The organism is Kribbella sp. NPDC050124, assembly GCF_044460355.1.
Taxonomy (GTDB): Bacteria; Actinomycetota; Actinomycetes; order Propionibacteriales; family Kribbellaceae; genus Kribbella.
Window position 1 is genome coordinate 1 of record NZ_JBITJU010000005.1, and the last position, 57,671, is coordinate 57,671.

Consider the following 57,671-nt stretch of genomic DNA (forward strand, 5'->3'; position numbering starts at 1 on the left):
GGAGGACCGGCTACTCCTACAAGGGCTGCACCCATCTCACCAGCCGAAACGCCGACTCTTGCGGTTTCAACCTCAGCCGTAACCGAACGGCGTTGGGGTTAGCCCGGCTTGAGCGCTAGCGTCGCAAAGTAGTTCGACATGTATTCAGCGGATGCGTTGGATTCGTCCGGTGCTTCCGCGAAGCCGGTGAGGACGAACCCCGCGGCGAGTTGCCCGCCGATCTGGTCGGTGAGGGTGTGGCTGTATTCAAGAGCGGCATCCGCGCCGAACTTCGTGGCGCGTTCCTCGGGCGAGTACTGCGTGACATCGCTGTAGGGCAGCTTGTGTACGACGATCAACTCGCCGCGCTCGTCGAGCGCCTCGTGGTCGAACAAGTACGCATCAGGGTTGAGGAAGCCCGCGAGCAGACTTCCGCCCGGTCGCAAGACGCGGAAGCACTCACGCCACACCGGCGCCAAGTCTGGTACGAAGAGGTTGGAGACCGGATTGAACACGACGTCGAATGTTGCGTCGCCGAAGGCGCTGAGATCGCGCATGTCGCCCTGGACGGTGCGCAGTTCGAGCCCGTCGCGCGCCGCCACCATCTGGTCCTGGCCGAGCTGGCGGGGTGAGTTGTCGAACACGGTGACCCGCGCCCCTGCGGCGGCCAGGATCGGACCCTGCTGGCCACCGCCGGAGGCGAGGCACAACACATCCTTGCCGGTCAGGTCCGTCGGCAGCCAGGAGCGGTCGACTGGCTCGCGCCCGATGAGAACAATCGACCAGTCGCCACCGCGGGCGCGCTCGACATCCTCAGCACTCACCGGCCTCGACCACTCGTTGCCCTCTTGGACATATTTGTCCCAGGCTGCCCGATTGTGGGCAACGGGGTCGACAACACTGTCCTGCACGTTCAACTCCCTGCTACAGCCAAGCGGACACCGGCGGCTCTGACAGTTCGGTGCCGCCAGCCAACACGATCACAGGGTCCGGCCTCAACGAAATTCGCGGCATCGAACTGTCCACGGACTCGACGGGTGGTCGCCCAGTGCCCTGTCGGGGCCACCACACCGGACCACCGCACCGGGCCACCGCATCGGGCCACCGCACCGGAGCCACCGCACCGGGCCAGCGCGCGCCCCAGATCAGCAACCCGCGGAGCATTCTCGCCAGCAACCATCCAAGACGCCGGTCGGCGCGCTGAGAAGTTCGGTCAACTAGCCGGGCCGGGGTGACCGCTGCGGAGCGGGGCTCACAGGGTCGCTGTCAGCGGACGTTGAGGGGGCGGTATTGGATGCTGATGCGGGGGCCTTTGTGGCCGGTGGCTTTGGGGATGGCGTGTTCCCAGGTGCGTTGGCAGGAGCCGCCCATGACGATGAGGTCGCCGTGGCCGAGGGGGTAGCGGACGGTTGAGCTGACCGGTCCGGCGGAATTGCCCGGGCGGGGGCGGAGCGCGAGGACGCGGGGTTCGCCGACGGAGAGGATGGCGACCATGGTGTCCTCATGGTTGCCTCGGCCGATCCGGTCGCCGTGCCAGGCGACGCTGTCCCGGCCATCGCGGTAGAAGCACAACCCCGCCGTACGGAACGACTCGCCCAGCTCCTCCGCGTAGTGCGCACTGAGCCGGTCGCGCGCCTCGTCGAGGATCGGCAGCGGTAGCTCCTCGTTCTCACCGTAGAAGCAGAGCAACCGCGGTACGTCGACCACCCGGTCGTACATCTGCCGCCGCTCCGCCTGCCACGGCACATCACGCGCCAACCGCTCGTACACCTGATCCGCCCCGGTCAGCCACCGCGGCAGTACGTCGACCCACGCCCCGCGCCCGAGATCCGTCCGCCGGATCCCGCCGAGCGAACCCAGCGCAGGATCCTCAAACGCATCCAGCAACGAGCCCTGCAGATCAGCACCCATCCCCCCACCATACCCGAAATTCGAACATCTGTTCCCCTCGCTATCAGCCCTCCCGCCAGCGAGCGCGCGGTGGTGCGGCTGGTGGGCGGGGCGTGTGGTGTGGTGGGGGGAGTGAGCGGGACTCGGCGGGTGTCTTGAGGGGGTTGGTGAGGAGGGACTACGGTCTCGGCAATTGGCCGCAGGTCGCAAGGGGAGGGAGTTGTCGTGTTGAGGCAGGTTGCGGAGGGTGTGTTCGTTCATCAGAGCGAATTGCTTGCGAACAACACAGTTGTCGTACGAGGCAAGAGCGGTGTGTTGCTGATCGATGCCGGGATCACGGGCGGTGAGATGGCTTGTCTTGCGAATGATCTGTCCGAGTTGGGGCAGTCGGTTGTGGCGGGGTTCTCTACGCACCCTGATTGGGACCACGTGCTGTGGGATGCCAAGCTCGGCGATGCGCCTCGGTATGGCACGGCGCGTTTGTGCGGCGTTTATGGGAGAGTTTCTGTCCCACGCGGATTGGAAGGAACGGGCCGCCGGGGGACTACCTCCGGAAATCGCCGACGACACGCCGCTGGAGCTGTTCGGCCGCATTACAGCGCTGCCTGCCGAAACCACGCAGATTCCTTGGGATGGACCTGTTGTCCGGGTTGTCGAGCATCCGGCCCATGCGCCGGGGCATGCGGCGCTGTTGGTAGAGGAGAGCCGGGTGCTCGCCGCCGGGGACATGCTTTCTGATGTCTTCGTTCCGATGCCCGACGTCGGGGATGCCGCTGACCCGCTCGAGGACTACCTCGCTGGACTGCAGCTGCTCGAGGCCGTGGCGGACGACGTCGATGTCGTCGTCCCGGGTCACGGATCGGTCGGCAGAGGTGACGAAGTACGCGCACGGATCGCACTGGATCGCGCGTACATGCACGCCCTGCGTGACGGCGGTGAGTTCGACGATCCGCGGATTGGCCCATCGGTCAGGACCGGCTGGGAATGGGTGAACGACATCCACACAGGCAACGTGCAGCAGCTCGCCAAGAGACGCGAGTCTGACGGGACGCCCGGCTAGCGACGTCGAGGGGTTGGACCGGTGGGTGGGCGAGACTGCAGTACGGCGACCCACCGGTTGGAGGATGGATGTCATACGTGCTGATCCGCAACGTCTCGGTCCTGATCGTCCCCGAGTACGGCGACTGTCGCGTCGACGATGCCCAAGACATCCACGTCCACGACGACCGAATCACCGCCATCACCCCCACCGGTACACCCCCAGAGTTCTTCCCACCGAGCACGGGCGAGCCGGAACCGGGCCGCCCGGAGGCCGATCGGGGGAGGCCGGAGGTGGTTGACGGGAGTGGGCTGGTAGCGGTTGCTGGGTTGGTCAACTCGCATACGCATAGTCCGATGGTGATGATGCGGGGGGCCGCTGAGGATTTGGGGATCGAGGACTGGTTCAACGAGCGGATTTGGCCGATGGAGGTGAATCTGACGGCTGAGCGGGTTCGGGTGGGTGCGCGGCTGGCGTGCGCTGAGATGTTGCTGGCCGGTGTGACCACGTTCGTGGACCACTACTTTCACGCTGATCAGATCGCCGAAGCCGCGATCGAGTCCGGGATGCGCGCCGACCTCGCGCCCACGTACTTCTCATCAACCGGCACCGAAGCCGCCATCGACACCGCCCGCGACCTCCGCAACCGCAGCCCCCGGATCACGGCCAGCCTCGGCCCGCATGCGACGTACACCGTCACCGACGACGACCTACGCCGTACGGCGGACATCGCACGAGCCGAGGGCTTCCGCATCCACCTGCACGCGGCCGAGACCGACGACCAAACGCAGTCGTCGATCGACCGCCTGGGCGCAACCCCGATCCAGGTCCTCGAGCGAACCGGCGTACTCGACGCCGGCGCCCTCATCGCCCACGGCTGCGGCATCCGCGACGCCGACCTCCCGATCCTCGAGCGGTACGGCGACCGCACCACAGTCGCCTGCTGTCCGAAGGTCTACCTCAAACTCGCCATGGGCACGGTCACGCCGATCAAAGGCCTGCAGTCCAAGGGAGTGAGGGTCGGCATCGGCACCGACGGAGCCGCCGTCCACAACACCCTGGACGTCTGGGAGTCGCTGCGCATGGTCGCGCTGACCCAGAAGCAACGCGAGCAGGACGCCGAGTGGATGAACGTCTCCGACACCCTCCGCTTGGCCACGAGAGGTGGTGCGGCAGCAGCCGGCCTCGCCGACGAGATCGGCGTACTCGAACCAGGCCGCCAAGCCGACCTCGCCCTGGTCGACCTCTCCGGCCCGCACTGCCAACCAGTCCACGACCCCAGGGCAGCGCTCGTCTACTCAGTGCGCTCGTCGGACGTCGTCACCGTCCTCGTCGCCGGCAAGATCGTCGTCCGCGACCGCAAGCTCACCACCATGAACCTCGACGAAATCCTCGCCAACGCCAAAGACCTCGCCCACACGCTGGTCGACCTGTCCAAGGGCGGCGCCGTCCAGCACTACGCACCCTGAAAGAATGCCCCGGCCCAAAGCGGGCAGGGGCAGCGATTCAGCTGATGGTGAGGATCTTGTTCACCGTGTAGACCTGCGTGTGGTCCGCGTCGCCCGGGAACCAGACCCGGTAGGCGATCTGGCCGCGCACCGCCGGCTTGATCCCGAACGCGTACTTGCCGGACGAGCTGAGCTTCACCCAGGCGATCGACTTCCACACCTTGTTCCCGTACTGCTGCAGGTACACGTACTTCCCGGCGTGCGCCGGAGCCACATACCCACTGAACACACTGGCCTGACCCAACCGGATCGCGGCCGGAGCCAGCGTCGCCGAGATCGTCGGCGTCACCTGCACCGTGATGTCCGGCGTCCGGGTGCCCATCAGGTCGGCGTTGCCCGGGAAGGTCAGCATGTAGACCGACGACACCAAAGGCTTGTGCACGATCGACAGCGTCCCGGTCGACGAGGTCTTCAACGCCGCCAGCAGCTTGAACGTCGACACGTTCTTCGGACGCACGTAGACGTTGACCGGCAGCCCGGCGTACGCCAGGTTGTCGATCCGCAGCGTGCTGCCCTTGATCGTGATCGACCCGCCGTACCTGATCAGCGTCGACGTGGTCGCGATCCCGGACTTCATCCCGAGCAGCTGCGTGACCGCCGCCGGCGAGACCTTGCCGGTGCGGTCCTTCACCCAAGCAGCAAAGGTGTACGTCGTGTTCTGCGCGAGCCCGGTGTTCTTCACCGCGGACGCCGTACCCGCGTACACCAGAGTGCCCGTCGTCAGCGTCGGCGCCTTGCTGCCGACGTTGCGCCGCACGATCACCTGGTCCAGGTCCGACATCGGCGCGACCTTCCACACCAGGTTCGCCGCCAGGTAAGCCCCGCTCGCGTCGAACACCGGCTTGTCCGGCGCCCAGTCGACCGTGGTGAACACGCTGCTGAACGGCGCCAGCGCAGCCCCACCCGCCTCCTGCACGCCGGCAACGACGATCCGGTACGTCGTGTTGTCGAGCAGGTTCGGCGGGATGATCGTGGCCCGCTTCGTGGTCGCTTCGTACTCGACGTTGGCCGGGATCGTGGCGCCGGTCTTGCCGTTGACCAGCTTGACGGTGCTCACGGTCACGGTGGCGGCGTCGACCGGCCGGGCGAACGTGACCGCCGGCTGCACGCCGGTCCCCACCCCCGTCGACAGGTCACCCGGTACGGCGTCGAACACCGGGTACGGCGTCGTCGTACCAGTGTTCACCGGGGTGCCGCGGTTGATGCTGATGCTGTACTGGCGGCTGTCGCGAGACCCGTTGTAGTTGCGGACCGCGATGTACGTCGTGCCGACCGGCAGCGCGGCGGTGACCTCCGTCGTCAGCTTCTGCGGGACTTCGTACCCGTCGCTGTCGACCGGCGGCCACGGCTTCTGGTTGAACCCGAGGACGTTGAGCGACTCGTCGTACACCGAGACCACGGGGCCGAAGTTCTGCGCGTACTGGCTGGAGTCGAACAGCGGTCCGGTGACGATCGCGCGCAAGGTGTCCGGCGTCGTCGAGCTCACCTTGTACCAGTCGACGTCGCCCTCGACGCCGATGTTGCCGAAGGCCATGCCACCCAGACTGAGTGCCGTCGCGCGCGCCGGCTGGTCGTTGGCATCACGCGTGCCCGCAGCAAAGTCCGTGGTCCACTTGCCGCCGAGGGCGTAGTACGCGTCGAGAATGCCGGCGCCGTAGTACGGGTCGGTGCCGCGCGGACCGGCGTCCCGGGCGGTGGCCTTCAGTCGCGACATCACCTGTGCCGGCGTGTACGACGGCCACTTGTTCCGGACCAGCGCCGCGACGCCCGCCACGATCGGGGACGAGAACGATGTGCCTGCCAGGCCGATCCAGTACGGCTCGTAGCCCGACGGGGTCTGCGCCCGAGGCGCGAGGCTGGTGATGTCGTAGCCCGGCGCCGCGATGTCGACGGTGTCGCCGTACGTGCTGAAGCCGGTCAGGACGCCGTTGCGGTTGGTCGCGCCGACCGACAGCACCTCCGGGTACGCGGCCGGGTAGTTCAGCGCCGACGACCCGCTGTTGCCCGCAGCGGCGACCAGTACGACGCCCTTCGCGAGGGCGTTCTTGATCGCGGTGTGCAGGACCGGGTTGTCACCCTCGCCGCCGAGCGACATGTTGATCACCCGGGCGCCGTTGTTGACCGCCCAGTTGATGCCGTTGATGAGGTTCGAGTCGTTGCCGCTGCCCTGGTCGTTGAGCACCTTCACCGGCCGGACCTTCGCGTTCCAGGCCACACCGGCGATCCCGATGCCGTTGCCGGTCCCGGCCGCGATGATTCCGGTCACCGCCGTACCGTGGCCGTCTCCGTCGTTCGGCGCCAGCGCGGTGTTGAACGTGTTGTAGCCCGGCAGCAGGTGCCCGGCCAGGTCCGGGTGACCGGCGTCGACACCGGTGTCCAGTACGGCGACCACCTGGTTGCCGGCCGACCTGCTCAGATCCCAGGCCTGGTTGACCCGGACGGTCGGCAGATACTTCTGGTAGTTGGTGTACAGCCAGTCGTTCGGCGTGGCGGACTTCCGCCGGATGTAGTTGAGCGAGGCAACTTCCACCGCCGGGTCGGCCTTGACCTTCTTCAGCAGGTCGGCCGCCGGAACCTCGCCGGTGACGGTGACCACCTCGGAGGTCACGGACACGTCGGGCCTGCCCTTGACCTTGGCCAGCGCGGCCTTGCGGGCCGAGGTGGTTGCCTTCGGCTTGAACTTCACCAGCACGGACTTGGCGTCGTACTCGGGTCCGGTCGCGGTGTCGGGACGGAACTTGGCCGGGATCGGGCGGGGCTCCGCGGACACCTCAGCGGTGCCGGACGACCCGGTCACCGCCACCAGCATCGCCGCGACCATGACCGCGGGAAGGCCCAAGCGCACCAGGTGGGCAGGACGGACGGACATGAAGACCCCCCAGGGTCCAGAAAGAGAAAGTCGAGCGGAGTATGCCAGAGGTCTGGTCCAGAACGCGCTCTATCCACAGATGTCAATACCTGCAATCGGCCGTGCACCCTAAGCTATGTGCCTCCACCTGCGAGGAGGCCCCATGACCGCACCGAGTTCGGATCTGACCGGCTGGCGGAGAGGGCCGTTTACCGGGGCGGGGTTGACCTACGACTGCTTCGAGAAGGGTGAGGGGCCGGGGGTTGTGTTGATCCCGGAGATTCCGGGGTTGACGCCGGAGGTGCTGGGGCTGGGGGACCATCTGGTGCGGGAGGGGTTCACGGTGGTGATTCCATCGCCGTTCGGTACGCCGGGGCGCCCGGAGACCACGGGATACGCGCTGGGGGTGATTGCGCGGATGTGTGTGGCGAAGGAGTTCCGGGCGTTCGCGGCGGACGCGGAGCGGCCGATCACGAAGTACCTGCGGGCGGTCGCCGCCGACCTCGCCCAGCGGACGCCGGGACGCGGGGTGGGGGTGATCGGGATGTGCTTCACCGGGGGCTTCGCGTTGGCCACAGCGGTCGAGGAGACCGTCCTGGCCCCGGTCCTGAGTCAGCCGTCGACGCCGTTCGCCGTGAGTGGCCGGCTGCGGCGCGATCCGGGGTTGTCCCGGCAGGAGCTCGAGGTCGTCAAGGAACGGACCCGGACGGACGGTCTGTGCGTGCTGGGCCTGCGATTCAGCCACGACCGGATGTCACCGGCCGAGCGGTTCTCGACACTGCGCGACGAGCTCGGCGACGCGTTCGAGGTGATCGAGCTCGACAGCCGACCCGGCAACCCGGATGGCTACCGCCGGATGGCACACTCGGTGCTGACCCGCGACCTGAGCGAGGACCCGCCGAACTCGGCGCTGACGGCCCGGACCCGGACCGTCGAGTTCCTCCGGCAGTACCTGACTGCCACCGAGTGGTGACTGTGAGTGCGGAAATGTTAAAGCATCGTAGAGGAATGCGCAGCGTGTGATAATGCGAACGCTGAGTGGGCAACCTGCCCGCTGTCTGGGGCGGAATGTTGCGGTCTGCAAGCGAGGGGGAGCGGTGGGTGACGCTGGGTGATTTCCTCTGGTCGTGGGCACAGGAGACATGGCACGATCGGCCACCGGAGGCACATCAGGGGGCGGGCATGGCGATGGCCAGGCACTTGACGAGTGAGGCTGTATGAACGGGCGGACAGCGCAGGGCAGCCGGATCCCGGTGAACGGGACCGCGGCGGGGAACGGGGCCAATGGTCACGCTCCGCAGTCAGACCCTCACGCAGGTTCGGCCGGAGCGGCCGATCAGAGCGAGAAGAAGGCCGAGCAGAGCGAGCGGAAGGCCGAGCAGGCGCCGACCGGCGAAGCATCAGGCCAGGCTCCTAAAACGCCTGCTTGGGTTGAGGAGTACGCCGCACGCCGGGCCGGCCGGGTCGCCAACGGCACGGTGCGCGCCGAGTTCGAGACGCCCGTCCGAGTCGATGAGATCGCCTTGGCCGCCAAGACGCTGTCGGAGAACCTGCAGGCAGCCACCCGTGGCATGCCCGAGTCGCCCGAGTTGCGGGCCTTGCGCCGTGATCTCGACCACGCCGCCAGCACGCTGGGCTCGGTCGCCGGTGCGCTCGAGGCGACGGCCGGCAACCTGATTCGCCTGGCTGCGAACGAAGGACAGGCGTGTGGCGTCGGCTGGGGTGTATGCCCTGAGCACGGCCTCACGCTGATGAACGTCGGCGAGACGGTCACGTGCCATGTCCTCGGCTGCCACCGCGAGAACGAGGGCGCGGTCGAGCGCTGCGAGCACCCGGTCGCCTACCGCGTCGTAGACGCAGCCGGCCCGGCCCTGCTCACCTGCGCCGGCCACGCGATCGCCTGCCGCCTCTACCTCGACGACGCGGTCATCACCCTCGCCTCAGACAGCCTGGAACTGTTCTAGGAGATCCGGCAGGACGTCAGGTGGTCGTTCGCGTTCGGGGAGAGCGCGATGAAGTTCGGTGTGTCCGCCGTACGCGTCCACGACTGGCCGCCGAAGTTGTCCTCGGCGAACATCGTCACCGACCACCCGGACGGCACCCGCACCGACGACGCCCAGTTGTCCTGCACACCCGCCGCCTGAAGCTGCGCTCGCGTGTAGTCACCCTTGCCGAGCGCCGCACCGGCCGAACCGCCGTAGTCGACGTGCTCGAAGAAGACCACGCCGCTCGGTCCCTGAACCGGCATCGGCACCGTCGGCCGCACGGACGTGAGTGGTGCCTGCCCTTTGAACATCCGGCCGCCGTCGTTGGTCAACCGCAGGTAGAGTCCGAGGAGCACGCCGTACCGTCCTCATCCAGGGCGCGGATGCCGGAACCCGCCGGCACCCAGGCAGCGGACTCGGCGGTCTTGGCGATCTGGTTGCCCTCGTTGTACTCGTCGAACATCGAGATGTAGAGCCCCTGCACGCCGACCCGGGTGAGGTTGTAGAACTGCCGCCACATCAGGTCGCCGTGCCGCCGATGGCCGGACTGCAGGTCGCCCGGGATGACGCACGGCTGGTAGTCGATGCCGTGGGCGTTGCAGTAGGCCTGGTCCTGCTGATTGACGTTGTTGTAGTAGTGATCCGCGCCCGCGATGTCGCTGATCCGGCCGACCATCCACGGCGACAGCATGTTGAACGCGTGGTACACGTCCAGGTAGCCGGGCCGCGAGTCCTCGACCCCACGCCGCCAATGTGTCGGCACCCCGCCGATCACGTAGCAGCCCTGGCCCTTGAACCAGTTCACGACGTCCAGGCAGACCGACGCTGGCCAGTCCTTGTTCGCCTCGTCGAACCCGAACCCCCAGATGCACACCACCGGCTTCCCGTTCTGCCGCGCGTGCGCCGGTGAGGACGTGTAGGCGCTCATCTTCGACGTCCAGTCCGCCTTCATCTCCGACTGCATCGAGGCCCAGCCGGTGGCGTCGTACATGATGTAGAACTTGCGCCCGTACTGCTCGGCCGCCTGCCGGACCTTCACGGCCATCGCGTCCCGGGTCGGTCCCTCGCCGCCGGTCGGGTTGAACCGCTGCAGCGCCGCGGTGTCGCAGCCGTTCTGCTGCATCCACTGGAAGTGCGTGTTCACGGTCTGCTGGTCGTACGACGAGAACAGCTTGGCGGGCTGCCCGTTGTTCAGGTTCGGGTACGCCGTCTGGTACGTCGAGCCGTAGTCGCGGACGTCCGGCCAGCTCACGATCGCGGTGTTCGCCGGCGACGGAGGCTGGCCCCAGTTGTGGCTCCAGTGCCACCAGCCGTTGATCGGGGCGCCGTCGCCGGTGCAGGCGAACCAGCCCTGGTATCCGACGGTCACCTTGCCGACGACGTCTCCGGGTGGGCTGGCAGCGAACGCGGAGCTGAGTTGGGTGCCGCCGACAGCGGTTGCGGCGGTGGCGGCAAGGAAAGTGCGGCGCGACAGAGTCATGTGAACCTCCTGGTGGGGGCGGGCAGGAGAAGTGCCGCGAGAGTACAAACGCTCAACGAAGCCCCGCAAGACTTGAACGATCTCCACGCAAGTTCCGGAACCAACCCGACCTCTGGTCAAAGAGAGCGTTTGCCCGCTAGCGTCGGCGAAAACTTGGCCGCAACGTCTTGACGCATCTCCAGGGCCGTACTTAGTTTGTTGGTTCAACAGACAAAGTATGTGACTGGGCTCACAAGGGGGTCGCATGACGTTGACCGGGGGCAGCCGTCCGGGCAGTCGCGTGGTCGCCGCCGACCACGTCTCGCTCCGGCGCAACAACCTCTCGGTCGTCCTGCGTCACGTCCGCGACAACGGCCCACGATCGCGGGCCCGGATCGCCGCCGACACCGGCCTCAACAAGGCGACCGTGAGCAGCCTGGTCGCCGAGTTGGTCGAGCGTGGCCTGCTCCGCGAAGGTCCGGCCGACTCCACTCGCGCCCTCGGCCGCCCCGGCCAGCTCGTCGAGCTCGACGGCACCGGCGTCTGCGGCGTCGGCGCCGAGATCAACGTCGACTACCTAGCTGTCACCGCTCTCGACCTGGCCGGCGACACAGTCAGCGAACGACGCGTCCCGCTGGACGTCGCCCACCTCGGCCCCAGTACGACGCTCAGCCGCCTGGCCGACCTGATTCGCGAGGCCGTGGCTGCTGTGGACGCTCGAGATGGACAGGTCGCCGGCGTGACCCTCGCCGTACCGGGTCTGGTGCAAGGCGACACCGGTGAGCTCAAGCTGGCGCCGAACCTGGGGTGGGGCGAGGTCCCGGTCGTTCGCGAGATGCGCGAGCGGCTGGGCGGGCCGTCGTACCCGCTGCACGTGGACAACGAGGCGAACCTGGCAGCGCTGGCGGCGTACTCGGAGCTGCGGAAGACCGAGTCGGTGCAGGACCTCGTGCTGTTGACCGGTGCGGTCGGCGTCGGCGGTGGCGTGGTGTCGAACGGGCACCTGCTGCGCGGCGGGCACGGGTACAGCGGAGAGGTCGGGCACATGCCGGTCGCACCGCCCGGCCGGACCTGCGGCTGCGGCCGGACCGGTTGCTGGGAGACGGTGGTCGGCCTGACCGCGCTGTTGCACAAGGCAACGGATGCGGACGATCCGGTCCGTGATCCCGCGCTGGACGTGGACCGGCGGCTGGCCGAGATCACCGCGCGGGCCGAAGCGGGGGAGCCGCGGACGCTGTCCGCGTTGAAGGACGTCGGAACCTGGCTGGGGATTGGGGGAGCGATCCTGGTGAACATCCTGAATCCGGACGTGCTCGTGCTCGGCGGTTACTTCGCCGTCCTCGGGCCATGGCTGAAACAACCACTGGAGACGGCGATCCGCGACCGCGTGATCGCGCCGGACGGCGGCGGCTGCCGGGTGGTGCAGTCGGAGCTGGGCTTCACCGCGGCGGTCCGCGGCGGCGCCCAGATCTCCCTCGACCAAGTCTTCGTCGACCCGACCATGATCGGCCGCTCCGAGACAGGGGTCGCGCAATGACTCTGTTGAATGCCGCGCTGCCGCGCGGCGGGTCATGGGGCTGGAACTCCCGGCCTTCCCTCGTCCCTCCAGTCGCTTCGCTCCCTCCACTCCTCAGTCCAGGCCGGGAGGCCCCATGACCGGGCTGCTCACGATGACCGGCATCGTCAAGGAGTTCCCCGGGGTGCGGGCGCTCGACGGTGTCGACCTGGATGTCCGCGAGGGCGAGGTGCACTGCCTGCTCGGTCAGAACGGCGCGGGCAAGTCCACGCTGATCCGGGTGCTGACCGGAGCCCACCAGCCCGATGCCGGCACGATCCACATCCACGACGAACAGGTCCAGCTGAACACCCCGACCGCCGCGATCCAGCGTGGGATCGCCGCGATCTACCAGGAGCTCGACCTGGTGCCCGAGCTGACCGTTGCCGAGAACATCTTTCTCGGCCACGAGCCGGCCCGGTTCGGCTTCAGCCGGCGGCACGAGGCGACCACCCGGGCGCGCGAGATCCTGCGTGGCCTCGGCCACGGCGAGATCCCGACGCACCGTACGGTCGGCTCCCTTCCGGCCGCCGGACAGCAGGTGGTCAGCATGGCGCGCGCGTTGTCGCGGGACGCCCGGCTGATCGTGATGGACGAGCCGTCCGCCGTCCTCGATCCCGAAGAGGTCGCGAACCTGTTCCGGGTCATCCGTGGGCTCACCGCGCGCGGTGTCGCCGTCGTCTACATCTCGCACCGGCTCGAGGAGATCCGCCAGATCGGCGACCGGGTCACCGTGCTGAAGGACGGCGCCACGGTCGCGACCGGCCTGGACGCGCGCGCGACACCGACCAAGGAACTGATCCGGCTGATGACCGGCCGCTCGATCGAGTACGTCTTCCCGCCCCGCCGCGAGCTCCTCAGCACGGCGCCCGTCGTACTGGAGGTCGAGGACCTGACCCGGCCGGGCGAGTTCGCCGGGATCGGGTTCGAGGTCAGGGCCGGGGAGATCTTCGGCCTGGCCGGACTCGTCGGCTCCGGGCGTTCCGAAGTACTCGAGACCGTGTACGGCGCTCGTCGCGCAGCCACCGGGTCGGTACGGGTCGACGGCGTGCCGCTGCGGCCCGGCCGGGTGCAGTCCGCGGTGAAGGCGGGTGTCGGGCTGGCGCCGGAGGAGCGCAAGAGCCAGGCGCTGCTGCTGGACGAGGCCGTCTACAAGAACATCACGGTGTCGACCATGCAGCGGTTCGCCAGCGGCGGATTCCTGAACGGCCGCGCCGAGCGGGACGCGGCCGCTGAACTGTCCAAGGCACTGGACGTCCGCCCTGCCGGTGTGGACCATCCGGTGCGCAACCTGTCCGGTGGCAACCAGCAGAAGGTCGTGCTGGCCCGCTGGCTGCTCCGGGACTGCCGCGTGCTGCTGCTGGACGAGCCGACGCGCGGTGTCGACGTGGGAGCGCGGTCCGAGATCTACGCGCTGATCCACAAGCTGGCCGCCAACGGGGTCGCGATCGTGCTGGTCTCCAGCGAGGTCGAGGAAGTACTCGGTCTCGCCGACCGGGTCGTCGTACTGCGGGAGGGACGGGCCGTCTACCACGGGCCCGCGCAAGACATCGACGAGCACCAGGTCCTCGACCTGGTGATGGAAGGAGTGCTGTCTCGTGAGTGATGACATCGCACGGCCCTCTGACCAGACCGCGTCGACACAGGCGACGGTCACGCCGCCGGCGGCGCCGAGGTCGAGCAACAACGTGCTGATGACCGGGATGGGACGCAACGTCGGCCTGGTGGTGGCGCTCGTCCTGCTCTGTCTGGTCGGCATCATCACCGCCGGCGACACGTTCGCGACCGGCGCCAACGTACTGACCATCCTGCGGCTCGCGGCCGTCATCGGTGTGGTGAGCATCGGCATGACGTTCGTCATCACCGGCGGCGGGATCGACCTGTCCGTCGGGGCGATGGTCGCGCTCGCCTCGGTCTGGGCGACCACGCTGGCCACCCAGCAACTGGCCGAGGACTTCCACTGGATCTTCATGGTCAGCACGGCGCTGCTGGTCGGCGCCGCGTGCGGCCTGGTCAACGGCCTGCTCATTGCCTACGGCAAGATCGTGCCGTTCATCGCGACGCTGGCGATGCTGGCCGCCGCCCGCGGCCTGGCCGAGATCATCTCCGACCGGAAGACCCAGATCATCTCGGTGAACGGTTTCGTCGACTTCTTCGGCGGCTCGCTGATCGGCGTGCCGGTGCTGGTCTGGATCTTCGTGCTGGTCGCCGCGGCGGGCTGGGTGGTGCTGAACCGGACCACGTTCGGCCGCCGGACCTTCGCGGTCGGCGGCAACGCCGAGGCCGCCCGGCTGGCCGGCATCAGGGTACAGCGGCACACCGTCGCCCTCTACGTGCTGGCCGGGCTGTGCTGCGGGATCGCCGCGGTGATGCTGATGGCGCGTACGACGACCGGCAGCTCGACCCACGGTCAGTTGTACGAGCTCGACGCGATCGCGGCCGTGGTGATCGGCGGCACGCTGCTGTCGGGTGGCCGCGGGACGATCGTCGGCACGGTCTTCGGCGTGCTGATCTTCACCACCCTGAACAACGTCTTCACCCTGAACAACCTCAGCATCTCCGCCCAGTCGGTGGCGAAGGGCCTGATCATCGTGATCGCGGTCCTTCTCCAGCAGCGCCTGGCGCGCACGACCCGCCATTAGAAGGAGGACAAAGATGTCCGCACGTTCCGTCCGCACTCTCATCGTCGCCGGCCTGAGCGTGGTTGCGCTGGCCGCCTGTACCAGCAACACCCCGGAGGCCGAGGAGACCAGCAACGCGCCTGCGAACTCCGGTGCCGCCGCCGGGAAGAACGACGAGCCGGGCCAGAAGGTCCGGATCGGGTTCTCCGCGCCGGCCGCCGACCACGGCTGGATGGGCGCGATCACCAAGGCCACCCAGGCGGAGGCGAAGAAGTACTCCGACGTCGAGCTGATCGTTGCCGAGGGCACCAACGATGTGAACCTGCAGATCAGCCAGGTGGAGACGTTCATCAACCAGAAGGTGGACGCGATCGTGCTGCTGCCGTTCGACGGCGCCGCGCTCACCCCGGTCGCGACCAAGGCGATGGAGGCCGGGATCACAGTGGTGAACGTGGACCGCGAGTTCGACAGCCCGTTCGCGGCCCGGACCACGATCCTCGGCGACAACTACGGCATGGGCCGCTCGGCCGGCACCTACGTGTGCCAGCAGCTGAAGGACAAGAAGGACTCGGTGATCGCCGAGATCGCCGGGATCGACTCGCTGCCGCTGACCCAGGACCGCAGCCGCGGCTTCAAGGAGGCGCTGACCGACTGCGGCCTGAAGGTGAGCAACCGGGTCGCCGCCGAGTTCACCGTCGAGTCCGGTGAGAAGGCGGCCGCCAACCTGCTGCAGGCGGCGCCGAAGATCGACGCGATCTGGAACCACGACGACGACCAGGGCGTCGGCGTGATGGCCGCGATCAAGAACTCCGGCCGCAAGGAGTTCTTCGTGGTCGGCGGGGCCGGCTCGGCGAACGTGATGCGCGACATCAAGTCCGGCAACAGCCTGCTGAAGGCCACCGTCATCTACCCGTCCACGCAGGGCGCGGACGGCGTCCGGCTGGCCCGGCTGCTGGTGCAGAAGAAGGCCCTCACCGACCTGGTGGAGGTCGAGGTGCCGCGCACGATCCAGCTGTACGCGCCGGTGGTGACCAAGGACAACGTGGACCAGTACCTGCCGACGGCATTCGAAAGCTGACAGAGGAGAGTCATGACGAACCTGGGCATCGGCCTGATCGGCTACGCGTTCATGGGCGCGGCCCACTCGCAGGCCTGGCGGAGCGCCCCGCGCTTCTTCGACCTGCCGCTGAACCCTGAGATGAACGTGCTCTGCGGCCGCAACCCCGACGCGGTCGCGGCCGCGGCGACCAAGCTCGGCTGGAAGGAGACCGAGACCGACTGGCGCAAGCTGCTCGGCCGCGACGACATCCAGCTGGTCGACGTCTGCACGCCGGGGGACAGCCACGCCGAGATCGCGATCGCCGCACTGGAGGCCGGCAAGCACGTGCTGTGCGAGAAGCCGCTGGCCAACACGGTCGAGGAGGCTGAGGCGATGACCGCGGCGGCCGAGGCGGCGGCGGCCAAGGGGATCAGGTCGATGGTCGGGTTCACCTACCGCCGGGTGCCGGCGATCGGGCTGGCCCGCCAGCTCGTTGCCGAGGGCAAACTCGGGACGATCCGCCACGTCCGGGCGCAGTACCTGCAGGACTGGATCGCCGACCCGGAGGCGCCGTTGTCGTGGCGGCTGGACAAGGAGAAGGCAGGGTCCGGCGCGCTCGGTGACATCGGCGCGCACATCATCGACCTGACCCAGTTCATCACCGGCGACACCATCGCCGAGGTGAGCGGTCAGCTCGAGACGTTCGTGAAGGAGCGCCCGATCGCGGCCGAGCACGCCGGTCTCGCGGGTACGGCGGGCACCGAACGCGGACCGGTGACGGTCGACGACGCGGCCGTGTTCCTGGCCCGGTTCGGCTCCGGCGCGCTCGGCGTCTTCGAGGCGACCCGGTTTGCGACGGGCCGGAAGAACGCGATCCGGATCGAGATCAACGGCAGCCTGGGCAGCCTCGCGTTCGACTTCGAGGACATGAACCTCCTGCACTTCTACGACGCGACCGAGGACGCGAGGACGGCCGGTTTCCGCCGCATCCTCGCCACCGAGTCCGCCCACCCGTACGTCGCCGCCTGGTGGCCGCCCGGCCACCTGCTCGGCTACGAGCACGGGTTCACCCATCAAGTCGTCGACCTGGTCACCGCGATCGCCGATGGAGCCGATCCGACACCGTCGTTCGCCGACGGGCTGCGGGTCCAGCGTGTGCTGGCCGCGGTCGAGGCCAGCTCGACCTCCCGACAATGGCAAAGGATTCCCGTGAGCGAGCGTAGCGAGTGAACCAAAAAGCAGAGCAACCTCCAGTTCATTTGAACTCGGAGCGAAGCGAGGAGATCAAATGAACAGCTACACCCCGACGAAGGACGACAAGTTCTCGTTCGGCCTCTGGACGATCGGCTGGCAGGGCGTCGACGTCTTCGGTACGGCGGTCCGCCCGCCGATGGACCCGATCCACGCGGTGGAGAAGCTGGCCGAGCTCGGCGCGGCCGCGATCTCGTTCCACGACGACGACCTGGTGCCCGACGACGGCACCCGGCAGCAGGTGCTCGACCGCTTCGCCAAGGCGCTGGCCGACACCGGCATCGTGGTCGAGATGGCCACCACCAACCTGTTCGCCCACCCGGTGTTCAAGGACGGCGGCCTGACCGCCAACGATCGCTCGGTCCGCCGGTACGCGCTGTCGAAGCTGCTGCGCAACCTCGACCTCGCGGCCGAGCTGGGCGCGTCGACGTACGTGCTCTGGGGCGGTCGCGAAGGTGCGGAGTCGGGCGGCTCGAAGGACGTCCGCGCGGCCCTGGACCGGTACAAGGAGTCGATGGACCTGCTCTGCGCGTATGTCCGGGAGCAGGGCTACGACATCCGGTTCGCGCTCGAGCCGAAGCCGAACGAGCCGCGCGGTGACATCCTGCTGCCGTCGATCGGCCATGCCCTTGCCTTCATCAACGACCTCGAGGATCCCGAGCTGGTGGGCCTGAACCCGGAGGTCGGGCACGAGGAGATGGCCGGGCTGAACTACGCGCACGGCATCGCGCAGACGCTGTGGCACGGCAAGCTGTACCACATCGACCTCAACGGGCAGCACGGCCCGCGGTTCGACCAGGACCTGCGGTTCGGCGCCGGGAACCTGCGCGGCGCGTTCTGGACCGTCGACGTCCTGCAGGGTTCGGAGGGCCGGCCCGGGTACGACGGGTACGTGCACTTCGACTACAAGCCGCCGCGGACCGAGGACGAGGACGGCGTGTGGGAGACCGCCCGGGCGTCGATGCGGAACTACCTGATCCTGCGCGAGAAGGTGCAGGCGTTCCGGGCCGATCCCGAGGTGGCCGAGGCACTCGCCGCGGCCAAGGTCGCGGAGTTGTCCGAGCCCACCCTGGCCGAGGGTGAGAGCCTGGCCGACCTCCGTGGCGAGAAGCACGACCCGGACGCGCTGGCCGAGCGTGGACTCGGGTTCGAGAAGCTGGACCAGTTGGCGATGGAGCACCTGCTCGGCGTCCGCTGATCCGGTAGTACTCCCGCGCAGGGCAGAGCACGGGACTTGTGGTAGCGGCCGGGGTTGTGAGGACCCCGGCTTGATGGAGCGCGCGCGCCTTATCCGACCCATGAGGAGCTCCGCATGATCCAGCTACGCAGGCATGGCACGGTGATCCGTGCGCTCGTGCTCGCCCTGATCGCGGCGGTGTTGGTGCCGCTACCGGCCAGGGCGCACCCGGGCCACGGTGACGAGACCTTCAACGCCCTGATCTTCAGCAAGACCGCCGGGTTCCGGCACGACTCGATCCCGGCCGGGATCCAGGCGATCACCGAGCTCGCGGCGGCGAACGACTTCACGGTGACCGCGACCGAGGACGCGTCGATGTTCAACGACACCGAGCTGGCCAAGTACGAGGTGGTCATCTGGCTGTCCACGACCGGCGACGTCCTGAACGCGGACCAGCAGGCCGCCTTCGAGCGGTACATCCGGGCCGGCGGCGGATACGCCGGCATCCACGCCGCCTCGGACACCGAGTACGACTGGCCCTGGTACGGCGAACTCGTCGGCAGCTACTTCGACAGCCACCCACCGGGTACGCCGGCCGGCACGGTGAAGGTCGAGGACCACGCGCACCCGTCGACCGCTGCAGCGCCGACGCTCTGGCAGCGCACCGACGAGTGGTACAACTACCGCACCAACCCGCGGGACAAGGTCCACGTGCTCGCCTCACTCGACGAGTCGTCGTACACCGGCGGGAACATGGGGCCGGAGCACCCGATCACGTGGTGCCAGGACTACGACGGTGGCCGGGCTTGGTACACGGGCATGGGGCACACGATCGCGTCGTACGCCGAACCTGCCTTCCGGCAGCTGCTGCTCGGCGGCCTCAAGACGGCGGCCGGTGTCGTGCCCGCGGACTGTGGTGCCTCGCTGAGCGACAGCTACCAGAAGGTGACCCTCGACGACGACACGTCGAACCCGATGGAACTCGCGGTCGCCGGTGACGGCCGGGTGTTCTACATCGACCGGAACGGCGCCGTGAAGATCATCAAACCGGACGGCTCGGTGATTACCGCCGGAACGCTGAATGTCTACACCGGTCAGGAGTTCGGGCTTCTCGGGATCGCTCTGGATCCGGCGTTCGCGTCGAACGGCCATATGTACCTGTACTACTCGCCGGCTGGGAGTGAGCCCTTCGACCGGGTCTCGCGGTTCACGGTCACCGGAGACACCCTCGACCTGGCGAGCGAGAAGCAAGTACTGCGGATCGACACGCAGCGGGACCAGTGCTGTCACGCGGGTGGCGCGCTGGAGTTCGATGGCGAGGGCAACCTTTTCATCGCCACCGGCGACAACAGCAACCCCTTCGACTCCGACGGTTACACGCCGATCGACGAGCGGTCCGGGCGATCCGCGTGGGACGCGCAACGCAGTGCCGCCAACAGCAACAACCTGAACGGCAAGGTTCTCCGGATCCATCCGTCGGCGGACGGCACCTACACGATCCCCAGCGGCAACATGTTCGCACCGGGTACGGCGAAGACGCGGCCGGAGATCTACGCGATGGGCTTCCGGAACCCGTTCCGGATCGGCATCGACCCGACGACCAACCATCTCTTCGTGGCCGACTACGGGCCGGACGCCGGTGCGGTGTCGCCGACGCGTGGTCCGGACGGGCGGGTCGAGTGGGACATCCTCGACAAGCCCGGGTTCTACGGATGGCCGTACTGCGTCGGCAACAACACGCCGTACAACGACCACGACTTCGCCACCGGTACGTCAGGCGCGGTGTTCAACTGCAACGCGCCCGTGAACGAGTCGCCGAACAACACCGGCATCACGCAACTCCCGGCGGCGATCCCCGCGACGTTGTGGATGGGGAAGTCGACGACCGGCGTACCGGAGATCGGTGGCAGTGGCGCGCCGATGACGAGTGGCGCCTACCAGTACGACGCCGACAGTACGTCGGACCGCAAGTGGCCGGCGTACTTCGACGGCAAGGCAGTGTGGGCGGACTGGAACGACAGCCGGCTGTTCTCGGTGCAGGTGAACGACGACCGCAACGGCGTGGTCGACGTGTCCCGCATGCTGCAGAAGCTGAGCTTCGTCCGGCCGCATGCCTTGCAGTTCGGGCCCGACGGCGCGCTGTACGTGATCGAGTGGGGGAGCGGGTTCGGCGGCAACAACGCCGACTCCGGGATCTACCGGATCGACTACGTACAAGGGAATCGGGCACCGATCGCACAGTTCAGCACGGACAAGACGTCCGGTCCGGCGCCGCTGACCGTGGCCTTCGACTCGACCGGGTCGCGCGATCCGGACGGGCAGCCGATCACGCTGGCGTGGGATTTCGACGGCAACGGTACGACGGACAGCACCGAGGCCAAGCCGTCGTACACCTACGCCACAGCCGGCGTCTTCACGGCGCGGCTGACGGTCTCCGATCCCGACGGCCGTACGGCGGTGTCGAACCGGGCGATCACCTCCGGGAACACGGCGCCGACCATCACCGTGCAGGCACCGGTCGACGGCGGCTTCTTCGACTTCGGGGACACGATCCGCTACAAGGTCACCGTCACCGATCCCGAGGACGGCGTGGTCGACTGCAACGACGTGATCACCCAGCCCGCGCTCGGGCATGACGAGCACGCGCACGGGTACGAGCAATACCGCGGGTGCGAGGGGACCTTCCCGCTGCCCGGGGACCAGGGGCATGTCGGCGCGAACATCTTCGGCATCGTCACCGTGACGTACACCGACAAGGGTGCTCCGGGGACGGGCACGATCACCACGCAGAAGGTCGTGCAACTGCAGCCGAAGACGCGGGAAGCCGAGTACTTCGACGAGACCGGCGGACCGGGGTCCGCGCCCGGCGTGCAGGTCGAGGACACCGGTGACGTTGCCGGTGGTGGGAAGAACATCGGCTGGATCGAGGACGGCGACTGGTGGGGCTGGAAGCCGACGAACCTGACTCAGATCGACCAGATTCAGCTGCGTGCCGCCTCGCCTGAGGCAGGCGCGACCGTGCAGGTCCGGCAGGGCTCGCCGACCGACGGTCCGGTCGTGGCGACGATCCAGGTGTCGCCGACCGGTGGATGGCAGACGTACGGCGACTTCACCAGCGCCGTGTCCGGGGCTTCGCTGGACAGCGGACCGCTGTACTTCGTGAAGACGACCGGCCAACTCAACGTCAACTGGGTGCGATTCATCGGCAAGGGCGTCACAGAGAACCAGCGTCCAGCGGTGGTAGTCAATGCATCAGTTGCTCAGGGCAAGGCTCCGCTGAAGGTGGACTTCACCGCGTCGGCGACCGATCCCGAGGGTGACCTGCCGTTGTCCTACACGTGGAGCTTCGGAGACGGCTCCACTGCGTCGGGCGCGTCGGTGACCCACACCTACACGACACCGGGGACCTTCTCGGCCACCGTGACCGTCACCGACTCGCGTGGCGCGGCCGGTGTGGCGAAGGTCCCGATCACCGTGGACTCACCGTCGTTGCCGGCCTGTCTGACCGGGCGCTCCGACGGCTTCGACGGTACGGCGCTGGACGCCGAGCGCTGGTCCGCAGTTGTCCGCGGCAATCAGGAGCTCGCGGTTGCCGACGGCAAGTTGTCGATCCCGTTGACGGCGACCGACATTTACGGGACGGGCAATTCGGGGACGCCGAACGTCGTACTGCAGCCGTTGCCGTCCGGCCCGTGGCAGGCGACCACGAAGGTCACGTTGCCGGCGCGGCTCGCGTACCAGCAGGCCGGGTTGATCGTGTACGGCGACGACGACAACTACGCCAAGATGGTGATCCAGGGCCGCTCGACCGGGGCGCCGTCGGCGGCTGACCGGATCTTCCAGTTCATTCGCGAGGAAGCCGGTGTGCCGAACGAGGTCGCCGCGTCGAACACGGCCAACCTGGGAGCGTCGTACCCGGACACCGTGTGGGTGCGGTTCACCTCGGACGGGTCGTCGTTGACGGCGGCGTACAGCGCGGACGGGGCGACGTTCACCGAGATGCCGGAGACCAAGCAGCTGGCCGGGATCTCGAACCCGCGGATCGGTGTCTTCGGGCTGACCAACCGGACCGAGGCGTTGCCGATCACGGCCTCGTTCGACTACTTCACCATCACGCCGGACGACACCGCCGAGCAGCCGGCGCCGGACGACGAGTTCGCCGGTACGACGCTCGACGCCTGCCGGTGGTCGGACGTCGTACGCCCTGATCCTGCGGCCTATCGGGTCGGCGGTGACGTGCTCGAGATCGACACCGGGAAGGGCGACATCTACCAGGGTGGCAACACGAACCCGGCCAACCTGATGCTGCAGCCGGCGCCGGACGGCGACTGGACGATCGAGACGAAGGTGGACGCGTCGGCGTTCGACGAGCGCTACCAGCAGGCCGGGCTGATGGTGTACGCCGACGACGCGAACTACGTGAAGCTCGACTACCTCACCACCAACGTGGCTGGGTCGCCTGTGACACGTGGATTGGAGTTGCGGTCGGAGGTCGACGACGTGGTGCAGTCGCCGCAGCCTGGTGCCGCGGCTGCTGGTGGCGTTTGGCACCTGCGGATCGCCAAGTCGGGGTCTACCTTCACCGGCTCGTACAGTACCGACGGCCTAGCCTGGACGGCGCTGCCGTCGGTGACCAATGCGGCCCTCGGGTCTGCGTCGTTCGGGGTCTATGCCTTCGGGGCGGATCAGGTCGCGTCGAAGACGGCTCGGTTCGAGTACTTCCGGTTGGTCCGGGACACGGTCGCTCCGTCCGTCACGTTGTCGTTGAACCCGTCGACGCCTTCGGGTCTGGCTGGCTGGTGGACCGCGCCGGTCGTTGCCACCGCGATGGCGACGGATGACCAGGGTGGTCAGGTGTACGTCGAGCAGAAGGTCGGGGACGGTGCGTGGTCCGAGTACACGGCGCCGGTGACGTTGTCGTCCGACGGTCCGCACACGGTGGCTGTGCGGGCGAGTGACACCGCTGGCAACGTGTCCGAAGCCGCGACGGCATCCGTGAAGATCGACAGCACAGGTCCGACGGTCGCGGTCAGCGGTCTGTCGTCCGGTGGGTCTCTCGGCGTGGCCTCTGTGATCCCAGTCGGGGCTACGGTTGCGGACGCGCTGTCTGGTCCAGGGGCGGTCACGCTCGCGGTCGACGGTCGGCCGCTGACTGGCTCGCTCGATGGCATGCTGCTGGGCCTGGGCGCGCACACGTTGACGGCCACTGCGTCTGATGTCGCCGGCAACAAGTCGGTGACCACGATGCCGTTCGCGGTGGTCGCGTCGTACGCCGAGGCTGTCAAGCTGGTCGACCGCTTGCGCGCGGCCGGAATGGTGCCGGCGGCCACCGCGACGGTGCTGAAAGTCCAGCTGGGGTTGGCGTCCGAGGCTGATCGCCGAGGCCGTGACACGGTCGCCCGCGTCGCTCTCGACCTCTACCTCGCCAAGGCCGGCACCGTGCCGGACGCCGCCGCTCGCGCCCTGCTGCTTGCGGTGGGCAATGACCTGAAGTCCAGGCTGACCCAATGACGTCCGCCGTGGGAGTACGCACTCGTCCGGCCCGGACACCTGCCGCCGCCTCGGCTGGTTCGGCCCCAACCGGGTCTCCGGCAGCGCGCTCTCCCACGGCAGGCGGGGGACCCCGGTCCCCGTCCCCGGCGGCGCCCCGCGCTCCAGGCGTCGCCGGGGACACCCAAGCACCACGCACCACCCACGACCCCGCCCCACCGACTTCCAGTTCGCCCCGGCTGGAGCGCCGTACCGAAGGAAGCTCGACTAAGGAGAAGTGATGGCTCGACCGATTACGTTGTTCACCGGGCAGTGGGCTGATCTGCCGTTCGAGGAGGTGGCGCGGCTGGCGTCCGACTGGGGGTACGACGGGCTGGAGATCGCCTGCTGGGGTGACCACCTCGACGTCCGCCGCGCCGCCGAGGACGAGTCGTACGTGCGCGACCGTCTCGACATCCTCGAGAAGCACAACCTCAAGCTGTGGACGATCTCCAACCACCTGCTCGGCCAGGCGGTCTGCGACGACCCGATCGACCAGCGTCACCAGGCGATCCTGCCCGCGCACATCTGGGGCGACGGTGATCCGGAAGGCGTCCGGCAGCGCGCCGCCGAGGAGATGAAGACGACCGCCCGCGCCGCCCGGGCGCTCGGTGTCGACGTGGTCGTCGGCTTCACCGGTTCGTCGATCTGGAAGACGGTCGCGATGTTCCCGCCGGTCCCGCCGGCCATGATCGAGGCCGGCTACCGCGACTTCGCCGACCGCTGGAATCCGATCCTGGACGTGTTCGACGAGGTCGGCGTCCGGTTCGCGCACGAGGTGCACCCGTCCGAGATCGCCTACGACTACTGGTCGACCACCGCGACCCTCGAAGCGATCGGCCACCGTCCGGCGTTCGGCCTGAACTGGGACCCGTCGCACTTCGTCTGGCAGGACCTCGATCCGGTCGGCTTCCTGTGGGACTTCAAGGACCGGATCTACCACGTCGACTGCAAGGACGCGAAGCGCCAGGTCGGCAACGGACGCAACGGCCGGATGGGCTCGCATCTGGCCTGGGGCGACCCACGCCGCGGCTGGGACTTCGTGTCCACCGGCCACGGCGACGTCCCGTGGGAGGCCTGCTTCCGGATGCTGAACACGGTCGGGTACGACGGCCCGATCTCGGTCGAGTGGGAAGACGCCGGCATGGACCGCCTGGTCGGCGCCGCCGAAGCCCTCCAGTTCGTCCGCTCGCTGGCCTTCGACCCACCCACCGCGTCCTTCGACGCTGCCTTCTCGTCCTGATCAGCCGGACAGTTGGGTGGGTCGGTCGGCCCACCCAGCTGTCCGTCGGGGCTACCCTCGATGACATGACTGCTGGCAGGTACGTCGCCCGGATCGTCGAGGTGCCGGATCACGGGATCAAGCTCGCACCGGAGCCCGGGGCGGCCGTTCCGGACCAGCCGACCGAGGTGAACCTGCTCGGGATGGCGATCGCGCTGGCGCTCGGCTCGGCGGGGTACCGGCATCACGCCGTGCGGCGCGACCCGGAGATGCAGACCCTGGACGCGCTGCTGACTGGTGACGCCGTGATGCCGTGGCGCGCTGGTTCGGGCGGCGGTACGGCGTACGTCGTCTGCGAACTGAACGACGGCCGCCCGACCTGCGAGGTCCGGCCGAGCGCCGACTGATCCGGTGGAGGCGAGCTGGCCCGAGGCGCCCGCGCTCCGGCGACCTCGGATCCTGCGCCAGTGGTGGCGTGACCTGACGTTCCTGCACTGGGCCGTGGAACCGGCGGCGGTCGCGCACTTCTTTCCGCCGGGGGTCCGGCCGGACACGTTCGAAGGACACACGTACGTCGGCCTGGTGCCGTTCCGGATGACCGACACCGGGTCGGCTCGCGGTCCCGCCGTACCGTACTTCGGGAGCTTCCTCGAGACGAACATCCGGCTGTACTCGGTCGACACCACCGGCCGGCGCGGGGTCGTCTTCCTCAGCCTGGACGCCGACCGCCTGGCCGTCGTCGCGGCCGCCCGGACCGTCTTCGGCCTCCCGTACCGCTGGGCCCGGATGACTCACGTTGTCGACGGCAACCACCAGGCCTATACCTCGACACTGCGCCGAGTCGGCGCCACAGTCGAAGTCCAGGTAGGCCGACCGGTGGGGCCAGGTCCTCTCGAAGACTTCCTCACCGCCCGCTGGGGCCTCCACATCCACCGAGCCGGCCGCACCTGGTACCTCCCGAACCACCACCCGGCCTGGTCCCTCCACACGGCCGACCTGCTCCGTTTCGAGGACCGCGGCCTCTTCGCCTCAGTCGGCCTCACCGACCTGAACCGCGAACCGGACCACGTGCTCTACAGCCCCGGCGTCCCCGCCGAGTTCGGCTTACCCTTTCGCATCTGAGCTCATCAGCTCGGCGGTCTGCTTGCTGATGAACGTCAAGCCGACCTGGTTCGACCAGCGGTTGATCTCGGTGGCCAGCGCGCGCGACCCGGCCACGTCGCCTTCGTCCTTCAGCAAGACCGCGAGCAGCGTCTGCTGCGCCAATGCGCCCAGCAGATGTCCCACCTGCTGCCGGAGTTCGGTCGACCGCTCCCACTGCTCCCGCGCGCCCTGCAGATCGCCGGCTGTGTGCGCGTGATCCCCGAGATGCCGTAACGCCAACGAGACCAGCAGGTCGTCGCTCGCCCGCTCGCCTAGCGCGAGCGCATCCTTGTAGTGCCCGAACGCCTCCTCGTGGTCACCGAGCAGATTGTCGGCAATCACGCCCGCGTAGAACGATGCCAACCCGCGCCTGCTGTCGTCGGCTGCGTCGTCCCGCAGTTGTACGACGCGCCCGGACAACTCAGCACCGGTGGTCCGATCGCCGGCCTCGTCGCGTGGGCCGAACAACCGGTCGGAGTAGTCCTTGCGCAGGTGCAGCATGCGCAAGTCCCAGCTGTTTGTTGCGTCGGGCAGATTCTCCAGGGCTTGTGACGCGGCGGCCAGCGCCGCTGGTGCGTGGCTGGTCTGCTGGGCGAAGTCCTGGTCCACGGCGACCTCGGCGCGGGCGAGGGCCAGCGCGCGGCGGTCAGCGGGGTCGTCGGTGGCCGCGGCGCGCAGGAGGTCGGTGGCGTCGGTCCAGCGGGCGGCGCGCATGAGCTGAGTGGCGGCGGAGATGACGGCGGGTACGGCGACGTGGGCCATCGGAGATCCTCTCGGTCGAGGTGCTGATGTCCGCAGAGTATTTCGACGTCGAAATTTTTGACAACTAACCTTCAGTCGGTGAAAAGTTGGACGGGTGAAGGATTCGGTGGATGCGCATATCGACCTCTGGATGGACGAGGTGCCGGAGCTCGATCGGCTGGTCGAGGGGATCACAGCCCGGTTGCAGGTGCTGACGAAGTACCTGGATCGGCACCGGGAGGCGGTGCTGGCGGAGTTCGGGTTGCAGTGGTGGGAGTTCAAGACGCTCCACATGCTGCGCCGGGGAGGTCCGCCGTACCGCGCGACGCCGGGGGAGCTGGCCAAGCAGCTCGCGATGTCACCGGCGGCGCTCACCAACCGCCTCGACGCCCTCGAGAAACGCGGCTTCGTCGAGCGGAACCACGACCGCGACGACCGCCGCAAGGTCGTCGCCACCCTCACTCCCACCGGCCACAAGCTCTGGGAACAGGGCATCGACCGAATCCAGCAGGTCGAGCGGGACCTCGTCCACAACCTGTCCGTCCGCGAGCGCCTCCGCCTCGAGGTTCTGCTCCGCTATCTCGTCCTGGCCACGGAAAAGACCGGCTGAGGCGATGTCAAGATTCCGCGGTTCGCTCCGACGTCCGGGTAAAGGCGCCGACCGGGTGCCGGTGAAACCTGGAGGACGGACCGATGGAACCGCTGAACCTGATGGTGTCGCTGAGCCACTTCGCGGGTGCGAAGAAGGAGCGGCGTTACCTGAGTGACGGTCCGCGTCAGCCCCGCGCGTCGCGTCGTGATCGCCGGGCTGAGCGGGGGCGGGAGCACGCACGGTGGCGGAGCGTTGTGCGCGGAGTCACCAAGCTCGCAACCCGGTGAAATGAGGCGAGGGATCGGCTTGCCTCGTGGCACAGTCCTGCTGTGACGGAGTCTTCGAGAAGTGCACAGGTCATTGAGCTGCTCGCGGCGTACGACGAGCAACTGCGGGGTGGGAGTGAAGGCGGCAGCGTGCCGACGAGCCTGGACGGACCGGTGATTCGGGTCGAGTACCCGAGCCGGGGGTTTGTGAGCTATCGGTCGGTGGAGGGGCTCGACGGGGCCGAGCTGGATGCGCTGATCGCGCGGCAGCGGGACTTCTTCGCGGCCAAGGGGCAGGCGGTCGAGTGGAAGCTGCGGGGCCACGATCTCCCGGCGGACCTGCCGGAGCGGCTGCGGGCTGCCGGGTTCGTGCCTGAGGAGCAGGAGACCGTGCTGGTCGCGGAGAGCGCGGACATCGTCGAGCGGTTGCGCGGGCGTGAACACGTCGACGGTGTCTCGATCCGGCGTACGGAAGAGCCTGCGGACTTCGAGCGGATCGCCGCGATGGAGTCGACCGTCTGGAACGACGACTGGTCCTGGCTGGCTGACGAACTGGGACGGCATCAGGCCTCCGGGCTGGCTGACATCTACGTCGCCGAGGTGGATGGCCAGGTCGTGTCGGCAGCTTGGGCTGTCTACAGGAAGGAGACCGAGTTCACCGGGCTGTGGGGTGGGTCGACGCTGGCCGAGTGGCGGGGCAGAGGGATTTACAAGGCGTTGGTAGCGGTTCGTGCCGCGCGGGCGCTCGAGCTTGGCTACAAGTACTTGCACGTCGACGCGTCCGACGACAGTTCGCCGATCCTGCAGCGGCTCGGCTTCGTGGCCATCACGACTACCACGCCCTGGGTGTTCACGCCGGCCCGCTAGCGCGGCGCGCGGTACATCGCGTAGTGGATCGGGCCGCGGTGCGGGAGCTCCAGCTCGGCGATGACCGTGAAACCCAGGGACTCGTAGAAGCCGAGGTTGGCGGGTTCCTGGGTTTCCAGGAAGGCGGCGGAGTGGTCGGCGTCGGCCGTGGCCAGTCCGGGCGTGATCACGGCTCGGCCGAGTCCCTGGCTCCGCCGGTCGGGATCGACGCCGACCAGGGCGAGGAACCACACGGGTTCGCGCGGGCGGAAGATGCCCATCGCCTGCTCGTACTCCGCCGCCAGCTCGGCCCGTGAGCCGGCCAGTTCCTTGAACGCGTCCGCATGCGGAGCGAAGGCGTGCGGGGGAGTGGCCGGCGTGGTCCAGACGGCCACCGCGCTCACGTCCGACGTGACCCAGACCCGGCCGTGCGGCAGGCCGATCCGGGTCAGGAAGAGTCGCTGGTACTGCGTGAGCCGGTCGAGGTAGTGGTCCGGATCGAGGCCCATCCGCGTCATCGGGTAGTCCTCGAACGCGCGGGCGAGAGTGCGGACCGCCGCGTCCACATCCTTCTCAGTTGCCCGCCGTACCTGCATGGTTCGAGATTACGTTTTCAGCGTCCGCAGGATCAGGTCGGCGACGGCTCGCATGCCGGCCGCGTTCGGGTGGTACGGCGCGCCGCCGAGCAGTTTGAACCCGGTCGTCCAGGGCTCGGGCGATCCGATCGCGTGGTCCCGACTCGCCGCCGACGCCGTGATCAGGTCGGCGCCCGTCGTGGCGGCCGCCTTCGCGAAGGCGGCGGCGAGGCCGTCGGCCATCAGGGCGACGCTCGGCAGTTGCTCCTCGTTCAGTGGTACGTCGAGACGCGGCCGGGTACTCGGGCCGACCAAGGTCAGGTAGTCGACCAGCATGATGCGCGCCGACGGAGCCCGGTCGCGGACGCTCTCGACGACGGTCATCAGTGAGTCGGTGACGGCCTGGTAGGCGGCGTCGTCCTTGAGGTAGCTGACCCGGGCGCGGATGCGGTTCCCGACCCGGCGGCCGAGGAGGGTCGCCGGCCGGGCCAGCGTGTTGAGCATGCTGCCGCGGATGAACGTCCCGACGTACTCGAGATCGTTGCCTCCGGCAGTGATCGTGACCAGGGCGGTGTCGGGCGTGACCGCCTCGACCTGCGGTGGTGCGGCGTCCTGCGCGGTGTCGAGGAGGTTCGCCGTGGTCGCGCCGGAGTAGGTGACGTCGACCAGGTCGAGACCCAGCTCGGCCGCGACCAGGTGCGGGTAGTTGCTGCCCGAGCGGCTCGCCGGCTTGTGCGCGATCGGGCTGATTCCTGGACCCGCGGCGAACGAGCTGCCGAGGGCGACGTACCGGCTGCCGGGTGCGATCACCGGTCCACGATAGCCGTCACGCCGGGGGCCCGGGCACGATCCTGGCTCAGACGGCACGCTTGGCATACTGCACGGCGTGACTGACGACGTGTTCGGCGTAGGCGGGATTCGGGAGCGAGTGCTGGCCGGGTGGGCGGCGGCGCCGGTGCGGTTCCGGGAGGACGCGAACGCCGAGGAGGAACTGGCGCTCGGCGGGTACGTCGACCGGGTCGTCATCGAGCTCGCGCAGAACGCGGCGGACGCGGCGGCGCGGGCGGGTGTGCCGGGGCAGGTGCTGTTCGAGCTTCGGGACAACACGCTGGTCGTCGCCAACACGGGCGCGCCGTTGTCCGCGGCGGGGGTCGAGTCGCTGGCCACGCTGCGGGCATCGGCGAAGCGGGACGAGGCTGCGGTCGGGCGGTTCGGTGTCGGGTTCTCCGCCGTCCTCGCGGTGACCGACGAGCCGGTGGTGTTGTCGCGGACCGGGGGAGTGCGGTTCTCGAAGGCGGACACGGCGGCGACGATCGCGGGGCTCGGGTCGGCTGGGCTCGACACCGAGGTACGGCGCCGCAACGGCCAGGTGCCCGTACTGCGATTGCCGTTCGAGGCAGCCGGTGAGCCGCCCGAGGGCTACGACACCGCGGTCATCCTGCCGCTGCGTGACGAAGCCGCGGCCGCCCTCGTCCGCCGCCTCCTCGACGAAGCCGGGGATGCGCTGCTGCTCGCCCTGCCGGGCCTCGAACGCATCGAGATCGCCACCACCCACGGCCGCCGCGTCCTCGAAGACGTCGAGTCCCGCTGGCACATCCACCGCGTGGCAGGCGTCTTCACCGAACCCCAACGCGACCAACTCCTGGCCGACCGCCCCACCGAAGAACGCACCCGCCCCCAATGGTCAATCCTCTGGGCACTTCCCAGTGACGAGGCCGTCGAGCTACCCGGGGTCGTCCAGGCGCCGACCCCGACGGACGAGGCGCTCAGTCTGCCGGTGTTGCTGTTGGCAACGTTCCCGCTTGATTCCACGCGGCGGCAGGTGGCGCAGGGGGCGTTGACTGATTGGCTTGTGCGGGAAGCGGCCAGCGCTTATGCGGAGTTGTTGCGGCGGCGGGTCGAAGACGGGGGTGAGGTGCTTCAGCTCGTGCCGACCGGGTTGGCGGCGGGGGCGCTGGATCGCGCGCTTCGGGATGCGATTGTTGCCGTGTTGCCGGATACGCCGGTGCTTCGGGTGGTGGTGGACGGCGCGGTGATTCGGCCGCGGGATGCGGTGGTGGTCGAGGGGGCGGATGAGGCATTCACCGCGCGGCTGGGGCCGATTGTGCCTGGGTTGGTTCGGTCGAGCTTGCAGTTTCGGGGTGCGCTGGATGCGCTGGGCGTGCGCCGGCTCGAGTTGGCTGAGGTGGTTGATCAGCTCGGGGCACAGCAGGCGCCGGAGTGGTGGCGAGGGTTGTACGCGTCGCTCGCCGGCATGGTGACGGACGCGCTCCTGCGGGAGTCCCTCGGCACCCTCCCGGTCCCGCTCGCCGACGGTCGACTCGTGCGGGGTGTGCGTGGTCTCCTCCTGCCCGGACCCGAGTTGCCGGTCGACGTGCTCAAGGAGTTCGGCGAGTACGGCGTCCGCATCGTCCACCCCGACGCGGTCGACCCGGCGCTCGAGCGGCTCGGCGCCCTCCCGGCGACCCCGCGGACGCTGCTCGAGGACAGCGCCGTACGGACCGCCGTCGAGCACTCGCTGGAGGCCGACGACCCGGATGGGATCGCGCACGCCGTCCTGAGCCTGGTCGCCGCCGACCCGGCGCAGGCGGACGGCCTGTGGTGGCTCGCCGACCTTGCGCTCCGCGACGCCGAGGGCGACCTCGTCCCCGCGAACGCGCTCGTCATCCCAGGATCCGAGGCAGCGTCGATCCTCGACGAAGACGAGGTCGCGCCGGTCGATCGCGAGCTGCTCGACCGCCACGGACTGCCCGCGCTGGTAGCGGTCGGCGTCCTCGCCACCCTCGGTGTCGTCACCACCTCGGACGTCGCGCTCGACGAGCTGCCCGAGTCCTTCACCGACCTCGACGGCATCGAGGACTGGGCGTACGACGTGGCGCCCGACGGCTCCCGGTACGGCGCGACGATCGGTGAGCTGACCGCGATCCGGGACCTCGACTGGATCACCGACGACGCCTGGCCGCGAGCCCTCGAACTGTTCGGCTCCGCACCCGAGCTCCGGCGCGCCCTGGTCACCCAGGTGCGCGTGGTCGGGCCCGACGACCGGGCACTCGGCGTCCCGTCGTACGCCGCCTGGTGGATCCGCGAACGGGTGCTGCTCGAGGACGGCGAACCCCTGGCCGGGCGAGCCGATCCGGACGCCGACCCGGTGCTCGCGAGCTTCCTCGACGAAGCGCCGGAGTGGACGGCTCGGCTCGATCCCGAGGTGCGTACCGCGGTCGGACTGGTCCGCGAGGTCGGCGATCTCGACGCGGACGGCATCAGCCTGCTGCTCGAACGACTCGCGGATCCGGAGCGCGACGTCGAGGAGAGCGAACTGCTGCGGTTGTGGAGCCGGCTCGGCACCCTGGCCGTCTTCCCGGGCGACGCGCCGGAGCACGTCCGGGTCCTCGCGGACGACGGCCTGACCCGCGTCACCGAGGCCGGCGCCGCGGTGGTCGTCGACGGCCCGATGTGGTTGCAGCGCGAGGATCTGGGCGGTTTCGTGGTCGCGTCCGGCGCCGCGGCGGACGGGCTGAGCGACCTGCTCGACGTGCCGATGGCCCAAGAAGTTGCCCAGGGCAAGATCGACGGCGAAGGTACGGCGGCCGACGTGCCGGAGATCGTCCGTGAGCTGGTCCCGGAGGTACCGGCGACGTGGTGGGAGCACGAGGAGCTCACCGTCGACGGCGTCGAGGTGTCGTGGTGGGTGGACGAGGACGGCGCACCGCATGCGGCGACGTTCGACGGTCTGGCCAAGGCGCTGGCGTGGGCAAGCGGGCGGTGGGATCAGCGGCACGTGATCCGCGCCGTACTCAACGAGCCGGACCGTAGCTCCGAGCTGCTGGTCGACGCAGCCTACGACTGAGCCAGCTGACGCAGCGCCGGATTGTCGATCTCGGCACTGAGCGATCGCGCATTCGCGACAGCCCGCTGGTCGCCGAGCCGACCGAGGTGGAGCTGCGCATGCACGAGCATCTCCCGCAGATCGCAGCGCGCGGCGAGCGAGGACAGGTTGCCGGCCAGGTGCTGTGCACGTTCGCCGTCGGAGCGATCGATCGCGGTCCCGACCGCGGTGTCGAGGACGTGCGCATGCACCCACTGGTAGCGGTCGGGTTCACGACTGGCCCGCGTCAACGCGAGATCGAGCCACTCGGTCGCGCCCGGATAGTCGCCCCGACTGGCGTGCAGCAAGGCCAACCCCCGACCCGCCATCCCTTCCCAGCACGGGTCGTTCAGCTGGCAGCCCATCGCCCAAGCCTGCTCGAACCCCTCGGCCGACGCGTCCAGCTTGCCGGCGTACAGATCAAGCTCGGCGGCCATGGCCTGCGGCCAAGGCAGGAAGGCGATCCAGCGTTCCTGCCGGACGAGGTCGAGCGTCTCAGCCAGTGCCTTGGCGGCCTCGCCGTACTCGGATCGCAGCAGGTGTGCCCGGCCCACCAGTGCCAGGGACCACGCCTGCTGCCGGTGATCGCCGCAGCGAGCGGCGAGCTCGACCGACTCACCCAACTGCTCGAACGCGGCGCGATAGTCGGCCCGGTCGGACGAGTTCATCCCGCGGACGCCGAGGATCGCGGCGTACTCCGCATTGGTCTCCGCGAGCGCGTGCGCCTTGGACAGCCACTCGTCTCCGGTCTGCCGCCGTCCGGCCTGGACCTCGATGAACCCGAGCTCGCGCAGCGCCAGCACCGTGGTGGCCCGTTCACCGGCTTCGTCGGCGACCGCCATCGCCTCGTGCAGGACGATCGCGCCCTCCTCGTCGTGCCCGCGAATCGCATGTACGAGTGCACTGCCGAGGGCGGCGAGAGCCCTTGCTTCCAAGGTCTTGTCCTGGCAGTCGACGGCGAGGGCCGCGGCCTGGCGCAGGCACTGCAGACCGGCGTCGACCGCACCGGCCACGATCGCCGCGCGGCCGGCCTGCAGCTGACTGACGGAGGCAGCCCGCCCGCGGAGTGGTGGACCTGTGAGCGGCTCGACCTGCGCTGCTTCCCGGAGCGATCCGGAAACCTCGATGCCGAGCTCACGCCGGAACAGGTCCTCGCAGATCGCGATCTGCCGCAGCGCGCGCACCCGATCACCGGAGGTGGCCAGGCTCCGGATCAGCAGTTCGTGGTTGCCCTGCTCATGCGGATTGATCTCGACCGCCTTGGCGGCAAAGGGAATCGCCTCCGCCGCCTGCCCGGCTGCGAGCAAGGCGATCGCGTTCTGCCGGAGCCGCGCCTCGATCGTGCCGGCGATCCGGCGCCGCTCGACCAGCAACCAGGACTCGAACTCCGGACACGACTCCAGGTCGACACCCTCGAGCAGCTCACCACCGAGCGTGAGCAGCGACTCGGGATCGGCGGACGGTTCGGTCAGCTCCAGTACGTCGACCGTCGTCGAGCCGTCGAGCGTGGTCACCACCGGATCCCCGGACAGCAGCTCGGGTACGTCGATCGCGCGCCGAAGCTCGGCCAGCGTCCAGCGCAACGCCCCGAGCGGATCCTCGGCGTCGCCGAAGAACAGCTCGGCGAGCCGGCGGCGGCTGGGTGGCCGCTCGGCCAGCAACAGGTAGCCGAGCAGCGCCCACGCCTTCCGCCCGCGCGGTTGACGACCCGGCTCCCCGCCACGCTCGACCACCGGCGGCCCAAGCAACCGAATCGTCGCCATCACGGCCCCCTCCACCCCTTCGCCGATTTGATGGGTTCACCCACCAGCTCGTGGGTTCGCCACCCGGAGTGCGGGTGGCGAACCCCGCATTTGCTGGGTCTGCCAGCGAAATGCGTCCAGGGGACCAGTGTGACGCCTCAGCGGCGGATTCCCACTGCTTCCAGGTATTCCGCGCGGGCGGCGACGGTGCCGTCGTCGGCGTAGTCGAATGCTCGCGGTACGTCGGCGAGCTCCCGAGCGAACTCGTGCAGGTCCTCGCCGTCCAGCGTCCCGGCCAGCCGGGTGATGGGGCCGTAGAAGTCCCGGAACCACTCGGAGAAGTGTTCCGGGGTGTGGTACCGGAACACGTACTCGCGCCGGTTCAGCGTGATCCACTCGACCCGGTCGCCGAACAGCTCGAACAGGTGGTCCTCGGTGCCCCACAGCGTCGGCGGCCGCACCCCGGCCGGCGGCGGCGCCCACTTGGACACGGTCTTGAACATCTGCCCGATCATCCCGGCCGGCGTCCAGTTGGCGAGCGCGATCTTGCCGCCCGGCGCCGTGACCCGGACCAGCTCGTCGGCGGTCTTCTGGTGGTCCGGCGCGAACATCACGCCGACGGTGCTGCAGACCAGGTCGAACGACGCGTCCGGAACCGGCAGGTTCTCGGCGTCGCCCTCGGTGTAGGTGATCGGCAGGTGCTCGGCGGCGGCCCGCTCCCGGCCCTGCTCGAGCAGGTTCGGCGCGTAGTCGACACCGGTCGCCTCGGCGAACCGCCGGGCGGCTGCCATCGCCGCGTTGCCCTGGCCGCAGGCAACGTCGAGGACCCGTTGCCCGGCCCGTACGTCGGCGGCCTCGACCAGGTTCTCGGCGATGATCTGCAGCGTGTTGCCGACCCGCGGGTAGTCGCCGGTCTGCCAGGCAGCGCGTTGCTTGTCCTTGATCGCCTCGAAGTCCACGGTCGTGTTGGTCGTCATGTCTCCCCCTGGAGTAGCGGTTCTGATACGGCGCCACGTCGGTGTGGGCGCCGTACCGATGGAAGTCGGTCGCCGTGTGACGCGGCGTGTGACGAAACCGCCGTCGTCCCGCCTGAGCGTGGTCACGCAGAGCGAACCAACGTTGTCAGAGGTTGGTATATCCACTGACCTGCGCTTTCAGCGTCTTTGTTCCAACGTGGCAATGAACTCTTGCCAACGTTGTCAACGCTACTTATAGTCCGTCACACCTCTCGGTCGGTGATCGCCCTGTCCGCGCAACGAAAACGGAGGTGACTTTCGTCATGAACGAAGCACCGCGCCCCCAGTACGAAGATGTCGCAGATGTCGTCCGCTACCAGTTGAGCCGGCGAAGCATGCTGGGAGGAGGTGCCGCGGCTGCGATGACCGCCTTCCTGGCGGCCTGCTCCAGCGATGGCGGCTCGTACTCCGACAAGCCCGCCAACGACAAACCCGTCGCCACCAAGTCCATCCAGATCGGCAAGGCGAACATCCCGGTCCCGCGGGACCAGTCGGTGATCGTCGGCCAGGTCGAGTACACCGTGTTCGACAGCTTCAACGGGATGATCCCGAACGGTTCCCCCGGCGGCGCCGGCGTCGAGCTCGCCACCGAGCCGCTGTTCTTCCTCAGCTTCGCCACCGGCAAGCTGACGCCGTGGCTGGCCACGGAGTACAAGTACAACGACGACCACACCGAGCTGACCATCAAGTTCGACCCGAAGGCGCACTGGAACGACGGCAAGCCGCTGGGCGCCAACGACTTCAAGTTCACCGTGATGATGTTGAAGGACCGCCCGGACCTGTTCGGCGGCGGCGGTGAGCTGAAGGAGTTCGTGAAGGACGTCGAGGTCCCGGACCCACACACCGCGGTGGTCAAGCTGCTCAAGCCGACCCCACGGCTGCACTACAACTTCATCGCCGCGATCGCCGGTGCGCCGAACAACATCATGCCCGAGCACATCTGGAAGTCGCAGGACCCGACGAAGTACAAGGACAACCCGCCGGTGCGGTCCGGTCCGTACAAGCTGAAGCAGGCAATCCGGAACCAGAAGATGTTCGTCTGGGAGAAGGACCCGAACTACTGGAACAAGGACAAGCTCGACGTCAAGGCGCAGTACGTCATCTTCCAGAGCACGTCCAAGCAGGCCGACCAGGCCTCGCTGTCGTTCGAGAAGGCGGAGTTCGACGTCGGCTCGATCGACGAGCAGCACGCCAAGCAGCTGCGCAACACCGGCTACCCGGCGCTGCAGACCACGCAGTTCCACGACCCGAACCCACGGGTGCTGTGGCTGAACTGCGACCCGGCCCGCGGCGCGATCTCGGAGCCGAAGATGCGCCAGGCGATCAACTACTGCCTGGACCGCGAGAAGATCGGCAAGTCGGTGTGGCAGGTCGAGGTGCCGCCGGCGGTCTACCCGTGGGCGGACTACCCGACCAACGACAAGTGGAAGAACGACGAGCTCGCGAACAAGTACAAGACCGAGTACAACCTGGACAAGGCGACCCAGCTGCTCGACGAGATCGCCCCGAAGAACGCCGCCGGCAAGCGGACGTACAAGGGCAAGGAGATCAACCTCGAGATCATCACGCCCGCACCGGTCGACAAGGACGAGTACGCGATCGCCAACGTGCTGAAGGTCGACCTGGCCAAGGTCGGGGTGCCGGCCACGCTGCGCAGCCTGTCCGGGAGCGTGCACGACCAGAAGTTCCAGCGCGGCGAGTACGACATCGATTCCAGCTGGGCCGGGTTCGCCATCGACCCCGAGCAGCTCTACACCGACTGGGAGAGCAGCAAGGCCCAGCCGATCGGCAAGAACGCCGCCGGCCGGAACAAGATGCGGTTCCGGGACCCGCAGTTCGACGAGATCTCCCAGAAGCTGGCCGGGATGGACCCGAACAGCGAGGAGGCCAAGCCGCTGCTCGACCAGGCACTGGAGATTTACCTCCAGAAGCTGCCGCTGCTGCCGGTGATCCAGACCGGGTACCCGCAGTTCTTCAACACCGCGTTCTGGTCCGGCTGGCCGACCGACGACGACCTCTACGAGGTGCCGCTGAACTGGTGGCCGCACTTCATCTTCGTGCTCGCCAAGATCAAGGCCACCGGGCAGAAGGGACCGGCGTGACGGCGGAGGCCCCGCCGGTGGTGACTGTCGACGAGAGCCAGGACTCCGCACCCGCCTCGGGGGTGCGGGCCTGGCTGTCGCGGCATCCGCTGGCGGCGTACGGGCTGCGCCGGTTCGGGCTCTACGTGGTGGAGCTGTGGGGCGCGCTCACGATCGCGTTCTTCTTCTTCCGGCTGATGCCGGGCGACCCGATCCAGACGCTGATCCAGACCCTGCAGCAGAACTACATCTACAACCAGCAGGCCAGCGCCGAGCTGATCGCGCGGTACCAGCACGAGTTCGGGCTCGACGGCAACCTGTTCTCCCAGTACGTCAAGTACATGGAGAAGCTGGTCCTGCACGGCGACATGGGGCCGTCGCTGATCAACTACCCGACGCCGGCGCAGACCGTGATCCTCAGGTCGTTGCCCTGGACCATCGGCCTGCTCGGCATCTCCGCCGTGCTGGCCTGGATCCTGGGCGTCGTGATCGGGGCGATCGCGGGCTGGCGGCGCGGGAAGCTCGGCTCCCGGATCGCGACCAACCTGTCGATCGCGCTGTCGCACGTGCCGTACTTCTTCGTCGCGCTGATCCTGGTGTACATCTTCGCGTACACCCTCGGCATGCTGCCGGCCAGATCGGCGTACGACTCCAGCATCAATCCCGGCATCTCGCCGGAGTTCATCGGCAGCCTGCTCAAGTACGGCTTCCTGCCGGCGTTCTCGATCGTGCTGATCGGGACGTTCAGCTGGATCCTGTCCACCCGGATGCTGATGATCCCGATCCTCGGCGAGGACTACCTGGTGTACGCCGAGGCCAAAGGCCTGAAGGGCTCGCGGATCCTGACCCGGTACGCGCTGCGCAACTGCTACCTGCCGCAGATCACCGCGTTCGGCATCTCGCTCGGCTTCATCTTCAACGGCAACGTGCTGGTCGAGCAGCTGTTCAACTACCCGGGGCTCGGGACCACGCTGGTCACCGCGATCCAGCAGCTCGACTTCAACACGATCCTTGGAGTGACCAACATCGCGATCTTCTCCGTGCTGACCGCAGTCCTGATCCTCGACCTCCTGCTCCCGCTGCTGGACCCGCGGGTCAAGTACTGGAAGTGATGGCGATGAGACTACTGACCGCGGTACTGCGGACGATCCGGGGCAGCCGGCGGCTGGCGATCGGACTGGCGATCCTCGGGTCGATGGTGCTGCTGGCGTTGTGCAGCCCGTTGATCACCAAGGCCATCGGCGGTGGCGAGGACCCGATCGAGGTGGCGGCGTACGAGAAGTGGCTGGTGCCGTCCGCGGACCATCTGCTCGGCACCGACCAGTTCGGCCGGGACGTGTTCGCGATGGTGATCAAGGCATTGTCGGTGTCGCTGCAGATCGGGGCGATCGCCGGTGTCATCTCGACCGTCGCCGGCGTGATCGTCGCGTTCGTGGCCGGGTACAAGGGCGGCTGGATCGACGGGGTGCTGTCGACGTTCACCGGGATCCTGCTGGTGATCCCGACGTTCCCGTTGCTGATCGCGCTGTCGGCGTACGCGAAGAACGTCACCCTGTTCCAGGTCGGCGTGATGATCTCGATCTTCTCCTGGCCGTTCGCGGCCAAGACGATCCGGTCGCAGGTGCTGAGTCTGCGGACCAGGCCGTACGTCGATCTGGCCCGGGTGAGCAAGGCCCGTGACCTGGAGATCATCGTCACCGAGTTGCTGCCGAACCTGCTGCCGTTCATCGGCGTCGGGTTCGCGTCCTCGGCGCTCGGCGCGATCTTCGGCCTGGTCGGCCTGGAGGTCATCGGGCTCGGGCCCGGCGGCGTGGTCGACCTCGGGCAGATCATCTTCAACGCGATCACCACCGGCGCGCTGACGCTGGGCGCGTGGCCGATGTTCGCCGTGCCGATCATCTTGCTGACGTTGCTGTTCGCGGCGCTGAACATGGTCAACATCGGGTTGGAAGAGGTCTACAACCCGCGGCTGAGGGGAGTGACCGGTGAGTGACTCGGTCTTGGAGATCAGGGGTCTCGAGGTCACGTACCTGTCGACGCGTGGCAACGTGACGGCGGTCCGCGGCGTGGACCTGGACGTCCGTCGCGGTGAGATCCTCGGGATCGCGGGCGAGTCGGGCAGCGGCAAGAGCACCCTCGCGGTCGCGCTGCTCCGGCTGCTGAAACCACCGGGCAAGGTGACCGGCGGGTCGGTGATGTTCCATCCGGCCAAGCGCTCGCCGGTCGACCTGCTGAAGGTGAACGGCGAGGAGTTGCGCGTCCTGCGGTGGTCGGCGCTGTCCTACCTGCCGCAGGGCTCGATGAGCTCGCTGAACCCGGTGATGCGGGTCCAGGACCAGTTCAAGGACGTCATCCTGGAGCACGCGCCGGGCCGGAAGGACTCGCTCGGGGAGCTGATTCCCCGGCTGCTCGGTCAGGTCGGGCTGGAGCCGCGGGTCGCGCGGATGTACCCGCACGAGTTGTCCGGAGGCATGAAGCAGCGGGTGCTGATGGCGATCGCGGTCGCGCTCGAACCGGACCTGGTGATCGCGGACGAGCCGACCACCGCGCTCGACGTGACCATCCAGCGGGTGATCCTGCAGTCGCTGGCCGATCTGCGCACCGACTTCGGCGTGACGCTGGTGGTGATCTCGCACGACATGGGTGTGCACGCGCAACTGGCCGACCGGGTCGCCGTGATGTACGAAGGCCAAATCGTCGAGGTCGGCGACGTACGGCAGGTGTTCAAGGACCCCAGGGATCCCTACACCCGGCAGCTGATCGAGTCGATCCCGCAGGTCGGACGGAGGGCATCTTGAAGTCTGAACTCGAACTTCGTGGCGTGCAGCAACGGTTCCACGCGCGTGGGATCGCGGGCGGCTACCTGACGGCGGTGGACGACGTGAGCTTCACGCTCGCGGCCGAACCGCCGCAGGTGGTCAGCCTGGTCGGGCAGAGCGGCAGCGGGAAGAGCACGATCGCCCGCAACGTGCTCGGCCTGCAGAAGCCGACCGCCGGTTCCGTGCTGTACGGCGGCAAGGACATCTTCAAGCTGAGTCGCGCCGAGTACGACGAGTACCGGCGCGACGTCCAGCCGGTGTTCCAGGACCCGTACGCGATCTTCAACCCGTTCTACCGCGTCGATCGGGCGCTGTGGAAAGCGGTGAAGAAGTTCGGGCTGACGACCAGCCGGTCGAAGGGGCTCGCGCTGATCGAGGAGTCGCTGCGCGCGGTCCGGCTCGAACCGGAGAACGTGCTCGGCCGCTACCCGCACCAGCTGTCCGGCGGCCAGCGCCAACGCATCATGTTGGCCCGGGTGCACATGCTGCGGCCGTCGTTCATCATCGCCGACGAGCCGGTGTCGATGCTGGACGCCCAGGTGCGCAAGCACTTCCTGGACATCCTGCTCGACTTCCAGCGCGAGCACGGGATGACGACGCTGTTCATCACCCACGACCTGTCCACCGTGTACTACCTCGGCGGCGAGGTGATGGTGATCACCAAGGGCAAGATCGTCGAACGCGGCCCGGTCACCACGGTCATGCACGAGCCGTCCCACCCCTACACCAAGCTCCTCCTCGACTCCATCCCGCAACCCGACCCGGACCAGCGCTGGACCAGCCGGATCAACGTCGACGAGCTCGACGAGGAGGAGAAGGCCGAGGCCGACGCCACCAGTGCCCCGAAACCCCGGTGATCTAGGGACCCTTGTGATCTAGAGACCCTGGTGATCTAGGGCCGACGGCCGCTGGTGATCAGGAACTGGTAGAACCAGGCGCGGAAGGCCGGGTTCGTCATCAGTTCGCGGTAGCGGGTCAGCTCGTCGTCGGTGGCGCCGGCGGCGCGGAGCAGCGGTTCGGCCTGCTCATTGAGGTTTCGGTGCAGCAGGCAACCGTCGCTGCCGCCGGCTCTGGGAATACTCCATCACGTCGACGTCGACGAGTCCGGCGGCGGTCATCCGGCCGGCGGTCTCCCGGGCCCAGGTCCAGCTGAGGCCGCGCGCCGGGCTCACCACGTTGTGGGACAGGTGCAGCATCTTGTCCCACAAGTCCTGGTCAGCCGGCTCCGGTACGGCGAGGGTCTGGAGCGGACGGTCGGTCAGATCGCCGAGCACCAGCCAGCCACCCGCCGCGAGCGCGTCGACCAACCGGCCGAGGAGCTGCTCGCGTTCCGGCAGGTGGACGAGCAGCAGCCGAGCGTGGATGAGGTCGAACGGTCCCTGCACCGGCAGCCCGTCGCGCAGGTCGTGGCGGATCACCTGCACGCCGGGTGCGACGTCGTTCAGCTGGCTCGTGTCGATGTCGACGGCAACGACCTCGTGAGTCCGCCCGGCCAGCCAGTTGGCGATCGAGCCGTTGCCCGCGCCGAGCTCGAGACAGCGCATGTCCAGCCGGAGCCCGACCCGCTCCAGGACCCAGGCCGTCGGCCGGTTCAGGAGCTTGCCGAGGTGGTCGAGGTGATGGGTGCCGAGTTCGCTGCCGGTGTCGAAGATGTAGTCCATGCCCCGAGCGTGGGTGGTCCGGACGACCGAAACATCCGTGATCACCCGGATCGTGACAGCGCCCAGGCGACGATCTCGTACCGGCTGGCCAGGTCCAGCTTCTGCCGGACGTGCTCCAGATGCGTCTCGACCGTACGGCGGGAAATCACCAGATCCGACGCGATTTGTTCGTTGCTCAGGCCCTGTCCGGCCAGCTCGGCCACCTCCAGCTCCCGCCCGGTGAGCGGCTTGTCGGTCGGTGTCGGCGGAGCGAGCGCTTCGGCCATGAGCTCGTCCTGCGTGAGCTGCCGGCCGGCCGCCATCAGCCGATCCGCGACGCGGGCGCCGACCTGCTGGCGGAGTCGCGCGACGGTGGCGTCGCAGAAGACGGTGGTCACGTCCGACATTCGCCCACCGCGACGGGAGAGCGCGATCGCGGCCGGTGGACTCGCGCACCGGGTACGGGAGTCCACCGCCGGCCGGCGGAGGCTTCGGCAGGCCACGGGTGGGATCTACCTCGGCCTCGCCGGAGTGACCGTGTTCGCCTGACGTCAGGTGGTGTGGATGGCGGGGTCGCTGAGGCCGGGGGTGCCGGTTTCCACATGGCCGGCGTGGCGGCGGAGGTAGGTGGGGTCGGTGGTCGTGGTGATCGAGACGTCGTACCAGCGGTTGGTCGTGGCGACGGAGTAGGTGCGGGTGCCCGGGCGGAGGTCGAGCCGCTTCGGGGCGCCGCCGTACGCGTTGGCGATGGTGACGCGGCGGGCGACGTCGGCGGTGAAGATGAGGTCGAGGTCGCCGGTGCGAGCGTTCTCGCGGGCGGTGACCTCGAGGCCGGTCGCGGGCTTGCCCTTGAACGTGCGCAGGAAGCCGTTCGGGCCGTGCACGGTCAGGTCGTAGACGCCGTTGGAGTAGACGGTGTTCCAGCTGTCCGCGATGCTCTTGCCGGCCTCGGTCGTGTACGTCCACGGGCCGTCGGTGCGGTTCGCCGACGTGATCAGGAACTGCGCCCCGGCCTTCGGCCCGGACTCGAACGTCAGCGTGTACTTGCCACCGGCAACCGATCCGTCGACGACCGATGCGTAGGGCAACGGCCTGGTACGGCGGCGGCCGCGCTCCTGCACCGGGATGCTCCCGACCGCGGGCGGAGTCGGCCTGTAGTCCGGGTGCCGGTCGTTGTCCGGCGGCTCGTACGCTGACGTGTCGGGCAGGTCGGCGGGTTGCGTGGTCTTGGTGCCGAAGTCGAACGCCGACGTGAGGTCACCGCAGATCGCCCGTCGCCACGGCGAGATGTTCGGCTCGTGCACACCGAACCGGTTCTCCATGAACCGGATGATCGAGGTGTGGTCGAACACCTCCGAGCAGCTGTAACCACCGGTGCTCCAAGGCGACACCACGAACATCGGCACCCGCGGCCCGAGTCCGTAAGGCCCGGCGACGAGCTTGCTGCTCCCTGGGTAGTAGTCCAGCGTGGTGTCGACGGTCGACAGTCCCTGCGCTGCCGAGGACGGCGGGAACGGCGGTACGACGTGGTCGAAGAAGCCGTCGTTCTCGTCGTACGTGATGAACAGCGCGGTCTTGCTCCAGACCTCCGGGTTCGTGGTCAGCGCGTCGAGGACCTGCGAGATGTACCAGGCACCGTAGTTGGTCGGCCAGTTCGAGTGCTCGCTGAAGGCTTCCGGCGCGGCGATCCACGAGATCTGCGGCAGCCGGTTCGCCTTCACGTCCGCGGCCAGTTGCGCGAACAGGTTCTCGCCGGCCTTGGCGTTGGTGCCGGTGCGGGCCTTCTCGTAGAGGGCGTCACCCGGCTCCGCGTTGCGGTAGGTGTTGAAGTACAGCAGCGAGTTGTCGCCGTAGTTGCCGCGGTACGCGTCGCTGATCCAGCCCCACGAGCCGGCCGCGTCCAGGCCGTCGCCGATGTCCTGGTAGATCTTCCACGACACTCCGGCCTGCTCGAGCCGTTCCGGGTACGTCGTCCAGCCGTAGCCGAGCTCGTCGTTGCCCATCACCGGGCCGCCGCCGGTACCGTCGTTGCCCGTGTACCCGGTCCACAGGTAGTAGCGGTTCGGGTCGGTAGCGCCGATGAACGAGCAGTGGTACGCGTCGCAGATGGTGAACTTGTCCGCCAGCGCGAAGTGGAACGGGATGTCCTCGCGGGTCAGGTAGGCCATCGTCACCGCGGACTTGGCCGCGATCCACTGGTTGCACTTGCCCTTGTTGATCGCCTGCTGCCCGTCCGGCCAGCTGTGCGGAAGGCCCTGCAGGAACTGCAGTCCGAGGTCGTCGGCCTCCGGGTGGAACGGCAGCGTCTCCTGGCCGGAACTGCTGGTCTGGTGCCAGATCGGCTTGCCGCTCGGCAGCGTCACCGGCCGCGGGTCGCCGAACCCGCGAACGCCCTTCAGCGTGCCGAAGTAGTGGTCGAACGAACGGTTCTCCTGCATCAGTACGACGATGTGCTCGACGTCCTCGATGCTGCCGTACCGGCGATTGGCCGGGATCGCGGCGGCCTGCTCGATGCTGTTCGCCATCGCGCTGAACGCGGCGGTGGCACCGGCGAGCTGCAGGAACCTGCGACGATTGATGTCTGGCATGCGTGGTCTCCTCGGGCGGTGGGGCGGATGGAGTCTGGAACACCAGCACTGCGTCGGACGCACCCTAACCTGAACGATTAACCGACGGAAGATGAACTCTGCTGTTTGTAACAGCAGCCTTTCAAACTATTCTGAGCGGTATGGTGGGCGGCATGGACCTCGTCTGGTACGTCACCTACGGGTCCAACCTCGCCCTCGACAGGTTCCGCTGCTACCTCGCCGGCGGCCGCCCGGCCGGGGGCGCACGGGTCTACCCGGGCTGCCGTGACCCTCGCGACCCGGCGCGGATCGCGGCGGTCGAGGTGCCGGGCGGGCTGGTGTTCGCGGGGGAGTCCAAGGTGTGGGGTGGCGGGTCGGCGTTCTACAACCCGGCCGCGCCGGGGTTGGTTGCCGCGCGCGCCTATCTGGTGACGCCCGGCCAATTGGGCGATGTCGCCGCCCAGGAGATGCGCCGTGATCCGGGAGGCGAGTTCGCCCGCGACCTGGCCGCCGTACTTCCGGACGTCGATGCCGTTCACGCGATGGGGCCGGGGCGGTACGAGACTGTGGCTCGGTTGGGCGAAGAGGACGGGGTGCCCCTGTTCACTGTCACGCATGGCACCGTCGCTGATCTCGAGCCGAATGCGCCGACCCTTCCGTACCTGCGTTGGATCGCGGCTGGTCTTACTGAGGCGCACGGGTGGGGCGTGCGCCGGGTCGCGGAGTATCTCTACTCCGCGACCGGCGTCAGTCGTGCGTGGACGGTGGATGAGCTCGCGTCAGCGCTTGACGGCGAGGCAGGTGGCGGTGGATCGCTTGGTGGGGTCGCTTTCTGAGGTTGCGGTCAGGGTGATCTTGGCCAGCGGCGCGCTGCCGGACTTCGTGTAGACCGGGACGGTCGTGTCCTGACCGGCGTTCGCGGTCGCGAGGGCGTTGGGCAGCGACATCGACCAGCCCGCGCCGTCGATCGTGGCGCTCACGCGGTAGACGTCACCCTTCAGGTACGGCGTGACGTCCTCGGGGTGCTGTGATCCGCCCCCCGCCGTACCCGTGTTGGTCAGCTGGAAGCTGCACGTCTGCACACCGTTCTGCTGCGGCTTCGCCGCGGTCGGCAGCACCCGGACGCCGCGCTTCTGCGGTCCGGCGCCGTCGAGCGACCGAATGGCGACCGTGTAGGACAGCACGCCTTGGCGATCCCGCTTCACGTTGGTGATGTAGAAGTGCAGGCGGTTGGCCGAGTCGGTGTACTCGTACTCGCTGCCCGAGTTGGTGCCGGCGTGGAAGAGCGCGTCGGACAGCTGGCGGTAGTCGCCGATCGTGATCGGAACCTTGGTGCCGTCGGGCAGCACGTAGTCGGTCATGCCGATGTCCTGCGGGTTCGCGTCGATGACCCACTCGAACGGCGCCCGGTCCTCGTTCTTCGTCTTCGCCAGCAGCACGCCGGCATCGGGCGTGAACGAGTCCGTGCCCATCCGGTCGACGACCTCGACGGTGTAGTTCTGGTACCCGCGGCCATCGCACATCGGGTCCGTGGTGACGTCACAGGGTGGTGCGAGATCGCCCGCGCCGCCGAGCTGGATGTTCACGCCGGCCAGGCCCTTCGGACCGGGCTGGACCGTGCGTGCGGTGACGTCGGCGATCACGACACCGGACGTCGCGAGCGCCTCGCGGGACAGCCGCAGGACGTTCTTCTCGTCGACCATCTGCAGCTTGATCTTGTTCCGCAGCATGTGCTGCGCGCCCATCGAGCCGCCACCGGTCGCCGGGATCAGCCAGCGGCTGTGCGGTCCACCCGGGCCGTTGAAGCTGCCGCGGCTGAGCATCTCCCAGATGCCGGTGTACGCGCGCCGTGGCGGTACGCCGTACGGGTTGTTGTAGTTGTCGCCGATGCCCAGGATGTGGCTGAGCTCGTGGGCGTAGACGCCCATGCCGGAGCTCTCGGCCTGGGTCGACGAACCGCCGCCCGCGTTCGGCCAGATCGACGCGCCCGCGGCCCACGAGGTCCAGTCGACGTACCGGGTGTCGGACCAGTTCGGCAGCGCCGGGTCCGGCGGGCCGAACTCGTCGGTGACGTCCTCCTTGGTCGGGAACTTCATCATCCCGAACTCCTGCCAGGTGGACGACTCGTCCTGCCCGGCGCTCAGGAAGAAGACGAAGTCGAACCCGGCCGGCACCTCCGGCCCCTGGTCGGCGACCCAGGCGGCGCGGGCGTCGGTGCGGATGTTCTTGGTGCAGTTGTCACCAGCCGGGCAGGCGGTGCCGCCCTGGAACTCCATCGCGTACTCGTGCGACTTGCCGGGCATCCGGTACGGGCCGAACGCGGTCAGGTCGACGCCGTACCGGCCGCCGGAGTCCTCCATCCAATACTCGTGGATGGTGTGCCCGCGGTTCAGCGTGCCCGGGGTGTTGAGGAAGTTCTTGTAGAACTGCGCGACCTGGTCACGCGGTACGCCGTTCGCCTCGGCACTCGGGTTCCCGAACGGCGTCGACCCCTTCGGCTTGGTGACGACGAAGTCCTGGTTCGGGTAGTCCACCAGCACCAACGCACCCTTGAACGTCCTGGTCGACCCCTTCGCGTTCGGGTCGGACCAGTTGGTCCCCGGCGGCTTGCGGTAGTCACCCCAGGTCATCTGGTCCGGGTTGACCCAGTTCTGCGGATCAATGGCCCCCGGCAACCCCTGCGCGGTCGTCGCCGCAACTCGCTGCGGCGACCCCGACTCCTGCCAAGGCTGCTTCTGCGGCCAATGCGGAAACTGCCACGCATCGGCCGGATCCGGGGGAGCGGTCGCACTCGGCGACGCCAGCGCCATCGAAGGCACCGAAACCGCGGCGAGTACAGCGACCAACTTCAAGACAACACGAAACTTCCGTTGCTCAGACACGGGCGGGCATCCGATCGACTAGGCGGACAACGGCCCTTCAGCATCCCTCGCCAACCGCTCACTCCACAACCGATCATGCCGAAGGATTTCCCCGTCATATCGGCGGAATCACGCGGCCTGGAAGTCACCGAGATAGGCGAGATGATGCGAGGTGGCGAAGGCGACCGGCTTGCTCGTCGCGCCGAGGCCTCGTCCGAGACCGCCGGCGGCCTCCGCGAGCTCGTGATCACCCCACGAGTAGTCCGGGCCGGAAAAGCTCCCGGACTCCACCAGCCGAGTAGAGACCAGTCGCACCGTTCGAGCCCGCGAGTTCTCGGCATCGGGTTCGAGAATCTTCTCCCGGAGATAGAGCCAGTGGTCACTGCAGGTGTACTTCAAGCTGATGTGCTTGCTGCGGCAGACACCCGGAGCCCACACCGGATGTACGACGCCGTAGTCACCGAACCGGGCCCGGTCGGCGCCGCCGGCTCGCACCGTCTGCCAGAGAGTCTCCTCGAATCGAGGCTGTTCCCAGTCGTGAGGCAGTCCGAGCGTCTTCGGCACCGACCCGCTCAAAACGGTGATCGACCGGAATCGTCCGTGCCGCGCGGCGCCGACCATCGCCTCGAGCACGGCGTCCACCAGACGCTGATCGAGACCCGCGACGTACCCGGCATCCAGGATCAGGTCCAAGCCCGACGGATGGATCGTGAGCCGGTCGATGAGCAGTGCCAGTGCCTCGGGCGAGGCCTCGCGGGCTCGGATCCGGAGCGCGCAGCCTTGCCCGAGTCGCTCTGACAAGCGGCTGATCCGGGTCAGCAGCTCACCAGATGCCTTGCTGTCGGCGACGGGAACGAAGGGCACGATCTCCGGTTGGTAGAGCTCGAAGGGAGCGGCCAGCCTGTCCGCGAGCCGTTCGAGCGCGGCCGCTGTACCCCAGCCTGGCGCTGCCGCCATGTTCGTCGCGTCGAGCATCACCAGACGACCGAGTTCCCAGACTCCTCGAACCGCCTCCTCAACGCGATCAAGCAGGTTGTCCACGGACGAGTCAGGCTCATGGTCGAGGGAGAGCAAAGGCTGAACAGCCCGGTCCCGGGGGAGTTGGTCAAGCGCGGCGAGCTCGCCCTTCTTGGCGCGCAGCGCGACGAGCGTTCGGAAGTCACCAGCAGGAACCACAGCCCCTCCCGTCACTCACTGTCATTCCAGCGTAACCGGAAGCGCTTGTTGTCGCAGGAGTCCTGAATGTGGGAAGACTGTATACAGTATGTGCGAATCTGGCTAACCTGGGCGCTTGTGGCGGTGTGGATGGAGGAACCATGTATGTGGTGACGAACCCGGCGACGGGTGTGGTGGTGGAGGAAGTGGCGAACTCGACCGAGGACGAGGTGCGGGCTGCGGTCGGGCGGGTGGCGGGGGGATATGCGGGGTGGCGGGCGCGGTCGGTGGGGGAGCGGGCGGCGATCGTGGCGCGGGCGGCGGAGCTGTTCGAGGAGCGGGCCGATGAGCTGGCCGCGATCATGACGCTGGAGATGGGGAAGCGGATCAACGAGGGCCGCGGCGAGGTCGCGATCGTGGTCGACATCTTCCGGTACTACGCCGAGCACGGGCCGGCGTTGCTGGCCGACGAGCCGCTGGACATCAAGGGCGGCAAGGCCGTCATCACGAAAGGGCCGATCGGGCCGCTGCTCGGCATCATGCCGTGGAACTTCCCGTGCTACCAGGTGGCCCGCTTCGTCGCGCCGAACCTCGTGCTCGGCAACACGATCCTGCTCAAGCACGCGTCGATCTGCCCGCGCTCGGCCCGCGCGATCGAGGAGATCCTGCGGACGGCCGGCGTACCGGACGACGTGTACGTCAACACCTTCGCGTCGAGCCGGCAGATCCCGGCGATCCTGGCCGACCCGCGGATCCAGGGAGTCTCGCTGACCGGGAGCGAACAGGCCGGCATCTCGGTCGCCGCCGAGGCCGGGCGGCACCTGAAGAAGACCGTGCTCGAGCTCGGCGGCTCCGACCCGCTCATCGTGCTCGACACCGACGACATGGACGAGACGGTCAACGCCACCGCGACCGCGCGGATGCGGAACTGCGGTCAGTCATGCAACGCGCCGAAGCGGATGATCGTGCTCGCCGACATCTACGACGAGTACGTCGACCGGCTGACCAAGCGGGTCGCCGAGTACTACCAGCCCGGCGATCCGGGCGACCCGGAGACCAAGCTGCCGCCCCTGGCGTCGGTCGCGGCGGCGGACGAGGTCGCGGGTCAGGTCGCGAAGGCGGTCGAGCAGGGTGCGACCCTGCGGGCAGGCGGGCACCGGATCGAGCCTGGTGCTTTTCTCGAAGCAACCGTGCTCACCGACGTCACGCCCGCGATGGACGCGTACTACGAGGAGATCTTCGGGCCGGTGGTGATCGCGTTACGGGCCGCGGACGAGGATGACGCGGTCCGGCTGGCCAACGACACCCCGTTCGGGCTCGGCGCCAGCGTCTGGGGGACCGACCCCGAGCGCCTGCGCCGCGTCGCCGAGCGGATCGACGCCGGCATGGTCTACCTCAACCGGGCCGGCGGCTCCCAGGCGGACCTCCCGTTCGGCGGCATCAAGCGCTCCGGCATCGGCCGCGAGCTCGGCCCGGCCGGCATCGAGGAGTTCATGAACAAGAAGTCGATCAGGCTGTGAAGGGTTTTGAAACGGGCGTTTTGCGCATAGGGTGACGCACCTGATGTAACGGGCTGGTGACTGTGTGAAACCGGTCCGGCCAGATCTGTCCGTGAGGACGGCCGGTGTGATCCGCCGGCCGGGAAAGAGTGGCAGCAGATGATGCGATTCCGCCCCCTTCGTTCCGTCCTGCTCGCAACCACCTGTGCGGTCGGGCTCGTCGTACCGCTCGCCGGTACGGCGTCGGCCGGCAACCCCGCAACCGTCCACGAGGCCGCCACGACCAGGGCCGAGCAGGCCAAGGTCAGCGACTTCTGGACCCCCGAGCGGATGCGGTCCGCCGTACCGCTCGAACAGCTTCTGAAACCGAAGCAGCGGTTGGCCGCCGCGCCGGCGGCCGGCAAGCCGACCACGATCGCGCCGACCGCGTTCCCGAACGGCGGCGGTCAGTGGACCGGCGGCGGCAAGATCGTCAGCACCGAGGGCCGCGTGTTCTTCACCTACCAGGGCCGTACGGCGTCCTGCAGTGGGACCGCGGTGACGTCGACGAACAAGAGCACCGTGATCACCGCCGGCCACTGCGTGAAGCTGGACGGCGCGTTCCACACCAACTGGGCGTTCGTCCCGGCGTACAACAACGGCAGCACGCCGTACGGGACGTGGACCGCGAAGAAGACCTACGCGACGCCGCAGTGGGTGGCCGGCGAGGACATCAACTACGACGTCGGCGCCGCCGCGGTGAACCAGCTCAACGGCCAGAACCTGACCGACGTGGTCGGCGGGCAAGGCATCGCGTTCAACCAGGCGCGCGGCCAGAACATGTACGCCTTCGGGTACCCGGCGGCGGCGCCGTACGACGGTTCGAAGCTGATCTACTGCAGTGGCACGACGTTCAGCGCGCTCATCTCCGACGGCATCGGGATGACGTGCGACATGACCGGCGGCTCGAGTGGCGGCGGCTGGTTCCTGCAGTTCAGCGAGTCGACCGGCGCCGGCGTCGTGAACTCGGTGAACAGCTACAAGATCAACTTCATCCCGACCTGGATGTTCGGCCCGTACTTCGGCACCGACGCCCAGAACGTCTACAACACGGCCCAGGCCGGCTGACCCCGACACGCGGTGGGCCGTACGCGCTGCCGTGCGGCCCACCACAGCGCATACTGCGAGTAACAAAGGGGAGTTGCTCTTCTAGGGGGTGTCATGGCTGAGCCCGCTGGTTACTCGATCAAGACGTATCGCTACCTGCGGATGGCGATGGTGGCGATGGTGGTGCTGCTCGGCGCGGCGCTGGTGATCGAGTGGTCGAAGACGGATCCGCGCTGTCTGCAGACGTCGATCAGCGCCTACTACTACACACCGGTGCAGGCGATCTTCGTCGGTGCGCTGATCGCCATCGGCGTCTGCATGGTGGTGCTGAAGGGCAACACCGAGCGCGAGGACATCCTGCTCAACGTCGCCGGGATCCTCGCGCCCGTCGTCGCGCTGGTGCCGACACCTGGTCCGGGTTCGTGCCGGTCGGTGCCGATGGTGCTCGGCGACACGGACGCGAACATCGCCAACAACATGGGCGCGCTGTTCGTCGTCGGGGTGCCGTGCCTGGTGGTCACCGCGGTGTTCGTACTGCGGGCGCGGTGGTCCCGCGCGGACCGCAATCCCATGTACCTGGTCGGCTTCGCCGTCGCGCTCGCGCTGTTCGGCGGTGGCGTCGCCTGGTTCTTCGCCGATCGCGACGGCTTCATCGACAACGCTCACTACGCGGCAGCCGTGGTGATGTTCCTCTGCATCATCCTGGTCGTGCTGCTCAACGCCGAGCAGTTCCGGCGCAAGGAGCACCCGGCGCACGCGAAGGCGCCGGCGGCGAACCGGTACACCGCGCTGGCGATCGCGATGGTCGTCGTACCGCTGGCGATGCTGGCCTGGAAGTGGCTGTTCGGCTGGGAGCATGCGGTGCTGTGGATCGAGGGCGCGCTGATCACCCTGTTCGCGACCTTCTGGATCGTCCAGACCCAGGAGCTGTGGGACGAGGGACTACGAGCCGGCGGTCAGGAGTTGCCGCGCTCGCAGGCGATCCCGTCACCGTTCTTGTCGAGCGCCTCGGAGTAGCCCGGCCCGCCGCGGTACAGCGGCGCCTTGCCGGCGGCGCGGGCCTCGGCGCAGGTGCTGAACACGACCGGTTTGGTGCCGGTCGGCGCAGTCGTGGGCGCACTGGTCGACGGGCTGCCCGGGACCGGCGTTGACGAAGACTCCGACGACTCGGGCGACGTCGGCGTGGAACTCGGTGGCGAGGTGGGCGACGACGTCTCCGACGCTGTGGGCGTGGGCGGTGTGGTCGGCGCGGCTGTCCGAGCAGCCCCGGTCTCGGGAGCGGTCGGCGACCCCTCCGGCGCCGGAACCGTCTCGGCCGGTGGCGGAGCGGAAGTCTGTGTCGAGTCGTCGCCACTGGTGAACGGGTTGAACAGCACCAGTCCGATCAGCGCGAGGACGACGACTGTCGCCGATCCGAGTTTGATGATGCTCGGACCGCCGTACCGGCCGATCGGGCCACGCACCGGACGACCCTCTTCGTCGACCCAGAATCTCCAGCCGGCCGGCGGGTCGGGCCACGTCGGTGCGGGTCCCCAGCGTTTGGGCGGTCGCCACCTAGCGTTCGGCGGGCCGGGCCAGCCCGGTGGCGCGTTGAACTGCCTCACACAACCTCCTGCTCCCCCAGGTTGTTCATCGCAGCAGGCAGCCTACAGACAATCGCGCGGGAAGTCTGGCCTAGGCCCGAATGTCATTGTTTTCAAGCGCTTGACCGCCGCTTGGCCCCCGGTCCTGGTCGCGGTACGGCGTCGCGCGGTGACTCAACGGTGTGACACCCGGCGCAGGATGCCGTGGTCGACGAGGGCTAGGTCTCGTTGACAGACCCAGCTGGGTGGTGTGAGGCTCGGTCCATGACAGAGACCCAGCAGGCGACCCGCAGCCGTACCTTCACCTGGTCCGACCCGGCGCTGACGGCGGCGTCGCTCGGTGCGATCTCCGGCCTGGAGATGCTGCAGGCGATGCGGGACGGCAAGGTCCCGCCGCCGCCGATCCTGCAGCTGGTCGGCGGGACCGGGTTCGAGGTCGAGGAGGGCCGGGTCGCGGTGCTGATGCCGGCCGCCGAGTTCCACTACAACCCGCTCGGCACGGTGCACGGCGGCATCATCGCGACGCTGCTCGACACGGCCGCCGGCTGCACGGTCCACTCGACGCTGCCGGCCGGCGTGGGGTACACCTCGCTCGACCTGATGACCCGCTTCATCAAGCCGGTCACGGTCGGCTCCGGCCTGCTCCGGTGCGAAGGCGCGATGATCAGCCGCGGGCGCCGTACCGCTGCTGCCGAGTCTCGGCTGTTCGACGAACGTGGAACGCTGTTGGCGCACGCCACATCGACCTGCCTGCTCTTCGACATCCCCTGACTTCAGTCCGGCGCGCGCAGCGCGCCCGGCGCCGAGCCGGTCGCGGCCTTGACCTGGCGGCTGAGATGGCTGACCGAGTCGTAGCCGGTCAGCTCCGCGATCGCCTGCAGCGTCAGTGTGGAGTTGCGGATGTGGCCGAGTGCGTGCCGGAGCCGTACGTGTTGCAGCGCCGCGCGTGGGCTCGCGCCGCGCAACCGCGCAAAGGCGGCTCGCAGCCCGGACCGCGCGCGGCCCTGCCGGGGCAGGGGCACCAGGGGCTGCACGCCGACTTCGGCCACCCGGTCGAGCCCGGCGAGTACGAGGTGTGCAACTCGATCTGGCTGCTCGACGACTTCACCCCGGAGAACGGCGCGACCCGTGTCGTGCCCGGCTCACACCGGCGCGGAACCATGCCCGGCGACGAGATGGCCAACCCCGGCGACGAGCACCCCGACCAGGTTCTGCTGACCGGCACAGCCGGCACGGTCGTCGTCTTCAACAGCCACCTCTGGCACGGCGGCACCAAGAACCGCACCGATCGCCCACGCCGGGCAATGCACTCGTACTTCGCCTTACGCCACCTCCCGCAGCAGCTGGACCAGCAGGCCTACCTCCGCGTGGAGACGCACAACCGCCTGACGCCCGCCCAACGCTTCCTCCTCGACGTGACGGGCACCAACTAGCCTGCTGCCTGCTGCTCCGCACCGACGAGACGGATGCAGGTGGCCAGGCCGGAGATGGCTGCCTCGACCTCGGGGAGCTCGGGGTAGGTGGGGGCGATCCGGATGGTGCGGTCGTCCGGGTCGTCGCCGTACGGGTGGCTGGCGCCGGCCGGCGTCAGGGCGATGCCGGCGGCCTTTGCCTTCGCGACGACTGCACGGGCGCAGCCCTTCGGGACCTGGAGGGTGATGAAGTAGCCGCCGGCCGGGCTGGTCCAGGAGGCCAGATCGGTGCCGCCGAGCTCGGCGGTGAGGATCTTGTCGACGGCCTCGAACTTGGGGCGGATCAGCTCCGCCAGGTTGCGCATGTGCGCCCGCAGCCCGTCGGCGTCGCGGAGGAACTGGACGTGCCGGAGCTGGTTGATCTTGTCCGGGCCGATGCTGCGCTTCGAGGTGTGGCTCTGCCACCAGGCGACGTTCGCGGGAGAGGACCCGAAGAACGCCACCCCGGACCCGGCGAAGGTGATCTTCGAGCTGGACCCGAACACGAACGCCCGGTCCGGATGCCCGTGCTCAGCGCACAACGCCAGCACGTCGGCGATCTCGGTCTCGGTGTCGGTCAGGTGATGGACGGCGTACGCGTTGTCCCAGAAGATCCGGAAGTCCGGGGCGGCGGTCTCCATCGCCGCCAGCCGCCGCACTGTGTCGTCCGAGTAGACCGTGCCGTCGGGGTTGCTGTACTTGGGCACGCACCAGATGCCCTTCACCTTCGGATCCGCCGCGACCAGCCGCTCGACGACGTCCATGTCCGGCCCGTCCGGCGTCATCGGCACCAGGACCATTGTGATACCGAACCGCTCGCACACCGAGAAGTGCCGGTCGTACCCGGGCACCGGACACAGGAAGGTGATCTCCGGCTCGTCGACCCACCGCCGCTGCGCACCTGGTACGACGCCCAGCAGCGAGAACACCACCGCGTCGTGCATCAGCTCCAGGCTGGAGTTGCCGGCCGCAAGCAGCTGGTCGGCCGGCACCTGCAACGCACCGGCGAAGATCGCCCGCAACTCAGGCAGGCCCTCGAGACCGCCGTAGTTGCGCAGGTCCACCCCGGCGGCCGACACCGGCTCGACGTGCTGGTCGAGCATCCCGTTCGCGAGATCGAGTTGTCGTGGTGACGGCTTGCCCCGCGTCAGGTCGAGCTTCAGCCCCCGCGCGACAAGGTCGTCGTACTCCCGGCGGGCGCGCTGCAGCTCATCGACGGTCACTGGATTTCCTTTCAGCTCTGGCTCGAACGGGCACAGCCTAGTGACTCACCCCACCGGCCCGCAGAAGATATCCACAGACCGGTCAGCGACCGCGTCGGCAGTTGGGGTACTTCGGGTCCCACGGCGGGCAGGTCGGGAAGCCCGGTGGCAGGTTGATCGTCGGTGGCGTCATCGGCGGCGTGGGCGGCGGAGTCGGCGGTTGTGCCTTGCTGCCGTTGGACAGGTGCAGCGTCACCATCGCACCGGCCGGAGCGCCGTCCTCCTGCCGCGGCGTGGTGTACGCGACCATCCCCGCCTGCGCGTCCGAGTCCACCGGCTCCGGCGCGACCTGCGCCTGGAAGCCGAGCTGCATCAGCCTGGCGATCGCCTCGGCGGGCGGCATCCCCTTCAGGTACGGCAGGTCCTTCACGTTGCCGCGGATCGTCTTGTCGTCCGGCTGCACGAACTTGCTCGACGGCAGACCCTGCAGCGCCGCCTGCATGGCGGACTCCCAGATCGGTCCCGCGGTGCCCGAACCGGAGGCGTCGCGCATCTTCTTGCCGTTGAGCGTGTGGCCGATCAGGTTGGTGTACTTCGGATCCGCGTCGGCCACCACGGACGCGGCGGCCAGCCGGTTCGTGTAGCCGGCGAACCAGACCGCCAGGTTGTCGTCGGTCGTACCGGTCTTGCCGGCCAGGTCGCTCTTGCCGAACTTCAGCTTGGCGCCGGTGCCGCCCGGCTCCATCACCTTCTGCAGGACGTAGTTCACGCCGTCGGCGACGGTCGGCGACAAGGCCCGCTTGCAGTTCGGTCCCGGGGTCGGGACACCCTTGCCCCGGCTGCTGGTGACCGCGGTGACCACCTGCGGCGTGCAGTAGATTCCCCGGGCCGCGAAGGTCGCGTACGCATTCGACAGCATCAGCGGGGTGACCAGGCCGGGCCCCAGCGTGTACGAGACGACCTGCTTCAGCGGCTCCATCGTCTGGGCGTCGTACATGCCGAGCTTGCCCGCGACGGTCGCGATCGGGCAGAGGCCGATCTGCTGGGACAACTGCAGGAAGTAGGTGTTGGTCGAGGCCCGGGCCGCGTCGATCATCGACGGGTCGGCGACCGTCTTGGTCGAGTTCTTCGGCTTGTAGTCGGGGTCTTCCGTCGTACCGCCACCACAGGTGCTGAACTTCTTGTTGCTCAGGTCGATCGTCTGCGGCGAGGCGATCCGGTACGTCATCGGGACGCCCGCGCCGATCGCGGCCGCGATCGTGAACGCCTTCATCGTCGAGCCGTTCTGGAAGCCGCCGAAGCCACCCGGGTAGGACTTCTCGACGTTGTAGTTGTACGACGTCTGGCCCTTCTTGCTGCCGTACGTCCGGCTCTGCGCCATCGCCTTCACCAGACCGGTGCCGGGCTCGACGATGGTGATCGCGGCGACCGCGGTGTCGGTCGGCTTGGAGTGCTTGTCGACCGAGGCCTGGGCCGCCTTCTGGATCTTCGGGTCCAGCGACGTACGCACGATCAGGCCGGAGGTCTCGATGTAGTTCTCCCGGTCCTCCGTGGTCTTGCCGAACGCCGGGTTGTCCTTCAACGCCGCCACGATGTAGTCGCAGTAGAACGGGTACTTCGAGTTCGCGCAGCCGCTCGGCACGTTGCGGACCTTGGCCGGGTCGAGCACCGGCGTCTTGATCGCGTCCCGGGCCTCCTTGCCCGAGATGAGGTTCAGCTCCTGCATCCGGCGCAGCACCACGTCGCGGCGCTCCTTGGCCCGCTTCGGGTTGTTGGTCGGGTTGTAGCCGGTCGGGTTCTTCACCAGGCCGGCCAGCAGCGCGGCCTGCGGCAGGTTGA

The 57,671-nt window shown here is 68.4% G+C and carries 48 protein-coding genes and 1 pseudogene (1 of these 49 running past the window's edge); 30 read left to right on the forward strand and 19 right to left on the reverse strand.

Features of this window, described 5'->3' with window-relative positions; all coding sequences use genetic code 11:
- Positions 1–98: 98 nt before the first annotated feature.
- Positions 99–890: a class I SAM-dependent methyltransferase gene (locus ACIBL3_RS14730; protein ID WP_396354196.1), complete on the reverse strand. Its 792-nt coding sequence runs from the start codon at positions 888–890 to the stop codon at positions 99–101.
- A gap of 355 nt (positions 891–1,245) precedes the next feature.
- Positions 1,246–1,890: an alpha-ketoglutarate-dependent dioxygenase AlkB gene (locus ACIBL3_RS14735; protein ID WP_396353808.1), complete on the reverse strand. Its 645-nt coding sequence runs from the start codon at positions 1,888–1,890 to the stop codon at positions 1,246–1,248.
- A 291-nt stretch (positions 1,891–2,181) separates the two neighbouring features.
- On the opposite strand from ACIBL3_RS14735, the pseudogene ACIBL3_RS14740 reads away from it, so the two are divergent.
- The 3 genes and pseudogenes from ACIBL3_RS14740 to ACIBL3_RS14750 form a co-directional block, all read left to right on the forward strand.
- A pseudogene (locus ACIBL3_RS14740) lies at positions 2,182–2,277 on the forward strand (MBL fold metallo-hydrolase); the annotation flags it as partial.
- Positions 2,278–2,362: 85 nt separating this feature from the next.
- Positions 2,363–2,929: an MBL fold metallo-hydrolase gene (locus ACIBL3_RS14745; protein WP_396353809.1), complete on the forward strand. Its 567-nt coding sequence runs from the start codon at positions 2,363–2,365 to the stop codon at positions 2,927–2,929.
- Between the two features lie 68 nt (positions 2,930–2,997).
- Entirely contained in the window at positions 2,998–4,377 is a 1,380-nt protein-coding gene (locus ACIBL3_RS14750) for an amidohydrolase (protein ID WP_396353810.1), read from the forward strand.
- A 37-nt stretch (positions 4,378–4,414) separates the two neighbouring features.
- Here ACIBL3_RS14750 and ACIBL3_RS14755 read toward each other — a convergent pair whose 3' ends face one another.
- Positions 4,415–7,285 (reverse strand): S8 family serine peptidase, encoded by a 2,871-nt coding sequence (locus tag ACIBL3_RS14755; protein WP_396353811.1) that lies wholly within the window; start codon positions 7,283–7,285, stop codon positions 4,415–4,417.
- A gap of 142 nt (positions 7,286–7,427) precedes the next feature.
- On the opposite strand from ACIBL3_RS14755, the gene ACIBL3_RS14760 reads away from it, so the two are divergent.
- Positions 7,428–8,237, forward strand: coding sequence for a dienelactone hydrolase family protein (locus ACIBL3_RS14760; protein ID WP_396353812.1), 810 nt, complete (start codon positions 7,428–7,430; stop codon positions 8,235–8,237).
- A 244-nt stretch (positions 8,238–8,481) separates the two neighbouring features.
- Positions 8,482–9,228: a hypothetical protein gene (locus ACIBL3_RS14765; protein ID WP_396353813.1), complete on the forward strand. Its 747-nt coding sequence runs from the start codon at positions 8,482–8,484 to the stop codon at positions 9,226–9,228.
- On the opposite strand, the gene ACIBL3_RS14770 is transcribed toward ACIBL3_RS14765, so the two are convergent.
- Both ACIBL3_RS14770 and ACIBL3_RS14775 read right to left on the reverse strand, forming a co-directional pair.
- A complete protein-coding gene (locus tag ACIBL3_RS14770) occupies positions 9,225–9,605 on the reverse strand; it encodes a hypothetical protein (protein ID WP_396353814.1) in 381 nt (126 codons plus the stop codon). The two genes, ACIBL3_RS14765 and ACIBL3_RS14770, sit on opposite strands and share 4 nt — an antisense overlap.
- Entirely contained in the window at positions 9,578–10,729 is a 1,152-nt protein-coding gene (locus ACIBL3_RS14775) for a glycoside hydrolase family 71/99-like protein (protein ID WP_396353815.1), read from the reverse strand. Before ACIBL3_RS14775 ends, ACIBL3_RS14770 begins: the two co-directional genes overlap by 28 nt.
- 244 nt (positions 10,730–10,973) lie before the next feature.
- Between ACIBL3_RS14775 and ACIBL3_RS14780 the strand changes: the two genes are divergently transcribed.
- The 10 genes from ACIBL3_RS14780 (at position 10,974) to ACIBL3_RS14825 (ending at position 26,224) form a co-directional block, all read left to right on the forward strand.
- Complete coding sequence (locus ACIBL3_RS14780; protein WP_396353816.1) at positions 10,974–12,245, forward strand: ROK family protein; 1,272 nt, start codon at positions 10,974–10,976, stop codon at positions 12,243–12,245.
- A gap of 115 nt (positions 12,246–12,360) precedes the next feature.
- On the forward strand, positions 12,361–13,869 hold the full coding sequence (locus ACIBL3_RS14785) for a sugar ABC transporter ATP-binding protein (protein ID WP_396353817.1): 1,509 nt from the start codon (positions 12,361–12,363) through the stop codon (positions 13,867–13,869).
- Positions 13,862–14,905 carry an ABC transporter permease gene (locus ACIBL3_RS14790; protein ID WP_396353818.1) on the forward strand — a complete coding sequence of 348 codons (1,044 nt, stop codon included), beginning with the start codon at positions 13,862–13,864 and terminating at the stop codon, positions 14,903–14,905. The genes ACIBL3_RS14785 and ACIBL3_RS14790 overlap by 8 nt, the downstream gene beginning before the upstream one ends.
- A 13-nt stretch (positions 14,906–14,918) precedes the next feature.
- Positions 14,919–15,962, forward strand: a complete 1,044-nt coding sequence (locus ACIBL3_RS14795) for a substrate-binding domain-containing protein (protein WP_396353819.1) — start codon at positions 14,919–14,921, stop codon at positions 15,960–15,962.
- Between the two features lie 12 nt (positions 15,963–15,974).
- A complete protein-coding gene (locus ACIBL3_RS14800; RefSeq protein ID WP_396353820.1) occupies positions 15,975–17,153 on the forward strand; it encodes a Gfo/Idh/MocA family protein in 1,179 nt (392 codons plus the stop codon).
- A gap of 58 nt (positions 17,154–17,211) precedes the next feature.
- Positions 17,212–18,372, forward strand: a complete 1,161-nt coding sequence (gene xylA / locus ACIBL3_RS14805; protein ID WP_396353821.1) for a xylose isomerase — start codon at positions 17,212–17,214, stop codon at positions 18,370–18,372.
- A 114-nt stretch (positions 18,373–18,486) separates the two neighbouring features.
- Entirely contained in the window at positions 18,487–23,862 is a 5,376-nt protein-coding gene (locus ACIBL3_RS14810) for a ThuA domain-containing protein (RefSeq protein WP_396353822.1), read from the forward strand.
- A 259-nt stretch (positions 23,863–24,121) separates the two neighbouring features.
- Positions 24,122–25,123 (forward strand): sugar phosphate isomerase/epimerase family protein, encoded by a 1,002-nt coding sequence (locus ACIBL3_RS14815; protein WP_396353823.1) that lies wholly within the window; start codon positions 24,122–24,124, stop codon positions 25,121–25,123.
- Between the two features lie 65 nt (positions 25,124–25,188).
- Complete coding sequence (locus tag ACIBL3_RS14820; protein WP_396353824.1) at positions 25,189–25,509, forward strand: hypothetical protein; 321 nt, start codon at positions 25,189–25,191, stop codon at positions 25,507–25,509.
- Between the two features lie 4 nt (positions 25,510–25,513).
- Entirely contained in the window at positions 25,514–26,224 is a 711-nt protein-coding gene (locus ACIBL3_RS14825) for a YqjF family protein (protein WP_396353825.1), read from the forward strand.
- Here ACIBL3_RS14825 and ACIBL3_RS14830 read toward each other — a convergent pair.
- Positions 26,207–27,007 carry a tetratricopeptide repeat protein gene (locus tag ACIBL3_RS14830; protein ID WP_396353826.1) on the reverse strand — a complete coding sequence of 267 codons (801 nt, stop codon included), beginning with the start codon at positions 27,005–27,007 and terminating at the stop codon, positions 26,207–26,209. The two genes, ACIBL3_RS14825 and ACIBL3_RS14830, sit on opposite strands and share 18 nt — an antisense overlap.
- Before the next feature lie 94 nt (positions 27,008–27,101).
- Between ACIBL3_RS14830 and ACIBL3_RS14835 the strand changes: the two genes are divergently transcribed.
- The 3 genes from ACIBL3_RS14835 to ACIBL3_RS14845 all read left to right on the forward strand — a co-directional run bounded on the left by ACIBL3_RS14835 (position 27,102) and on the right by ACIBL3_RS14845 (position 28,711).
- Positions 27,102–27,596, forward strand: coding sequence for a MarR family winged helix-turn-helix transcriptional regulator (locus ACIBL3_RS14835; protein WP_396353827.1), 495 nt, complete (start codon positions 27,102–27,104; stop codon positions 27,594–27,596).
- A gap of 83 nt (positions 27,597–27,679) precedes the next feature.
- Complete coding sequence (locus ACIBL3_RS14840; RefSeq protein WP_396353828.1) at positions 27,680–27,865, forward strand: hypothetical protein; 186 nt, start codon at positions 27,680–27,682, stop codon at positions 27,863–27,865.
- 42 nt (positions 27,866–27,907) lie between these two features.
- Positions 27,908–28,711: a GNAT family N-acetyltransferase gene (locus ACIBL3_RS14845; RefSeq protein ID WP_396353829.1), complete on the forward strand. Its 804-nt coding sequence runs from the start codon at positions 27,908–27,910 to the stop codon at positions 28,709–28,711.
- Here the strand turns inward: ACIBL3_RS14845 and ACIBL3_RS14850 are convergent.
- Complete coding sequence (locus ACIBL3_RS14850; protein ID WP_396353830.1) at positions 28,708–29,286, reverse strand: GNAT family N-acetyltransferase; 579 nt, start codon at positions 29,284–29,286, stop codon at positions 28,708–28,710. The genes ACIBL3_RS14845 and ACIBL3_RS14850 overlap by 4 nt on opposite strands.
- Positions 29,287–29,295: 9 nt before the next feature.
- On the reverse strand, positions 29,296–30,075 hold the full coding sequence (locus tag ACIBL3_RS14855) for an SGNH/GDSL hydrolase family protein (RefSeq protein ID WP_396353831.1): 780 nt from the start codon (positions 30,073–30,075) through the stop codon (positions 29,296–29,298).
- A 76-nt stretch (positions 30,076–30,151) separates the two neighbouring features.
- Between ACIBL3_RS14855 and ACIBL3_RS14860 the strand changes: the two genes are divergently transcribed.
- On the forward strand, positions 30,152–33,112 hold the full coding sequence (locus tag ACIBL3_RS14860; protein ID WP_396353832.1) for a sacsin N-terminal ATP-binding-like domain-containing protein: 2,961 nt from the start codon (positions 30,152–30,154) through the stop codon (positions 33,110–33,112).
- On the opposite strand, the gene ACIBL3_RS14865 is transcribed toward ACIBL3_RS14860, so the two are convergent.
- Positions 33,103–34,893 (reverse strand): BTAD domain-containing putative transcriptional regulator, encoded by a 1,791-nt coding sequence (locus ACIBL3_RS14865; protein WP_396353833.1) that lies wholly within the window; start codon positions 34,891–34,893, stop codon positions 33,103–33,105. The two genes, ACIBL3_RS14860 and ACIBL3_RS14865, sit on opposite strands and share 10 nt — an antisense overlap.
- Positions 34,894–35,030: 137 nt before the next feature.
- Positions 35,031–35,849 carry a class I SAM-dependent methyltransferase gene (locus tag ACIBL3_RS14870; protein ID WP_396353834.1) on the reverse strand — a complete coding sequence of 273 codons (819 nt, stop codon included), beginning with the start codon at positions 35,847–35,849 and terminating at the stop codon, positions 35,031–35,033.
- 302 nt (positions 35,850–36,151) lie between these two features.
- Here ACIBL3_RS14870 and ACIBL3_RS14875 point away from each other — a divergent pair, with 302 nt between their 5' ends.
- From ACIBL3_RS14875 to ACIBL3_RS14895, 5 genes are read left to right on the forward strand one after another with little or no spacing between them, the layout of a single operon-like run.
- On the forward strand, positions 36,152–37,990 hold the full coding sequence (locus tag ACIBL3_RS14875) for an ABC transporter substrate-binding protein (RefSeq protein WP_396353835.1): 1,839 nt from the start codon (positions 36,152–36,154) through the stop codon (positions 37,988–37,990).
- Complete coding sequence (locus ACIBL3_RS14880; RefSeq protein ID WP_396353836.1) at positions 37,987–39,081, forward strand: ABC transporter permease; 1,095 nt, start codon at positions 37,987–37,989, stop codon at positions 39,079–39,081. Before ACIBL3_RS14875 ends, ACIBL3_RS14880 begins: the two co-directional genes overlap by 4 nt.
- Positions 39,082–39,086: 5 nt before the next feature.
- Complete coding sequence (locus ACIBL3_RS14885) at positions 39,087–39,962, forward strand: ABC transporter permease (RefSeq protein WP_396353837.1); 876 nt, start codon at positions 39,087–39,089, stop codon at positions 39,960–39,962.
- Positions 39,955–40,767, forward strand: a complete 813-nt coding sequence (locus ACIBL3_RS14890; protein WP_396353838.1) for an ABC transporter ATP-binding protein — start codon at positions 39,955–39,957, stop codon at positions 40,765–40,767. The genes ACIBL3_RS14885 and ACIBL3_RS14890 overlap by 8 nt, the downstream gene beginning before the upstream one ends.
- Entirely contained in the window at positions 40,764–41,645 is an 882-nt protein-coding gene (locus tag ACIBL3_RS14895) for an ABC transporter ATP-binding protein (protein WP_396353839.1), read from the forward strand. The genes ACIBL3_RS14890 and ACIBL3_RS14895 overlap by 4 nt, the downstream gene beginning before the upstream one ends.
- A gap of 168 nt (positions 41,646–41,813) precedes the next feature.
- On the opposite strand, the gene ACIBL3_RS14900 is transcribed toward ACIBL3_RS14895, so the two are convergent.
- From ACIBL3_RS14900 to ACIBL3_RS14910, 3 genes are all read right to left on the reverse strand, one after another.
- On the reverse strand, positions 41,814–42,449 hold the full coding sequence (locus ACIBL3_RS14900; protein WP_396353840.1) for a class I SAM-dependent methyltransferase: 636 nt from the start codon (positions 42,447–42,449) through the stop codon (positions 41,814–41,816).
- Between the two features lie 41 nt (positions 42,450–42,490).
- Entirely contained in the window at positions 42,491–42,835 is a 345-nt protein-coding gene (locus ACIBL3_RS14905; RefSeq protein WP_396353841.1) for a response regulator transcription factor, read from the reverse strand.
- 144 nt (positions 42,836–42,979) lie between these two features.
- Positions 42,980–45,016, reverse strand: coding sequence for a phosphocholine-specific phospholipase C (locus ACIBL3_RS14910; RefSeq protein ID WP_396353842.1), 2,037 nt, complete (start codon positions 45,014–45,016; stop codon positions 42,980–42,982).
- A 152-nt stretch (positions 45,017–45,168) separates the two neighbouring features.
- Here ACIBL3_RS14910 and ACIBL3_RS14915 point away from each other — a divergent pair, with 152 nt between their 5' ends.
- Entirely contained in the window at positions 45,169–45,831 is a 663-nt protein-coding gene (locus tag ACIBL3_RS14915) for a histone deacetylase (RefSeq protein WP_396353843.1), read from the forward strand.
- On the opposite strand, the gene ACIBL3_RS14920 is transcribed toward ACIBL3_RS14915, so the two are convergent.
- Both ACIBL3_RS14920 and ACIBL3_RS14925 read right to left on the reverse strand, forming a co-directional pair.
- Positions 45,775–47,847, reverse strand: a complete 2,073-nt coding sequence (locus tag ACIBL3_RS14920; protein WP_396353844.1) for a M6 family metalloprotease domain-containing protein — start codon at positions 47,845–47,847, stop codon at positions 45,775–45,777. The genes ACIBL3_RS14915 and ACIBL3_RS14920 overlap by 57 nt on opposite strands.
- Before the next feature lie 138 nt (positions 47,848–47,985).
- The gene (locus ACIBL3_RS14925) at positions 47,986–49,032 is read right to left on the reverse strand and encodes a hypothetical protein (protein ID WP_396353845.1); all 1,047 of its coding nucleotides are present in this window, start codon (positions 49,030–49,032) and stop codon (positions 47,986–47,988) included.
- 140 nt (positions 49,033–49,172) lie between these two features.
- Here ACIBL3_RS14925 and ACIBL3_RS14930 point away from each other — a divergent pair, with 140 nt between their 5' ends.
- The 3 genes from ACIBL3_RS14930 (at position 49,173) to ACIBL3_RS14940 (ending at position 52,613) form a co-directional block, all read left to right on the forward strand.
- Positions 49,173–50,531, forward strand: coding sequence for an NAD-dependent succinate-semialdehyde dehydrogenase (locus ACIBL3_RS14930; protein WP_396353846.1), 1,359 nt, complete (start codon positions 49,173–49,175; stop codon positions 50,529–50,531).
- A gap of 138 nt (positions 50,532–50,669) precedes the next feature.
- On the forward strand, positions 50,670–51,617 hold the full coding sequence (locus ACIBL3_RS14935; RefSeq protein WP_396353847.1) for a trypsin-like serine peptidase: 948 nt from the start codon (positions 50,670–50,672) through the stop codon (positions 51,615–51,617).
- Between the two features lie 93 nt (positions 51,618–51,710).
- Positions 51,711–52,613, forward strand: a complete 903-nt coding sequence (locus ACIBL3_RS14940; protein WP_396353848.1) for a hypothetical protein — start codon at positions 51,711–51,713, stop codon at positions 52,611–52,613.
- Here the strand turns inward: ACIBL3_RS14940 and ACIBL3_RS14945 are convergent.
- Positions 52,553–53,059 (reverse strand): excalibur calcium-binding domain-containing protein, encoded by a 507-nt coding sequence (locus ACIBL3_RS14945; RefSeq protein ID WP_396353849.1) that lies wholly within the window; start codon positions 53,057–53,059, stop codon positions 52,553–52,555. The genes ACIBL3_RS14940 and ACIBL3_RS14945 overlap by 61 nt on opposite strands.
- A gap of 384 nt (positions 53,060–53,443) precedes the next feature.
- Between ACIBL3_RS14945 and ACIBL3_RS14950 the strand changes: the two genes are divergently transcribed.
- A complete protein-coding gene (locus ACIBL3_RS14950; protein ID WP_396353850.1) occupies positions 53,444–53,950 on the forward strand; it encodes a PaaI family thioesterase in 507 nt (168 codons plus the stop codon).
- A 2-nt stretch (positions 53,951–53,952) separates the two neighbouring features.
- Here ACIBL3_RS14950 and ACIBL3_RS14955 read toward each other — a convergent pair whose 3' ends face one another.
- Positions 53,953–54,228: a helix-turn-helix domain-containing protein gene (locus ACIBL3_RS14955; protein WP_396353851.1), complete on the reverse strand. Its 276-nt coding sequence runs from the start codon at positions 54,226–54,228 to the stop codon at positions 53,953–53,955.
- Between ACIBL3_RS14955 and ACIBL3_RS14960 the strand changes: the two genes are divergently transcribed.
- A complete protein-coding gene (locus ACIBL3_RS14960; RefSeq protein WP_396353852.1) occupies positions 54,109–54,612 on the forward strand; it encodes a phytanoyl-CoA dioxygenase family protein in 504 nt (167 codons plus the stop codon). The genes ACIBL3_RS14955 and ACIBL3_RS14960 overlap by 120 nt on opposite strands.
- On the opposite strand, the gene ACIBL3_RS14965 is transcribed toward ACIBL3_RS14960, so the two are convergent.
- Together ACIBL3_RS14965 and ACIBL3_RS14970 are read right to left on the reverse strand one after the other, a co-directional pair.
- Positions 54,609–55,853 (reverse strand): aminotransferase class I/II-fold pyridoxal phosphate-dependent enzyme, encoded by a 1,245-nt coding sequence (locus ACIBL3_RS14965; RefSeq protein WP_396353853.1) that lies wholly within the window; start codon positions 55,851–55,853, stop codon positions 54,609–54,611. The genes ACIBL3_RS14960 and ACIBL3_RS14965 overlap by 4 nt on opposite strands.
- Positions 55,854–55,935: 82 nt before the next feature.
- A protein-coding gene (locus ACIBL3_RS14970) for a penicillin-binding protein (RefSeq protein WP_396353854.1) crosses the window boundary here: on the reverse strand, positions 55,936–57,671 show its 3' portion. 661 nt of this gene lie beyond the right edge of the window; 1,736 of the gene's 2,397 nt are visible here — the last part of the coding sequence; the start codon falls outside the window, past its right edge; it ends in the stop codon at positions 55,936–55,938.

What these genes read in the sequence shown, in the direction of transcription:
- ACIBL3_RS14755 (WP_396353811.1), bottom strand. Translation starts at nt 7,285, where the DNA reads ATGTCCGTCCGTCCTGCCCACCTGGTGCGCTTGGGCCTTCCCGCGGTC.
- ACIBL3_RS14760 (WP_396353812.1), top strand. Translation starts at nt 7,428, where the DNA reads ATGACCGCACCGAGTTCGGATCTGACCGGCTGGCGGAGAGGGCCGTTT.
- ACIBL3_RS14915 (WP_396353843.1), top strand. Translation starts at nt 45,169, where the DNA reads ATGGACCTCGTCTGGTACGTCACCTACGGGTCCAACCTCGCCCTCGAC.
- ACIBL3_RS14810 (WP_396353822.1), top strand. Translation starts at nt 18,487, where the DNA reads ATGATCCAGCTACGCAGGCATGGCACGGTGATCCGTGCGCTCGTGCTC.
- ACIBL3_RS14830 (WP_396353826.1), bottom strand. Translation starts at nt 27,007, where the DNA reads ATGGCCCACGTCGCCGTACCCGCCGTCATCTCCGCCGCCACTCAGCTC.
- ACIBL3_RS14745 (WP_396353809.1), top strand. Translation starts at nt 2,363, where the DNA reads ATGGGAGAGTTTCTGTCCCACGCGGATTGGAAGGAACGGGCCGCCGGG.
- ACIBL3_RS14795 (WP_396353819.1), top strand. Translation starts at nt 14,919, where the DNA reads ATGTCCGCACGTTCCGTCCGCACTCTCATCGTCGCCGGCCTGAGCGTG.
- ACIBL3_RS14815 (WP_396353823.1), top strand. Translation starts at nt 24,122, where the DNA reads ATGGCTCGACCGATTACGTTGTTCACCGGGCAGTGGGCTGATCTGCCG.
- ACIBL3_RS14870 (WP_396353834.1), bottom strand. Translation starts at nt 35,849, where the DNA reads ATGACGACCAACACGACCGTGGACTTCGAGGCGATCAAGGACAAGCAA.
- ACIBL3_RS14935 (WP_396353847.1), top strand. Translation starts at nt 50,670, where the DNA reads ATGATGCGATTCCGCCCCCTTCGTTCCGTCCTGCTCGCAACCACCTGT.
- ACIBL3_RS14800 (WP_396353820.1), top strand. Translation starts at nt 15,975, where the DNA reads ATGACGAACCTGGGCATCGGCCTGATCGGCTACGCGTTCATGGGCGCG.
- ACIBL3_RS14735 (WP_396353808.1), bottom strand. Translation starts at nt 1,890, where the DNA reads ATGGGTGCTGATCTGCAGGGCTCGTTGCTGGATGCGTTTGAGGATCCT.
- ACIBL3_RS14950 (WP_396353850.1), top strand. Translation starts at nt 53,444, where the DNA reads ATGACAGAGACCCAGCAGGCGACCCGCAGCCGTACCTTCACCTGGTCC.
- ACIBL3_RS14785 (WP_396353817.1), top strand. Translation starts at nt 12,361, where the DNA reads ATGACCGGGCTGCTCACGATGACCGGCATCGTCAAGGAGTTCCCCGGG.
- ACIBL3_RS14820 (WP_396353824.1), top strand. Translation starts at nt 25,189, where the DNA reads ATGACTGCTGGCAGGTACGTCGCCCGGATCGTCGAGGTGCCGGATCAC.
- ACIBL3_RS14905 (WP_396353841.1), bottom strand. Translation starts at nt 42,835, where the DNA reads ATGTCGGACGTGACCACCGTCTTCTGCGACGCCACCGTCGCGCGACTC.
- ACIBL3_RS14865 (WP_396353833.1), bottom strand. Translation starts at nt 34,893, where the DNA reads ATGGCGACGATTCGGTTGCTTGGGCCGCCGGTGGTCGAGCGTGGCGGG.
- ACIBL3_RS14780 (WP_396353816.1), top strand. Translation starts at nt 10,974, where the DNA reads ATGACGTTGACCGGGGGCAGCCGTCCGGGCAGTCGCGTGGTCGCCGCC.
- ACIBL3_RS14850 (WP_396353830.1), bottom strand. Translation starts at nt 29,286, where the DNA reads ATGCAGGTACGGCGGGCAACTGAGAAGGATGTGGACGCGGCGGTCCGC.
- ACIBL3_RS14750 (WP_396353810.1), top strand. Translation starts at nt 2,998, where the DNA reads ATGTCATACGTGCTGATCCGCAACGTCTCGGTCCTGATCGTCCCCGAG.
- ACIBL3_RS14910 (WP_396353842.1), bottom strand. Translation starts at nt 45,016, where the DNA reads ATGCCAGACATCAATCGTCGCAGGTTCCTGCAGCTCGCCGGTGCCACC.
- ACIBL3_RS14940 (WP_396353848.1), top strand. Translation starts at nt 51,711, where the DNA reads ATGGCTGAGCCCGCTGGTTACTCGATCAAGACGTATCGCTACCTGCGG.
- ACIBL3_RS14765 (WP_396353813.1), top strand. Translation starts at nt 8,482, where the DNA reads ATGAACGGGCGGACAGCGCAGGGCAGCCGGATCCCGGTGAACGGGACC.
- ACIBL3_RS14875 (WP_396353835.1), top strand. Translation starts at nt 36,152, where the DNA reads ATGAACGAAGCACCGCGCCCCCAGTACGAAGATGTCGCAGATGTCGTC.
- ACIBL3_RS14885 (WP_396353837.1), top strand. Translation starts at nt 39,087, where the DNA reads ATGAGACTACTGACCGCGGTACTGCGGACGATCCGGGGCAGCCGGCGG.
- ACIBL3_RS14840 (WP_396353828.1), top strand. Translation starts at nt 27,680, where the DNA reads ATGGAACCGCTGAACCTGATGGTGTCGCTGAGCCACTTCGCGGGTGCG.
- xylA (WP_396353821.1), top strand. Translation starts at nt 17,212, where the DNA reads ATGAACAGCTACACCCCGACGAAGGACGACAAGTTCTCGTTCGGCCTC.
- ACIBL3_RS14900 (WP_396353840.1), bottom strand. Translation starts at nt 42,449, where the DNA reads ATGGACTACATCTTCGACACCGGCAGCGAACTCGGCACCCATCACCTC.
- ACIBL3_RS14775 (WP_396353815.1), bottom strand. Translation starts at nt 10,729, where the DNA reads ATGACTCTGTCGCGCCGCACTTTCCTTGCCGCCACCGCCGCAACCGCT.
- ACIBL3_RS14930 (WP_396353846.1), top strand. Translation starts at nt 49,173, where the DNA reads ATGTATGTGGTGACGAACCCGGCGACGGGTGTGGTGGTGGAGGAAGTG.